The 56137-nt window shown below is 70.1% G+C and carries 50 protein-coding genes and 5 pseudogenes (2 of these 55 cut by a window edge); 35 read left to right on the top strand and 20 right to left on the bottom strand.

Features of this window, described 5'->3' with window-relative positions; translation table 11 throughout:
* The 7 genes in view from ACZ3ZD_RS22480 to ACZ3ZD_RS22510 are tightly spaced (at most 13 nt apart) and all read left to right on the top strand, a layout consistent with a single transcriptional unit that may run on beyond the window.
* On the top strand, positions 1–3149 hold the 3' portion of the coding sequence (locus ACZ3ZD_RS22480) for a non-ribosomal peptide synthetase (protein ID WP_467400059.1). It extends 2233 nt beyond the left edge of the window; the window shows 3149 of its 5382 coding nt (coding positions 2234–5382); its start codon lies beyond the left edge, outside the window; it ends in the stop codon at positions 3147–3149.
* A 13-nt stretch (positions 3150–3162) separates the two neighbouring features.
* Entirely contained in the window at positions 3163–4446 is a 1284-nt protein-coding gene (locus tag ACZ3ZD_RS22485) for a salicylate synthase (protein WP_467400061.1), read from the top strand.
* Between the two features lie 3 nt (positions 4447–4449).
* The gene (locus tag ACZ3ZD_RS22490; protein WP_467400064.1) at positions 4450–6045 is read left to right on the top strand and encodes a (2,3-dihydroxybenzoyl)adenylate synthase; all 1596 of its coding nucleotides are present in this window, start codon (positions 4450–4452) and stop codon (positions 6043–6045) included.
* The gene (locus ACZ3ZD_RS22495) at positions 6042–7826 is read left to right on the top strand and encodes an ABC transporter ATP-binding protein (protein ID WP_467400067.1); all 1785 of its coding nucleotides are present in this window, start codon (positions 6042–6044) and stop codon (positions 7824–7826) included. The genes ACZ3ZD_RS22490 and ACZ3ZD_RS22495 overlap by 4 nt, the downstream gene beginning before the upstream one ends.
* Complete coding sequence (locus ACZ3ZD_RS22500; RefSeq protein WP_467400070.1) at positions 7823–9607, top strand: ABC transporter ATP-binding protein; 1785 nt, start codon at positions 7823–7825, stop codon at positions 9605–9607. The genes ACZ3ZD_RS22495 and ACZ3ZD_RS22500 overlap by 4 nt, the downstream gene beginning before the upstream one ends.
* Positions 9604–9984 (top strand): hypothetical protein, encoded by a 381-nt coding sequence (locus ACZ3ZD_RS22505; protein ID WP_467400073.1) that lies wholly within the window; start codon positions 9604–9606, stop codon positions 9982–9984. Before ACZ3ZD_RS22500 ends, ACZ3ZD_RS22505 begins: the two co-directional genes overlap by 4 nt.
* A gap of 11 nt (positions 9985–9995) precedes the next feature.
* Positions 9996–11186, top strand: a complete 1191-nt coding sequence (locus ACZ3ZD_RS22510; protein WP_467400074.1) for a GTP-binding protein — start codon at positions 9996–9998, stop codon at positions 11184–11186.
* A gap of 23 nt (positions 11187–11209) precedes the next feature.
* Here ACZ3ZD_RS22510 and ACZ3ZD_RS22515 read toward each other — a convergent pair whose 3' ends face one another.
* The 4 genes from ACZ3ZD_RS22515 to rpmB all read right to left on the bottom strand — a co-directional run bounded on the left by ACZ3ZD_RS22515 (position 11210) and on the right by rpmB (position 13013).
* Positions 11210–11572 carry a hypothetical protein gene (locus tag ACZ3ZD_RS22515; RefSeq protein ID WP_467400077.1) on the bottom strand — a complete coding sequence of 121 codons (363 nt, stop codon included), beginning with the start codon at positions 11570–11572 and terminating at the stop codon, positions 11210–11212.
* Between the two features lie 31 nt (positions 11573–11603).
* A complete protein-coding gene (locus ACZ3ZD_RS22520; protein WP_467400079.1) occupies positions 11604–11972 on the bottom strand; it encodes a hypothetical protein in 369 nt (122 codons plus the stop codon).
* A gap of 499 nt (positions 11973–12471) precedes the next feature.
* Positions 12472–12777, bottom strand: a complete 306-nt coding sequence (rpsN, locus tag ACZ3ZD_RS22525) for a 30S ribosomal protein S14 (RefSeq protein WP_467400082.1) — start codon at positions 12775–12777, stop codon at positions 12472–12474.
* Positions 12777–13013 carry a 50S ribosomal protein L28 gene (gene rpmB, locus ACZ3ZD_RS22530; RefSeq protein WP_467400084.1) on the bottom strand — a complete coding sequence of 79 codons (237 nt, stop codon included), beginning with the start codon at positions 13011–13013 and terminating at the stop codon, positions 12777–12779. Before rpmB ends, rpsN begins: the two co-directional genes overlap by 1 nt.
* 75 nt (positions 13014–13088) lie before the next feature.
* On the opposite strand from rpmB, the gene rpmG reads away from it, so the two are divergent.
* From rpmG to rpsR, 4 genes are all read left to right on the top strand, one after another.
* Entirely contained in the window at positions 13089–13253 is a 165-nt protein-coding gene (gene rpmG, locus ACZ3ZD_RS22535; protein WP_014150502.1) for a 50S ribosomal protein L33, read from the top strand.
* A gap of 5 nt (positions 13254–13258) precedes the next feature.
* Positions 13259–13516, top strand: a complete 258-nt coding sequence (locus ACZ3ZD_RS22540) for a type B 50S ribosomal protein L31 (protein WP_467400089.1) — start codon at positions 13259–13261, stop codon at positions 13514–13516.
* On the top strand, positions 13513–14691 hold the full coding sequence (locus tag ACZ3ZD_RS22545) for a GTP-binding protein (RefSeq protein ID WP_467400092.1): 1179 nt from the start codon (positions 13513–13515) through the stop codon (positions 14689–14691). Before ACZ3ZD_RS22540 ends, ACZ3ZD_RS22545 begins: the two co-directional genes overlap by 4 nt.
* A 63-nt stretch (positions 14692–14754) precedes the next feature.
* The gene (gene rpsR / locus ACZ3ZD_RS22550) at positions 14755–14997 is read left to right on the top strand and encodes a 30S ribosomal protein S18 (protein ID WP_467400094.1); all 243 of its coding nucleotides are present in this window, start codon (positions 14755–14757) and stop codon (positions 14995–14997) included.
* 266 nt (positions 14998–15263) lie between these two features.
* Here rpsR and ACZ3ZD_RS22555 read toward each other — a convergent pair.
* The 4 genes and pseudogenes from ACZ3ZD_RS22555 to ACZ3ZD_RS22570 form a co-directional block, all read right to left on the bottom strand.
* A pseudogene (locus ACZ3ZD_RS22555) lies at positions 15264–16640 on the bottom strand (YibE/F family protein).
* A gap of 448 nt (positions 16641–17088) precedes the next feature.
* A pseudogene (locus ACZ3ZD_RS22560) lies at positions 17089–17841 on the bottom strand (TIGR03943 family putative permease subunit).
* Between the two features lie 91 nt (positions 17842–17932).
* The gene (locus tag ACZ3ZD_RS22565; protein WP_467400096.1) at positions 17933–18325 is read right to left on the bottom strand and encodes an SCO5389 family protein; all 393 of its coding nucleotides are present in this window, start codon (positions 18323–18325) and stop codon (positions 17933–17935) included.
* A gap of 46 nt (positions 18326–18371) precedes the next feature.
* Positions 18372–19331 (bottom strand): ATP-binding protein, encoded by a 960-nt coding sequence (locus tag ACZ3ZD_RS22570; protein ID WP_467400099.1) that lies wholly within the window; start codon positions 19329–19331, stop codon positions 18372–18374.
* Between the two features lie 1162 nt (positions 19332–20493).
* Here ACZ3ZD_RS22570 and ACZ3ZD_RS22575 point away from each other — a divergent pair.
* Entirely contained in the window at positions 20494–20835 is a 342-nt protein-coding gene (locus ACZ3ZD_RS22575; protein ID WP_467400101.1) for a hypothetical protein, read from the top strand.
* Between the two features lie 293 nt (positions 20836–21128).
* On the opposite strand, the gene ACZ3ZD_RS22580 is transcribed toward ACZ3ZD_RS22575, so the two are convergent.
* Entirely contained in the window at positions 21129–21572 is a 444-nt protein-coding gene (locus ACZ3ZD_RS22580; RefSeq protein ID WP_467400103.1) for a DUF4259 domain-containing protein, read from the bottom strand.
* A 105-nt stretch (positions 21573–21677) separates the two neighbouring features.
* Positions 21678–21824: a hypothetical protein gene (locus tag ACZ3ZD_RS22585; RefSeq protein ID WP_467400106.1), complete on the bottom strand. Its 147-nt coding sequence runs from the start codon at positions 21822–21824 to the stop codon at positions 21678–21680.
* A gap of 294 nt (positions 21825–22118) precedes the next feature.
* Between ACZ3ZD_RS22585 and ACZ3ZD_RS22590 the strand changes: the two genes are divergently transcribed.
* Positions 22119–22637 (top strand): proline dehydrogenase, encoded by a 519-nt coding sequence (locus ACZ3ZD_RS22590; RefSeq protein ID WP_467400108.1) that lies wholly within the window; start codon positions 22119–22121, stop codon positions 22635–22637.
* 87 nt (positions 22638–22724) lie between these two features.
* A complete protein-coding gene (locus tag ACZ3ZD_RS22595) occupies positions 22725–24281 on the top strand; it encodes an oxidoreductase (protein ID WP_467400110.1) in 1557 nt (518 codons plus the stop codon).
* Positions 24282–24383: 102 nt separating this feature from the next.
* Here ACZ3ZD_RS22595 and ACZ3ZD_RS22600 read toward each other — a convergent pair.
* Positions 24384–24539 (bottom strand): annotated as a pseudogene (locus tag ACZ3ZD_RS22600) (FAD binding domain-containing protein); the annotation flags it as partial.
* A gap of 168 nt (positions 24540–24707) precedes the next feature.
* Between ACZ3ZD_RS22600 and ACZ3ZD_RS22605 the strand changes: the two are divergent.
* Positions 24708–26036, top strand: coding sequence for a PucR family transcriptional regulator ligand-binding domain-containing protein (locus ACZ3ZD_RS22605; RefSeq protein WP_467400113.1), 1329 nt, complete (start codon positions 24708–24710; stop codon positions 26034–26036).
* On the top strand, positions 26033–26281 hold the full coding sequence (locus tag ACZ3ZD_RS22610) for a helix-turn-helix domain-containing protein (RefSeq protein WP_467400205.1): 249 nt from the start codon (positions 26033–26035) through the stop codon (positions 26279–26281). Before ACZ3ZD_RS22605 ends, ACZ3ZD_RS22610 begins: the two co-directional genes overlap by 4 nt.
* Here ACZ3ZD_RS22610 and ACZ3ZD_RS22615 read toward each other — a convergent pair.
* From ACZ3ZD_RS22615 to ACZ3ZD_RS22625, 3 genes are all read right to left on the bottom strand, one after another.
* Positions 26220–26636: a TOBE domain-containing protein gene (locus ACZ3ZD_RS22615; protein ID WP_467400115.1), complete on the bottom strand. Its 417-nt coding sequence runs from the start codon at positions 26634–26636 to the stop codon at positions 26220–26222. The genes ACZ3ZD_RS22610 and ACZ3ZD_RS22615 overlap by 62 nt on opposite strands.
* 340 nt (positions 26637–26976) lie before the next feature.
* A complete protein-coding gene (locus tag ACZ3ZD_RS22620; protein WP_467400118.1) occupies positions 26977–28152 on the bottom strand; it encodes a glutathione-independent formaldehyde dehydrogenase in 1176 nt (391 codons plus the stop codon).
* A gap of 242 nt (positions 28153–28394) precedes the next feature.
* Positions 28395–29579, bottom strand: a complete 1185-nt coding sequence (locus ACZ3ZD_RS22625; protein ID WP_467400207.1) for a hypothetical protein — start codon at positions 29577–29579, stop codon at positions 28395–28397.
* Between the two features lie 268 nt (positions 29580–29847).
* Here ACZ3ZD_RS22625 and uvrA point away from each other — a divergent pair, with 268 nt between their 5' ends.
* Positions 29848–32316 (top strand): excinuclease ABC subunit UvrA, encoded by a 2469-nt coding sequence (gene uvrA, locus ACZ3ZD_RS22630; RefSeq protein WP_467400120.1) that lies wholly within the window; start codon positions 29848–29850, stop codon positions 32314–32316.
* A gap of 128 nt (positions 32317–32444) precedes the next feature.
* Here uvrA and ACZ3ZD_RS22635 read toward each other — a convergent pair.
* Both ACZ3ZD_RS22635 and ACZ3ZD_RS22640 read right to left on the bottom strand, forming a co-directional pair.
* Positions 32445–32648 (bottom strand): annotated as a pseudogene (locus ACZ3ZD_RS22635) (DJ-1/PfpI family protein); the annotation flags it as partial.
* Between the two features lie 84 nt (positions 32649–32732).
* On the bottom strand, positions 32733–33578 hold the full coding sequence (locus tag ACZ3ZD_RS22640; protein ID WP_467400123.1) for an aldo/keto reductase: 846 nt from the start codon (positions 33576–33578) through the stop codon (positions 32733–32735).
* Positions 33579–33660: 82 nt separating this feature from the next.
* Between ACZ3ZD_RS22640 and ACZ3ZD_RS22645 the strand changes: the two are divergent.
* Positions 33661–34289, top strand: a pseudogene (locus ACZ3ZD_RS22645) (LysR substrate-binding domain-containing protein).
* A gap of 45 nt (positions 34290–34334) precedes the next feature.
* On the opposite strand, the gene ACZ3ZD_RS22650 reads toward ACZ3ZD_RS22645, so the two are convergent.
* Positions 34335–36119: a PucR family transcriptional regulator gene (locus ACZ3ZD_RS22650; protein ID WP_467400125.1), complete on the bottom strand. Its 1785-nt coding sequence runs from the start codon at positions 36117–36119 to the stop codon at positions 34335–34337.
* A 276-nt stretch (positions 36120–36395) separates the two neighbouring features.
* Here ACZ3ZD_RS22650 and dnaK point away from each other — a divergent pair, with 276 nt between their 5' ends.
* Genes dnaK through ACZ3ZD_RS22690 form a run of 8 tightly spaced genes read left to right on the top strand, consistent with a single transcriptional unit; the run spans position 36396 to position 45434 of the window.
* Complete coding sequence (gene dnaK, locus ACZ3ZD_RS22655) at positions 36396–38297, top strand: molecular chaperone DnaK (RefSeq protein WP_467400210.1); 1902 nt, start codon at positions 36396–36398, stop codon at positions 38295–38297.
* A gap of 8 nt (positions 38298–38305) precedes the next feature.
* Positions 38306–38914 (top strand): nucleotide exchange factor GrpE, encoded by a 609-nt coding sequence (locus tag ACZ3ZD_RS22660; protein WP_467400128.1) that lies wholly within the window; start codon positions 38306–38308, stop codon positions 38912–38914.
* Positions 38915–38920: 6 nt separating this feature from the next.
* Positions 38921–39874 carry a DnaJ C-terminal domain-containing protein gene (locus ACZ3ZD_RS22665; RefSeq protein ID WP_467400130.1) on the top strand — a complete coding sequence of 318 codons (954 nt, stop codon included), beginning with the start codon at positions 38921–38923 and terminating at the stop codon, positions 39872–39874.
* Positions 39871–40278 (top strand): chaperone modulator CbpM, encoded by a 408-nt coding sequence (locus ACZ3ZD_RS22670; RefSeq protein WP_467400132.1) that lies wholly within the window; start codon positions 39871–39873, stop codon positions 40276–40278. The genes ACZ3ZD_RS22665 and ACZ3ZD_RS22670 overlap by 4 nt, the downstream gene beginning before the upstream one ends.
* A complete protein-coding gene (gene clpB, locus ACZ3ZD_RS22675; RefSeq protein WP_467400135.1) occupies positions 40269–42908 on the top strand; it encodes an ATP-dependent chaperone ClpB in 2640 nt (879 codons plus the stop codon). Before ACZ3ZD_RS22670 ends, clpB begins: the two co-directional genes overlap by 10 nt.
* Entirely contained in the window at positions 42905–43351 is a 447-nt protein-coding gene (gene trxA, locus ACZ3ZD_RS22680) for a thioredoxin (RefSeq protein ID WP_467400137.1), read from the top strand. Before clpB ends, trxA begins: the two co-directional genes overlap by 4 nt.
* A gap of 5 nt (positions 43352–43356) precedes the next feature.
* Positions 43357–43620 carry a UBP-type zinc finger domain-containing protein gene (locus ACZ3ZD_RS22685; protein WP_467400139.1) on the top strand — a complete coding sequence of 88 codons (264 nt, stop codon included), beginning with the start codon at positions 43357–43359 and terminating at the stop codon, positions 43618–43620.
* Positions 43620–45434: an FAD-dependent oxidoreductase gene (locus tag ACZ3ZD_RS22690; RefSeq protein WP_467400141.1), complete on the top strand. Its 1815-nt coding sequence runs from the start codon at positions 43620–43622 to the stop codon at positions 45432–45434. The genes ACZ3ZD_RS22685 and ACZ3ZD_RS22690 overlap by 1 nt, the downstream gene beginning before the upstream one ends.
* A 124-nt stretch (positions 45435–45558) precedes the next feature.
* On the opposite strand, the gene ACZ3ZD_RS22695 is transcribed toward ACZ3ZD_RS22690, so the two are convergent.
* Complete coding sequence (locus ACZ3ZD_RS22695; RefSeq protein ID WP_467400144.1) at positions 45559–46296, bottom strand: hypothetical protein; 738 nt, start codon at positions 46294–46296, stop codon at positions 45559–45561.
* On the bottom strand, positions 46293–46622 hold the full coding sequence (locus ACZ3ZD_RS22700; protein WP_467400146.1) for a hypothetical protein: 330 nt from the start codon (positions 46620–46622) through the stop codon (positions 46293–46295). The genes ACZ3ZD_RS22695 and ACZ3ZD_RS22700 overlap by 4 nt, the downstream gene beginning before the upstream one ends.
* Before the next feature lie 24 nt (positions 46623–46646).
* Between ACZ3ZD_RS22700 and ACZ3ZD_RS22705 the strand changes: the two genes are divergently transcribed.
* Positions 46647–47963 (top strand): sensor histidine kinase, encoded by a 1317-nt coding sequence (locus ACZ3ZD_RS22705; RefSeq protein ID WP_467400150.1) that lies wholly within the window; start codon positions 46647–46649, stop codon positions 47961–47963.
* Positions 47960–48652 carry a response regulator gene (locus ACZ3ZD_RS22710; protein WP_467400152.1) on the top strand — a complete coding sequence of 231 codons (693 nt, stop codon included), beginning with the start codon at positions 47960–47962 and terminating at the stop codon, positions 48650–48652. The genes ACZ3ZD_RS22705 and ACZ3ZD_RS22710 overlap by 4 nt, the downstream gene beginning before the upstream one ends.
* A 114-nt stretch (positions 48653–48766) precedes the next feature.
* Here ACZ3ZD_RS22710 and ACZ3ZD_RS22715 read toward each other — a convergent pair whose 3' ends face one another.
* Positions 48767–49489 carry a TetR/AcrR family transcriptional regulator gene (locus ACZ3ZD_RS22715; RefSeq protein ID WP_467400155.1) on the bottom strand — a complete coding sequence of 241 codons (723 nt, stop codon included), beginning with the start codon at positions 49487–49489 and terminating at the stop codon, positions 48767–48769.
* Positions 49490–49598: 109 nt separating this feature from the next.
* Between ACZ3ZD_RS22715 and ACZ3ZD_RS22720 the strand changes: the two genes are divergently transcribed.
* The 7 genes from ACZ3ZD_RS22720 to ACZ3ZD_RS22750 all read left to right on the top strand — a co-directional run.
* Positions 49599–50318 carry a hypothetical protein gene (locus ACZ3ZD_RS22720; RefSeq protein ID WP_467400159.1) on the top strand — a complete coding sequence of 240 codons (720 nt, stop codon included), beginning with the start codon at positions 49599–49601 and terminating at the stop codon, positions 50316–50318.
* Between the two features lie 317 nt (positions 50319–50635).
* Positions 50636–51235 carry a YdcF family protein gene (locus tag ACZ3ZD_RS22725; RefSeq protein ID WP_467400161.1) on the top strand — a complete coding sequence of 200 codons (600 nt, stop codon included), beginning with the start codon at positions 50636–50638 and terminating at the stop codon, positions 51233–51235.
* A gap of 352 nt (positions 51236–51587) precedes the next feature.
* A complete protein-coding gene (locus tag ACZ3ZD_RS22730; RefSeq protein WP_467400163.1) occupies positions 51588–52328 on the top strand; it encodes an SDR family oxidoreductase in 741 nt (246 codons plus the stop codon).
* An 83-nt stretch (positions 52329–52411) separates the two neighbouring features.
* Positions 52412–53710: an MFS transporter gene (locus tag ACZ3ZD_RS22735; RefSeq protein WP_467400166.1), complete on the top strand. Its 1299-nt coding sequence runs from the start codon at positions 52412–52414 to the stop codon at positions 53708–53710.
* 56 nt (positions 53711–53766) lie between these two features.
* On the top strand, positions 53767–54420 hold the full coding sequence (locus tag ACZ3ZD_RS22740) for a response regulator transcription factor (RefSeq protein WP_467400169.1): 654 nt from the start codon (positions 53767–53769) through the stop codon (positions 54418–54420).
* Complete coding sequence (locus ACZ3ZD_RS22745) at positions 54411–55667, top strand: sensor histidine kinase (protein WP_467400171.1); 1257 nt, start codon at positions 54411–54413, stop codon at positions 55665–55667. Before ACZ3ZD_RS22740 ends, ACZ3ZD_RS22745 begins: the two co-directional genes overlap by 10 nt.
* A gap of 50 nt (positions 55668–55717) precedes the next feature.
* On the top strand, positions 55718–56137 hold the 5' end (the start) of the coding sequence (locus ACZ3ZD_RS22750; RefSeq protein ID WP_467400174.1) for a COG4705 family protein. 855 nt of this gene lie beyond the right edge of the window; 420 of the gene's 1275 nt are visible here — the first part of the coding sequence; its start codon is at positions 55718–55720; its stop codon lies off the right edge, out of view.

Raw genomic sequence — 56137 nt, forward strand, 5'->3', positions numbered from 1 at the left:
TGACCGTCTGGAACTCGGTACCGGCGCTGATGCAGATGCTCGCGACCTACCTGGAGACCGAGCCGGGCCGTGGGCTCCCCACCCTCCGCCTCGCTCTCCTCTCCGGCGACTGGATTCCCGTCACCCTGCCCGGCACCCTCACCGCCAGGCTGCCCGGCCTGGAGCTGATCGCGCTGGGTGGTGCGACCGAGGCGGCCATCTGGTCCAACTACCACCGCTGCGGGGAAAGTTACGACAGTCACCACAGCATCCCGTACGGCCTGCCGCTCGCCAACCAGGGCTTCCGTGTGCTGGACGCCGACCTGCGCGACTGCCCGGTGTGGGTCGCGGGGGAGCTGTACATCAGCGGCCACGGTCTCGCCCAGGGATACCTGGGCGACCCGGAGACCACGAAGCGCCGCTTCGTCACGCGCGACGGACAGCGCCTCTACCGCACCGGCGACCTGGGCCGCTACCTGCCCGGCGGCGAGATCGAGTTCCTCGGCCGCGAGGACACCCAGGTGAAGGTGCGCGGTCACCGCATCGAGCTGGGTGAGATCGAGGCGGCGCTGCTGGAGCACCCGGCCGTGGCCTCAGCGGCAGTCGTCGTGGACGGTACGGGCGCGGATCGCGCGCTCCTCGGCGCGGTCGTCCCAGCGCCGACGGATCCGGCGGTCCCCGGTGCCGTATCCCTGAAGCCAGCGGTGAGTGAGGCTGCCGACGCCGCGGTCCCCGGCCTGGACGGCGACCGGGTGGCCGCGCACGTCGACTCTTTCGACGCCGCCGTCCTGTCCTCGATGGCCTGCGCGCTCGGTGAGCTGGGCCTGTTCCCGGCGGAGGACGGCAAGCCGTCGCAGCAGGCCCTCACAGAGGCCGGCATCGCCCCGCGCCACCACTGGCTGGTACGCCGCTGGCTCGCAGTGCTCGACGACCACGGCATCAGCGAGGCCGACGCACCGACCACCGCCCGCCTGTGGCAGCGGGCCCAGCAGACCTGGAGCGACGAGGTCGCCTCCCGCGACTTCCTGACGTACGTCAGGAACCACGCCGACCGCCTGCCCGACCTGATGACCGGCCGCCAGGACCCCGTCGAACTCCTCTTCCCCGACGGAGACTTCGCCACCGCGCACGCCCTCTACCGCCGGAACGCCACAGCCCGCTACCTCAACCGTGCCGTCGCATCGGTTCTGGAGGAGGTGACCGCCGCCCACCCGCTGCGAGTCCTCGAAGTGGGCGCAGGCACCGGCGGCACCACCGAGGACGCCCTGGCCGCCCTGGTGGACCGGGACGGCACGTACCTCTTCACGGACGTGGCGGGCTTCTTCCTGCCCGAGGCCCGCCGCCGCTTCGGCGACCGCGAGCGCCCGCAGCTGCGCTTCGGCGTCTTCGACGTGGATGCCGACCACCGCGCCCAGGGCCTGGTCCCGAACGCGTACGACGTCGTACTGGCCGCCGGCGTGCTGGAGAACGCCCGCGACATTCGCGCCTCCCTGACCCGCCTCACCGAACTCGTCGCGCCGGGCGGCTGGTTGATCCTCACCGAACCCACGCGCGAGCACCCGTGGATCCTGGCCTCGCAGGCGTTCATGATGACCGAGCCCGCGGACGACCGTGCCCTCGGTGGCAGCTCCTACCTCGACCGCGACCAGTGGCTCGCGCTGCTGCGCGAGGCGGGCGCCGAGCAGGTGCTGTGCCTGCCGGACGACGGGCACGCACTGGCCCCGCAGCACGTCCACCTCTTCGCGGCTCGCCTCAAGACGGACCGGGCGCAGGTCACCGAGGACGACCTCACGGCGTTCCTGCGCGACCGGCTGCCCGCCCACATGGTCCCCTCGCACCTCCAGGTCGTCGACGCGCTCCCGCTGACCGGCAACGGCAAGGTCGACCGACGCGCGCTCGCCGGCTGGCGGCCCACAGCCACCGACACCGCACCCCGGCCCGCCGACGAGACACCGGCGGACGCGCTGGAGTCCCGGCTCACGGCCCTGTGGTCCGGGGCACTGCCCAGCGGACGTGTGGGCCGCACCGACAGCTTCTACGACCACGGCGCCGACTCTCTGATCATGGCGCGGATGGCCGGACGGCTGCGCGAGGAGGTCCCCGAGGCTTCCGGTATCCCCTTCGACACGCTGTTGCGGCAGCTCCTCAACCACCCGACCGTCGCTGACCTGGCTGCCTTCCTGCGCGACCGCGCGGACTCACCGGCCGACCCCACCATGCGCCGCGCCGCGACCGGCAGCAACGCGGCTTTGATGTCCTTCAGCAGCTCCGGCGACGGCCCGCTGCGGGTGATGTTCCACGCCGGGCTCGGCACCATGGACTGCTACCGACCGCTCGCCGCCCGCCTGGTCGAGCAGGACCTCGGCCCGGTCCTCGGCGTCGTCATCGACGACACCGAGCGCTACCTCGCCCAGGACCCGGCCACCGTCATCGAGCGTGCCGCCGACGACTACGCCGAGCGCCTGCTCACCGAGGGCCACGACCGGCTCCAGCTCATCGGCTACTGCCTGGGCGGCCTGTACGCCACCGAGGTCGCCCGCCGTCTTGAGGAGCGCGGGGTGACGGTGGAGGACCTGGTGCTCATCAGCAGCCACCCGGTCGTCGTGGACGTCGAGGACGACCTGATGATCGAGATCCTCTTCGTGCCCAACCTGCACATCTCCCTCGCCCAGACCGGGTTCGGCGACATCGACGCGGACACCGTCGTCCGCGGGTTCATGCAGGTCATCGAACGCAACGGCGGAAAGGTCCCGCTCGGCTCACTGGCCGAGGCCGATGGCCCCGCCGGGGAGTTCTTCCGGCGCTTGTCCTCGTGCACGAGGGAGGAGAGGTTCGCCGAGTACGCCCGCGCCGCCACGGAGGCCGGCGGGGAGACGGTACCGCCGGAGATGGTCGCCGGGATGTTCCGCGTCTTCCGGCAGAGCTTCCTGTCCGCCCGCTTCACCCCCGAGCCGTACGCCGGCGACATGCGCTTCCTGCTGCCGCGGGGCGCCTCCGGCTTCGCACCCGGCATGGACGACACCACCCTCGCCTTCTGGCGGGACGTGTGCATCGGCGACCTGCCCGTCACCGGGATCGAGGGCAACCACTTCAGCTGCATCGAAGAGCCGAACGTCGCCCATGTCGCCGACCTCGTCGCCGCCCCGCTGCGCGCGCCGCACCGCCGCTGACCAGGAGACCAGCATGCATCAGCACTATCAGCACACCCGTATCGAGGGCGCGTTCGCACCGTTGGCCGTCGTAGCTCAGCTCGCCGACTCCGGCCTGCTCACCGACCACGTCGTCTACGAGCAGGACCAGCGGTGGTACATCGCCGGTAACCCGCTCCACGAAGTACGCCTCGACGCAGGGAACATACGCGTCGGCCAGAGGACCTCCCCCTGGTCGGGAACGCCCTGGGAACCCCTGCACTGCGCCCTGCACGAGGCACCGGTGGCCGACTGGCACGCCTACGGCTGGCTGTCCTTCGAGCTGGCGAGCGGCGGCCGTACGGACCTGCCCCTGGCCCACCTCATGGTCCCCAGCACCGAGGTGACGGTGACCGAGACGGAACTGAGCGTCCGTACACTCGAACCGGACTTCCCGGACCGCCTCCGTACGCTGGTGGCCCGGGCCCCGAGGCCCGCATGCGCCCCGAAGCCGGTCGACGTCCACGATCCCCTGCGCACCTACCAGGGCCATGTCGCCCACGCCGTCACCGAGATCGGCCGCGGCAGGCTCGACAAGGTCATCCTCGCGCGCACCGTCCCCGTGCCCTTCCCCGTCGACATGACAGCCACGTACGTCGCGGGCCGAACGGCCAACAACCCCGCCCGCTCCTTCCTCCTCGACCTCGGCGGCATCCAAGCCGCCGGCTTCAGCCCGGAGACGGTCATCGAGGCACCGGGCGACGGCACCGCCACCACCCAGCCGCTGGCCGGAACCCGCGCGCTGACCGGTGACCCGGACACGGACGCCGCCCTGCGCGCGGACCTGCACCGCGACCCGAAGGAGGTGTACGAGCACGCCACTTCCGTGAAGTTGGCGGTGGAGGAGTTGTCGTCGGTGGGCGTGCCGGGTGCCACCCACGTGGCGGACTTCCTCAGCGTCAAGCCGCGCGGCAGCGTCCAGCACCTCGCCTCCCGCGTCACCACCGACCTGGCCGAGGGCCGCACCGCCTGGGACGCTCTCGGCGCGGTCTTCCCGCCGGTCACCGCCTCCGGCATCCCCAAGCCGGCCGCGTACCGTCTGATCCGCGAACTGGAGGACGAACCGCGCGGCCTGTACGCGGGCGCGGTCCTGCGGGCCGGAGCCGACGGTTCGCTGGACGCGGCACTCGTGCTGCGTGCCGTCTACCAGCAGGGCGGCCGCGCCTGGCTGCGCGCCGGCGCGGGCGTCGTCGGGGCGTCCCGGCCGGCCCGCGAGTACGAGGAGACCTGCGAGAAGCTCCGCAGCGTCGCCCCCTACGTGGTCCCGAAGGAGGGCTGAGCCGTGCTGGAGGGATTCACGCCCTGGCCGAAGGAGTTCGCCGACCGCTACCGGGAACGCGGCTACTGGCAGGGCCGCACCCTGGGCTCCCTGCTCCGGGACCGGGCCGAGGCCACACCGGACGCGGTCGCCGTCGTGGACGGGCAGCGCCGCTGGACGTACCGCGAACTCGACCTGCGTGCCGACCGGTTGGCAGCCGGGCTGCACGGGCTCGGGCTCACGCCGGGCGACCGAGTCCTCGTCCACCTGCCGAACACCGCCGAGTTCCTGGAGCTGTCCTTCGCTCTGTTCCGGCTCGGCGCGGTTCCCGTCATGGCGCTGCCCGCCCATCGCGAGGCCGAGATCGCCCACCTGCTCGCCCTCTCGGAGGCGGTGGCGTACGTCGTCCCCGACACCCACCTCGGCTTCGACCATCGCCGGCTCGCCCGCTCAGTAAGGGAGAAGGCGCCAAGTCTGCGACACGTCCTGGTGGCCGGGGACGCGGAGGAGTTCACCAACCTTCCGTCCATACGGGCCACGCCCCGACCGCTGCCGGAACCCGACCCCTCCGACGTAGCCGTGCTGCTTCTGTCCGGCGGCACCACAGGCGCACCCAAGCTGATCCCCCGCACCCACGACGACTACCTCTACAACGCCTCCGCCAGCGCCGAAGTGACCGGTCTGACCGCAGACTCCCGCTACCTCGCCGCGCTCCCCGTGGCCCACAACTTCCCGCTCGCCTGCCCGGGAATCCTGGGCACCCTCCACGCGGGCGGCACGGTGGTGATGTGTCCCACCCCGAGCCCGGACACCGCCTTCCCGCTGATCGCCCGCGAACGCGTCACCGTCACCGCGCTCGTCCCCTCGCTCGCCCTGCTGTGGCTGGAGGCGGCCGAGTGGGCGGAGGACGATCTGAGCAGCCTGCAACTCCTCCAGGTCGGCGGCTCCCGCCTCAAGGCCGAGACCGCCCGGCGTGTCGCCCCCGAACTGGGCTGCCGCCTCCAGCAGGTGTTCGGCATGGCCGAGGGGCTGCTCTGCTACACCCGCCTCGACGACCCGGAGCACCTGGTCATCGACTCCCAGGGCCGTCCCCTGTGCACGGACGACGAGATACGCGTCGTGGACCCCGGCGACCGTGACGTACCGCATGGCGAGGTCGGCGAGCTGCTGGTCCGCGGCCCGTACACCCTGCGCGGCTACTACCGGGCCGACGACCACAACGCCCGGGCGTTCACGGCGGACGGCTTCTACCGCAGCGGCGACCTGGTACGGCGCCTTCCCACCGGACACCTCGTCGTGGAAGGCCGCATCAAGGACGTCATCAACCGCGGCGGAGAGAAGTTCCCCGTCGAGGAGGTCGAGAATCACCTGCTCGCCCACCCGGCCGTCCACGACGCGGCCCTCATCGGCCTGCCCGACGAGCATCTGGGGGAGCGCTCCTGCGCCTGCCTGATCTTCCGCGGCACCCCGCCCACACGGACCGACGTCACCGCTCATCTCACGGCACGCGGCTTGGCCGCCTACAAACTCCCGGACGAGATAAGGGCGTTGAAGTCCTTTCCTCGCACAGCACTGGGCAAGGTCGACAAGGCGGCACTGGCCCGGCAGGTGAGCGCATGAGCGGCCTCAGCACAGTCATGCGCCTGACCACGGCCTCCGCTCGGGCACGGCGGCGCCTGCAACAGGCGGCGACGCTCGGCCTGTTGAGCGGAGTCCTCAACGTCGTGGGCCTTGTCTGCGTGGCCTACGCCGTCGGGGAACTTCTCGCCGACCACCCCTCCGGTGCCGTCGTCACCCGCTGGGCCCTCGGCGCGCTCGCCGGACTTGTGGGCGGCTTCGGCGCCCGCTGGCTCGCCGAACACCTCGCGCACGAGGCCAGTTACGAACTCGAGGTCGTACTGCGCCGCCGCCTCGCCGACAGCCTGGCGCGCATGCCGCTGGGCGAGGTGCAGCGGCTCGGCGCCGGACGCATCAAGAAGATCGTCCAGGACGACGTGAAGTCCCTGCACAACGTGGTCGCCGACGCACTGCCGTTCCTCGGCTCGGGCGTCGCCCAGCCGATCGCGGCCCTGCTGGCTCTGGGCGTCGTCCAGTGGCGGTTGCTGCTCGCCGTCCTGCTGATCGTTCCCGTCGCCTTCGTCTGCTTGTCGCTGTTGGCCCGCGACTACGGCACTCAGCGCGAGCGCTACAACAGTGCCAACGAGAACGTGAACGCCGCTGTCGTCGAGTTCGTCCAGGGCATGCCGGTCGTGCGCACCTTCGACGACGGGCGCGCGTCCTTCGGCCGGTTCGCCGCCGCCGTGGAGGAGTTCACGGACGCGGTCGCCGCCTGGATGGCCACCACGCGCTCCTCCGGTCTGCTGCACCGGCTGTTCATCGTGCCGCTGCCCACCCTGCTCATCGTCGCCGTCACCGGCGTCCCGATGCTCGAAGCCGGATGGATCTCCCTCACCGACCTCCTGCTCGCCCTGCTCATCGGGACCCTGCCCATCGAGGCCGTCTCACCCCTGATGCACCTGACGAACCACATCAACGACGCCAGGGCCGGTGCCGTCCGCGTACAGGATCTCCTGGACGCACCGCCCCTCCCCGAACCCGAAGAACCGCGTGAACCGGAAGGCGCGTCGATCGTCTTCGAGAACGTCACCTTCCACTACCCGGGCCGATCGAGCAGCCCCGCCCTGGACGGCATCGACCTGACGGTCCCCGAGGGCACGGTGTGCGCCCTGGTCGGCGCCTCGGGCTCCGGCAAGTCCACGCTGGCACGCCTGATCCCACGCTTCCACGACGTCGCCTCGGGCGCGGTGCGCGTCGGTGGCGTGGACGTCCGCGACATCGCGAGCGACGTCCTGCTGCGGCAGGTCGCGCTCGTCTTCCAGGAGCCGTTCCTCGTCACCGGCACGGTCGCCGAGAACATCCGGCTCGCCCGCCCGGACGCCACGGACGCCGAGGTCCGGGAAGCGGCCGAGGCCGCCGCCGCCCACGACTTCATCGTCCGCGACCTGCCCGACGGCTACGACACCCAGGTCGGCGAACGCGGCACCCGCCTCTCCGGCGGACAGCGCCAACGCATCACCGTCGCCCGCGCCATGATCTCCGACGCCCCGATCGTCATCCTCGACGAAGCCACCGCCTTCACCGACCCCGAGACCGAGGGCGTCATCCAGCAGGCAATCGCCCGCCTCACCCGGGGCCGCACCGTCCTCGTCATCGCCCACCGTCTGTCCACCATCACCGACGCGGACCAGATCGTCGTCCTCGACCACGGTCGCATCGTCGAACGCGGCGGCCACGCCGACCTCGTCGCCGCCGGCGGCCGCTACGCCCGTCTCTGGGCAAGCCACCAGCAGGCCGCCGCCTGGGGCATGACCGGCCACCGCACCCAGGAGGTCACCTCGTGAAGCGCATCCTGCGCCTGATGCTCACCGCGGCCGGCCCGTACGCCCCGCAGTTCCGCGCCACACTCCGCGTCTCCCTCGCGGCGACCGTCCTCCAGGCCGCCGCCTACGCCTGCTTCGTCCCGCTGCTCGCGGAGCTGACCCGCGACGATGTACGCACCGGCCGCGCCTGGGGCTGGGTGGCTCTGCTGGCCGCACTCGTGGCCGCGGAAGGTGCCCTGCGGATGCGGGAAATGACGTTCACGTACGACTACTGGCACCTGGTCACCGGCTCCACGCGCCTCCGCCTGGGCGCCGCCCTGCGCGCCATGCCCCAGCAGGAGCTGAACCGGCGCGCGGCAGGGGACCTGACCCAGGTCGTCGGCGGCAACGCCGCCACTGCCGCCACTGCCGTCTCCTCCCTGGCCGCCCTCTTCGTGCAACTGGTCACCGTGCCCGCCGTACTCGGCCTCGTCGTCCTGGTGCTGGACTGGCGCCTCGGCCTGGTCCTCCTCGCCGGCACGCGCGCGGCGCTGCCGCTCGTACGGCAGATCCAGCGCCGCTCCGGCTCCGGGTTCCGCGAGGTCGACGAGGCGGAAGCGGAGACGGCGGCGAGGATCGTGGAGTACGTCCAGGGGCTGCCTGTCCTCAAGGCCACCGGCCAGGCGGGCGCCGACTCACCACGCCTGCTGCCCGTCCTGACCCGCCAGCGGCACACCCAGGCCGCCACCAACCGCTCCGCCGCCCTGCCCGTGGCCGGTGCCCAGCTCATCGTGCAACTCGCACTCGTGGCGCTGGTGTCACTCGGCGCCGCCCTGGTCCTCGACGCCCGACTGACCCCCGCGACGCTCCTCGCGATCACGGTGGCCGCGGCCCGCTTCGCCGAACCCCTGAGCCTGGCCGCCGTCATGACCAAGCTCTTCGAACTGTCCGAGGCGGCCCTGGCCCGCATCGACGACGTCCTCTCGGTACGACCGCTGCCGGTCCCCGCGGGCGGACAACCGCCGACCTCCTACGACATCCGCTTCGAACACGTCGGCTTCACCTACGACGGCCAGAACGAACCCACCCTGAACGACGTCGACTTCACCGTCCCCGAACGCAGCCTGACGGCGCTGGTCGGCCCCTCCGGCTCGGGCAAGACGACAGTGACCCGGCTCATCGGCCGCTACGCCGACCCGCAGCGCGGCAAGGTCCGCATCGGCGGCGTAGACCTGAGCCGTCTCGACCCCGACGAGGTCCTCACACACATCGCCGTCGTCTTCCAGGACGTGTACCTCTTCGACGACACGATCCGCGCCAACATCGCCCTCGCCCGCCCGGACGCCGCCGACGCGGAGATCGAGGAGGCGGCACGCGCCGCCGGCATCCACGACTTCGTCGCGACACTGCCTGACGGCTACGCCACCCGCGTCGGCGAGATCGGCTCAGCCCTCTCCGGCGGCGAACGCCAGCGCATCTCCATCGCCCGGGCCTTCCTCAAGGACGCCCCGATCGTGCTGCTCGACGAGCCGACCGCCGCCCTCGACAGCACCTCGGAGACGGTGGTCCAGGAGGCCATCGACCGGCTGGTGGACGGCAAGACGGTGATCGTCGTGGCCCACCGCCTGTCCACCGTCGTCGGCGCCGACCAGATCCTCGTCGTCGAGGACGGCCGCATCACCCAGCGCGGCACCCACACCGACCTGCTCGCAGCCTCCGGCGGGCGCTACGCCCGCATGTGGGCGGCGCAGGCCGCGGCGCGCCACTGGCAGCTCCCGGTGACCGCGGCGGGTACCGGAGGAACGGAAGGAACGCACGCGTGAGCCCCACCGCACGTGACCCCAGGAGCACTCCCTTCACCCTGGTCGTCTGCACCTCCTGCCAGGACAGCGCCGACGAACACGTGATGGATGTGTTGCGCCGGGCCGTCCGCGCCTGCTCGCACGGCGTCATGGTCTCCACCGGATGCCTGGACCGGTTCCTGCACTGCCGTGCCGGCCGCGGACTGTACGCGGCCGTACAGCCGTGCGCAGCGGACCGGCGGCCCACCGGTGCGGTGGTGCGGCTCGGCCCGATCGCCAGCCGGACGGACGCGGAGACGGTCGCCGTGTGGCTGCGAGCGGGAATGCCGGCAGACGGCAGCCTTCCCGAACCTCTGCGTGCAGCTCCGGCGCCGCGGCAGGCCGCCCGCCTCAATTGACGGAAGTCCGCATGTCCAAGGTTCTGTTGAGCGTGGTCACCGGCAACACCCCCGGCATCCGCGGTGCCGTGGTCGACCAGGTGCTGCGTCTCTCCCCGGAGGCCACGGTGCTCGCGGTGTCGGTGGAGGGCCGGGAGGACGGGGGATACCCGGTCGTCCAGCGCTTCCTGTCCGGCACGGGCACGAGCGCGCGGGAATCCAGACCGCAAGGTGTGACGGGGGACCCGGTGGTGGTCCTGCGCCAGGACCTCCTGGCACTGCGGCGGGCGCCGGGCAAGGAGCGGACACATGTCGTACTGGCCCTCCCCGCCACCGTCGAAGTCATTCCCTTCCTGGCGGAGTTGTGGCGCGCGCGGGTTGCGAGCGGCCCTCTGACGGACTTCTACGACCCGGCTCCCGTCGTGGTCGGCACAGACCCGGCCACGTTCATGGCCGACCTCGGCTGCGTGCACCGGTCCGTACGTCTGTGGAACGGGCGCGACCTCGGCGAGCCGCTGACCACCGCCGAGGCCGCGGCCCGCCAGGTGGAATCGGCGGACGCGGTGGTGGTGCGGGCCACGTCGGCCGGAGACGGCCGCAAGGCGTCCGGCGTCGCCGCCCTCATCGGCCACCTGAACGGTGAGGCACTGGTTGTCACGTCACCGGGCGGAGACGCGCCGGCGCCGGCATCGCTCGCCGAGGCCCTGCCGTCCGGCACGGCCCACGCATGGCAGGCGCGACTGGAGCCGGTCCTCGCGCCGCGGTCGCCGCGGGTGAGCAGGCATGGCGTGGAGTCGGTGCTCTGGCGGGCCCGCCGTCCTCTGCATCCCGGGCGGCTGGCCGACGCGCTCGACGCCGTGATGGCCGGCGTGATGCGCGGTCGCGGTCACCTGTGGCTGTGCAGCAGCCCCGACGCCGTTGTGACCTGGCACTCGGCCGGCGCGTACCTGGAGCTGAGGGAGGCGGACCGCTGGCTGGAGGCGCACTACACGACTGCCTGGGAGGCCGCCTCGCCCCAGCGGCGGACGCTCGCCTCCTGGTTCTGGCACGACTACTACGGCGAGCGTCGCAATGAACTCCTCCTGACGGGCACAGACCTGGATGAGCGACGGATCCGCTCCGCGCTGGACGCGGCCCTGCTCACCGATGCCGAACTGGCGCTCGGCCGGGACGGCTGGAGGACCGTCCCGGACCCACTCCTCGGTGGCATCGATCCCCGGTGACCCGCGGTCACCGCTCGCAGGGCCTACCGGCTCAGTCTCGTAAGGCTGCCCGCGAGGCCGTACATCCGCGGCGGAAGGCTGCTGAGGGTGTGCGAGGCGAGCACCGTCAGTCCCGGCAGCCACTCGGCGAGTTCGGTCGGGCCAGTACAGGTCCACAGCATCCGGGCGGCCACCTTGCTCAGCGCGTCGTGCTGCTCCTGGGCGGAGACGATGCCGGGACCGGCGGTGTCCAGAGCCAGCAAGGAACCAGGGAAGCGGTCGACGAGCAGGTCGAGGACATGCCGTACGTCCGCCTCGTCCAGGAATGGCAGGACGGCTTCGGCGGCGACGAAGTACGGGCCGGCGGTTCGGGACGCGACCGTGTCGGCCCAGGCCGCGTCCGCCACCGAAGCGGCGATGGTAGTCCGGCGCGGAGTGTCAGCGAAGACGGTGCGGCGCAGGTCGATCGCGCCGGGCGGGTCGAGATCCAACCAGCGCGTGGGGCCGTTGTCGGGGCGCTCGTACCGGGTGTTGAGTCCGGCCGCGATCTCGACGGCCGGTGCCGGTGGGGTGGGCGGCGAGGAAGCCCGTGACCCACCGGTCGAAAAGGCTGGTGCGCAGCACCGTGCCGGTGAGGCTCGGCAGGGTGTCGAAGCGAGAGAAGTCGTAGTCGATCGAGGCGACGATCTCCGCGGCGCGGGTGTCGCGCAGGATGGCGTCCGGCTTCCAGTCGTCCACCGCGCGCCCGTAGAGCGGGATGAACAAAGTCTCCTGGACTGTGCCCAGACATACACCGTGCCCCGTCATGACAGCCAGCCTTGCGATTCACTGTCTGTGTAGCGGATGTACCGGGCCGGGCGGTGCCGTGGCTGCGTCTACCGCCCGACCCGGAGTTTTAGGCCCACGCCACGAGTTCCTGAGATTCGTGGTCGCAGGCGTCGTCGACGCCGTAGGTGTCCCAGGCGGGGAACGGATCGTCCGCCAGCAGGCGCTCGCCATCCGCCAGCAGGCAGTCGGTGAGCGCGGCGCGGAGCGCCTCGGCATGCAGGTGCGAAGCTTGACTGCGCCTTCGGCAGGGCCGCCCCCCTTGAGTGCCGCGCCGTCGAGTGAGACAGGGCGACCGAGAGTCGGGCACGGTTATGAAAGCGACGGACAGCTGCCGTTCGGGTTGAACGGCCCTGCGAGCTTGCATGCCGTACGAGGGCATCCGGCTCTCGAAGGCCGGCTGCCGCGGAGGGTGCCGTCGGGCAACGGTCGTCGATGCCCTGGTGCCACCTCCCGCGGTGTCAACCGGATCGGGTGGGGGTCACCAACTGCTCTTGGTCACGCCCGGGAGTTCACCCGCGTGGGCCATTTCGCGTACGCGGATGCGGGACAGACCGAAGGTGCGCAGGTGGCCGCGGGGGCGGCCGTCCACGGCGTCCCGGTTGCGGAGGCGGGTGGCGCTGGCGTCACGAGGCTGGCGGCGCAGTTCGCTCTGGGCGGCGGCGCGTTCGTCGTCGGACGTCCGGGGAGACGAGATGATCGCCTTCAGTTCGGCGCGGCGTGCGGCGTATCGGGCCACGATGAGGCGCCGCTGTTCGTTCTTCGCGATCTTGCTCTTCTTCGCCATCAGACCTTCCCTCCCCGGGCGCGGATGCGGGCCACGGCTGCCTCGACGCCGATCGTGTCGACCGTCTTGATGCCCTTGGTGGAGAGGGTGAGCCGGACGTGGCGGCCTTCGCTGGGCAGCCAGTAGCGCCTGCGCTGGATGTTGGGGTCGAAGCGACGCTTGGTGCGTCGGTGCGAGAAAGAGATGTGGTGGCCGAAGCCGGGCTGTCGGCCGGTGAGTTGGCAGTGAGCGGACATGGTTCCTCCTTGCTCGGTGGTAGCACCGTATCAGCTTAATGAAAATGAAAACCAATCTCCTGTATGGTGCCGTCCATGGCCCGTAACGAACTGCGCCCGATCATCAAGCTGAGGTCCACCGCCGGGACCGGCTACACCTACGTGACCCGCAAGAACCGCCGTAACAACCCCGACCGGCTGACGCTGCGCAAGTACGACCCGGTCGCCGGCCGCCACGTCGACTTCCGTGAGGAGCGCTGAGAGCCGTGAAGCCCGGAATCCACCCCGAGTACCGCCCCGTCGTCTTCCGTGACCGGGCCGCCGACTACGCCTTCCTCACCCGGTCCACGGCCACCAACGACAAGACCGTCGAATGGGAGGACGGCAACACCTATCCGGTCATCGACGTCGAGACCTCCTCGGCGAGCCACCCCTTCTACACCGGCACCCAACGGGTCCTGGACACCGCGGGCCGGGTCGAGCGCTTCGAGCGGCGCTACGGACACGGAGGTAGCAAGCAGTGAGCGAGGACCGGACGCGGCTGCCGGTCGCGATCGTCGCCGGGTTGCACGCCGACGCTCGCAAGGCCGCCGTGGAGGAGATCCTGCGCACGGTTCCCGGCTCGATGGCGCTCCACCACGACCTGACGTCCGCCGTGGACAGCGCCGTGCACCGCACGGTACGCGACGCCAGCGGCCTGCTGGGCAGCGGCGACGCACCCCTGGTGAACGACTGCGCGTGCTGTGCCTTGCGCGAGGACCTCGTCCCTGAACTGCTGCGCCTCGCGGAGGAAGGCCGGTGCCGGCTGGCCGTCGTGGAACTGTGGGACTCCGTCGAGCCCCAGGCCATGGCCGGGGTGATAGTCGCCGCGGGCGCACCGCTGGCTCTGACCGGCGTTGCCACCGCAGTCGACCCGGCACTCGTCCTGCCGTACCTCTCCAACGGCGACGACCTGGCCGACGTCGGCCTCGCCGCCGCGCCGACCGACCAGCGCACCGTCGCCGACACCTTCGCCCGGCAGCTGGAGTACCCCACGGTCGTCGCCCTGGCGGAGGACGGCTCGGGGGGAGGGGACGGCGAGTGCGCCGACGACGGCGACCGCGCGCTGCTCGCCCAGCTCACACCCGGCGCACGACCGATACGTGTCGGAAGAGGTGGCACTCTGGGCGCCGCTCTGCTGGCGGGGTTCGATGTGGCGGCGGCCGCCGCCCGCCTGCATCCCGCGTGCGCGCTGCTGCCGCAGGAGTGCGACGAGCACGGCGTGAGCACCCTCGTCTGGCGGCGCGAGCGGCCCTTCCACCCGCAGCGCCTCTACGCGGCGCTGGAGGATCTCACCTGCGCCGCCGCCCGCAGCCGTGGACGATTTTGGCTGGCGGATCGTCCCGACACGCTGCTGTCCTGGGACGCCGCGGGCGGTGCGCTGTGCGTGGAGTCGGCCGGGCCCTGGCTGGCCGCCCTGCCAGAGGCCGCTTGGGAGATGGTTCCGGCCGAACGGCGCGTCGCGGCCTCTCTGGACTGGCACCCCGAGCACGGTGACCGCTGCCAGCACCTCACCTTCACCTCGCCCGGCCTGGACCGCGACGGTCTGCTGGCCCTGCTCGACTCTTGCCTGCTCACCGACGAGGAGTACGCGGCGGGCAGGGACGGCTGGAAAGAACTGCCGCACGCCTTCGACGACTTGCTCGACTCAGTGGTCTGAACCTTGGCTGCCCCATGGCCCGCCTGTCCGACCGCATCCCATAGAGAGAGGACCGATCCGACCGTGCCCCGAATCAAGACCACCCGGCGGCAGACAGCCAAGCGTCAGCGGGCCAACCCGCTGGACGCCGCCGGCATCACGTACATCGACTACAAGGACACCGATCTGCTGCGGAAGTTCATCTCCGACCGCGGCAAGATTCGCAGCCGTCGGGTGACCCACGTGACGCGTCAGCAGCAGCGGCAGATAGCGCAGGCCGTCAAGAACGCACGCGAGATGGCTCTGCTGCCCTACAGTTCCCGATAGTCGGCGCGCGTCAGCGCTTTGTTGCGTCCGGGTCCGACGGCGCCGCAACCTGCCTGGCCGTCGTGGCACCCAGCACCGGTGGCCAGGCTGTCGACGACCCCGGCCCCCCCTGGGACGCAGGTGCCGGTCACCCGTCACCCACGTCCACGTGCACCCACGTGTCCGTCTCGCCGGCGTCCGCGCCGCGGACCTCCGCCGTGCTTGTCGTCGCGTCGGGCCGCGCAGCAAGGGGCCACGCGGCCGGGTCCACCTCGGAACGATCGCTGCTACCGCTTCCGCCGCCGCCCTCTCCCGCTCCGGCCTGCAGCCGGTCCGCCGGCCGCCGCCTCCGCACCTGCTGTCGCCGTTGCCGCCTGCGGGCCGGGTCGGTCGGCCGAGACCACCAGGGCGGCGAGCAACGTGGTGATCGGGACCGAGGCGACCAGACCGATCGAACCCACCAGTGTCCGCACGATCTCCTCGGCCACCAGCTCGCTGTTGGCCACCGTCCCGACGCTGCTCTGGGCGATCGAGAACAGCAGCAGCAGTGGCAGCGCGGCACCGGCGTAGGCGAGGACGAGGGTGTTGACGACGGAGGCGATGTGGTCGCGGCCGATCCGGATGGCCGCCCGGTACAGGCCGCGCCAGCCCATCGCCGGGTTGGCCTCGTGCAGCTCCCAGACCGCCGACGTCTGCGTCACCGTCACATCGTCGAGGACACCGAGCGAACCGATGATGACGCCGGCCAGCAGCAGACCGCTCATGTCGATCGACGGATAGAGGCCGTGGATCAGGCCGGTGTTGTCGTCCGTGTTCCCGGTGAGTGCGGCCCAGTCGATGAACTCCGCGCCGAGGATGCCGATCAGCAGCAGGGAGACGAGCGTGCCGAGCACGGCGACTGAGGTACGGGCCGACAGTCCATGGCACATGTAGAGCGCGATGAGCATGATCGCGCTCGCCCCGACGACAGCCACCAGCAGCGGATTCGCGCCCTGCAGGATCGCGGGCAGGATGAACAGGGTCAGCACGAGGAAGCTCACGGCCAGTGCGACCAGCGCCATGACACCGCGCATCCGGCCCACCACGACGACCGCGAGGGCGAAGATCCCCGCGAGCAGCGCCATCGGGAACTTCCGGTCCACGTCGGCCACCGAGTACTGCAGGTCCTTCGGCGCCGAGGGCTCGTAGGCGACCACGACCTTCTCACCCTGGTGAAGCTGCCGTGACTGGTCGGGCTGCACGATCTCGGTGAAAGTACGGCCCTTGTCGTCGCCGGTGTCGACCCTGATGGTCGCCTTCTTGCAGGTGCCGTTCGCTTCCTGGACTGCCGAGTTTCCCTCGGCGGTGGAGGTGTCGCCGGTCGGGGTTTCTCCCGAGGCGTTCACCGACTTGCAGCTCACCTCGACGACCTTGGTGACCGTGGCCTGCTACGTCTGCTGGTCGAAGCCGACGCCGGTGCGCTTGTGTGACGGGGCTCCGCCGGGCCAGAGCACCACCAGCCCGGCCAGGACCGCCGCGGTGAACGGGATCAGGATCGCCGCGATGACCTTGCGCAGGTGCTTCGAGACCGGCGCGGCGGGCCTGTGACTGTGGCTGTGCGTGTGTCCGTGACCATCGGCGCCCCATTCGGGGCCGTGATCGGGGCCGTGTCCGGTGCCGGTCACTGTGGCGCGCTCGTTCCCATCAGGGGAGTATTCCCGTTGCCCGTGGCGGGAGACGGAAGGTGGCTCGCGCCAGGAACGGCTCCGTAGCCGGAGTGAGGTGCCGGCTCGGAAGGATTGCCGTACCCGTAGTCGTGGCCGTAATCGCTCGCGCGATCACCCCTGACTCGGAGCCGGTTGCCGACCCCGCTCCGGTCTCCGGCCCACTGCCGGTCAGCGGCTCCCGTGGCGTCTCCCTCGCGATTGTCCGTCCCCCTCCGGAGCCGGACCTGCGCGGCGGCTCCAAGGAAGGGTACGTGAACGGCTGTGCCATGGTCTCAACCTGATGATCGCGAGAATGTCGGGGCAGCTGTCCGCGTCCGTACCCCTTCCGGCGGCGCAACCAGCGGACAAGAAAGGTCCCCGCTCCGACGCTCGTGGTGTGCGTACGGCCGACCTGTGTCGTCCCGGGTCAGCGCTTCTCGTACGGGTCCGGCGGCTCCGTGACCTGTCTGACCGCCTTGGCGTCCAGGAGCGGGGGCCAGGCCGCCGACGATCTCGGCTTGCCCTTGGGAAGCCAGGTGCCTGTCACTGTCACCCACGTGTCCGTCTTCGGTGCGTCCGTACCGCGGACTTTTACCTTGCTCGTCGTCGCGTCGGCCGCGCAGCAAGAGACCAGGAGCCGGGTCACGTATCAGGTGCCGTCGTCGCCGCGTGTGACGAAGCCGGTCAGCCGGACCGTGCGGCCCCTCAGCGACTGTCCGCTGTCGTAGATCGCGCGGGAGCTGTAGCCGACCACGTTCAGGTCCACCGGGTCACCGGCCGGCAGTGCCGGCAAGGTGCCGACACCCTCCGCCGCGCGCTGGGCGTCTTCGCGGGCTGCGCTGCAGGAGCCGAGTGCGGGCGACGGGAAGAGGAGTAGTGCGGCCGCGGGCAGCGTGAGCAACCAGGCGAGGCGCGACCCGCCCGGGTGGGAGGGGCCGTGGTCGTGCGCGTCCTCGTCCGGGTGCGCATCCCCGTCCGCGGTTGAGGCACCTCCCCGGGCCGCTCGCGATGTCATCCCCACCCTCACCAGCCCGAGCAGGCCCAGCAGCAGCCCGGACGCGATGAGGTACGGCCGCAGCCCGGGCTGCACGTACCGCAGGTACAGGTCGCTGAACAGCGAGATCCGCAGCACGGCGGCGTCCACCAGGAGCAACAGCACGGCAGGCCCATACCGTCTCACAGCAGCCACCACCCCACACGAGCGACCAGGTGTCGGCTCACGGACGTGGCGGCGTGCGTCGTCGCCACGATCCGCTGCCCCGCCGAGCGGCTCAGCAGTCGCGGGACTCCGGCGACTGGTTGAGGATCTGCGCGCGCAGAGAGGTGAAACGCGTGTGGGTCTCGCCGCCGCGTGCCTCGGGGCTGAAGACGGCGACGCGGTGCCAGTTCTGGAAGGCGAGGGTGACACCGAAGTGGCGTTCCAGGCTACCGCGGATCGCATCGCTGGACAGGGCACGCAGCAGCTGACCGCGCTCACTCTCGGAGGGCGGCGCGGTCTGATTGTCCGCGAACTCCGCCGTGCCGGCACGCAGTTCGTCAGCCAGGCGGGCGATGAGGTCGTAGGCGTACGGCAGGGAGGTGCGGATCGTTTCCACGAAGTCTTGCTCCGGTACCTCGCCGTTCTCGGCTTCGACGAGCAGCTGCGGGGAGACGTCGAGCGACATGAAGGTCTGTCCTGTTCTGTGGTTCTGTGGTTGCGGTGGCTGGGGGTCAGGGGCGGGCGGCCAGGGCCTCGGGTCCGTGCTGGAATTCGGGGTCGACCTGGGTCGTGAGATCCTGGCCGGTCGCCTCGTTGGCCCAGGCGGTGGCGTTGCGCAGATGGAACTCGACAGCGTGCCGCTGGAAGGCGCCCCAGTCCTTGCGGCGGGCGTCGACGGCTGCGCGCAGTCGGTCCAGGGTGCGGGTGTTGTGGGGCTCCAGGTCGCCGTGGCAGCGGCCCTGCTCCTGGGCGCGGACGTACGAGGACTGCACGCAGTGGGCGTGCAGGTCGTCGCCGACGTGCGTGCGGAGGAAGGCGAGATCGTCCTCGCCGGTGACCTTGTTGCCGACGACGGCGACCGGGATGCCGAACTCGGCCGCGTGGTCGCGGTACTGGCGGTAGACGGAGACGCTCTTCCGGGTCGGTTCGACGACGAGGAACGTCATGTCGAAACGGGTGAACAGGCCGGAGGCGAATGCGTCGGCGCCGGCGGTCATGTCGACGACGACGTATTCGTTCGGTCCGTCCACGAGGTGGTTGAGGTAGAGCTCGACCGCGCCGAGCTTGGAGTGGTAGCAGGCGACGCCGAGGTCGCTCTCGTCGAAGGCGCCGGTGACCATGAGCGGTACGCCGCCGACCTCCTGGACGTGGTGGGAGTGGACCTCGTCCTCGTCCAACAGCCGTAGCAGGCGGGAGCCGCGGCCGGGCGGGGTTGTCTTGACCATGGCGTCGCGGGACGAGATCCGCGGGTTGGTGCCCCGCAGGTAGTCCTTGATCTCGCCGGTCCGCGTGCTGAGCGGCGGCGCGGCGAAGAACTCGTCCTCGTCGAGGCCGAGGGCGTACGCCAGGTGCTGGTTGATGTCGCCGTCGATGGCGATGATTGGCGCGCCCGCGCGCGCCAGGTGACGGGAGAAGAGAGCCGACAGGGTCGTCTTGCCGCTGCCGCCCTTGCCCACGAACGCGACGCGCATGGCTAACCACTCCTGTTGAAAATGGATGTCATGAGCACAGGCTGGTGGTGCGACGTGGTGCTGTCAAATCGCTCGCGCCTCAACTGACCTACTCAAGGGGCGCGTTGGGTCGACCATTGTTCAAACAGGGGATCCCATTGTGACTTTCGTGGTAAACGTGGAAATGAGACACGTTAAATGCGGCCCTCGGGTCAGCCAGTCGCCCTTGTCATTTGCGGCTCCTGTCGTGCTGCCGGTCAGGTGAGGGACGGGCTACGCCGCCTGGCCCGCCCGCACGTGACGCCCCCGCGACGAGGGTTCGTGAACCCCGCGGTGACGACCGGCATAGCGTTGACGGACACGTTCGCCGGCATTGTGCTCGGCTCGGTCGCCCCGTTCATCGCGGCTCAGGTAGTCGGTGTCGTATGCGTGGGGGTGGCCGGCTCGGGCTCGAGCTGAACGACTGGGACACCGGCCTGGGCAGGGGCGGCCGGACGTCCGAAGACCCCCACCACGAGTACCAGCCCTGCTGGTGTCGCAGGGAGCGCTACGGTGAGTGACGATCTCTGGTACCTGCCATCAAGCCCCACAGCCAGCCAGATCGAGCACGGCCTCGTCTCCCACCCAGCACGAGATTTCCCGGTGCTGGTTCGGTGCTGACTGCGAAGGGTCAATGGCGGAGAATCCGCAGGTCGTAGCTCTGGTCGGATGAGTTGTCGTACCACTCGATGGTGGTCCCGATGAGGCTGGCGGCGACGATTCTGGGGAGGCTGGCGGGGGGTGGGGGAGCGGTGGTTCCGGAGGCCATGTGCGCCACTTCCTCGTGTGCGGTGGGGACGGGTACGTGTCGGCACACGGTAGGAAGACGCAGGTCAGGGGCACATGTGGTGGGGCAACATAGTTCCGGGGGCGGCTATGCGTGCGGCCACCATGCCGGGCCGGGGGAGGGCGGTTCACGGGCTCGGCAATGGTCGAGACCAGCGCTGTCCGGGAAGCGTAGTCGGGGATGATTTGACGGTGCGGTGCTGACTCCCGTGCTGGTTCGGTTCTGACTGAAAGCCCATGTCATCACCCGTCTTCACCCCCTCCCGTCTCAGGGGTCCGGTCTCAAACGATCTGGTCCCCCTTGTGGCGACTGCACAGCGCACAGGTCACCATTTCCCACCCGAGTCGTTATTCGATCATGAACAGGATGCATTCCATCGCCAGGGCCATGGCGGCAGCCGGCGGGGCTGCGGTGCTACTTGCCGCGTTCATCAGCCCTGCCAACGCCGCGGACGGCCAGTTCCCCTACACCAAGTTCGACACCGGGACCCTAGACGCACTCGTCAACCCGCCCAACGGCGTCTGCCTGCAACTGCCAGGCGGAGCAGCTCACGCGGGCAACGACACGAACGCCACCGCCTTCGTGTACGCCGACGGCAACTGCCAACAACTGCTCACCATCGTTGGTGTCGGAGGCACCTGGGACGAGACGGACCCGCCGCCGCTGCCCGCCCGCAGTGTGAGCTTCGGATCCGGCTGATCGGAGGCCGCCCGATCCGTCTGTCCCTCCTTCGGATCAACCACAACGCCGTAGGCGCTTGCCGCGCCTACGGCGCTCTGCTTGTCCCTTCTCAATGAGGTTCGTTGGCTGGCGGGCTCTGGGCTGGGGAATGTCATCTTGGAGTGAGACAGTCCTGTGGGTCGTGGTGTCACGGGCGGTGCGGGTTGCTCGGATGATGACTGGTGTGTCAACGAGGTTGGTGGCGGTCGCGGATCTGAGCTGGGGAATGACAACCTTGCTGGCGGAAGGTGCTTGTTTTCTCAGGGTATTTGTCAGTTTCCCGAAGCGGCCCAGCTGAGCTGTTCTCCCGGAGGTTGCGGCAGGAGCGCGTTTCGCAACTGGGAGAGGCCCCTTCGCCAGGGGCCGGTGCCCTCTGCGTCGCCCCAGAGTTGCAGGAGTTCGGACGGCTCGGTGACGACTCGGTCGAGGGCTTGGACAGCAAGTTCGCGGAGGCCGGCGGAGACCTCGGGGAGCGGTTGCTTCGGTCCGTAGTGGGGGCTTACGGGCTCGCCCGCGGGGCATCGCGCGGCAACAATGGCTGCGGCGGCGACTGCCTCTTGTGAGACGTCCGCGTCCAGGTAGTCATGGGTGTTGATCACATGGATGAGCGCGGTGTGGAGGATGCCTTCTCGTTCGTCTTCCGCTGCCATGTCTAGGCTGCCGCAGAAGTCGCCTGCGCTGTCGTTGTCGAAGGGGCCGACGTCCCAGGTGCCCATGGTCTCTCCTGATCGTGTTGGTGTTCGGACATGGCGCCAGTTGACACTGACAGTGGGCGGAGCCGTGGGTGTGGCAGCGACTCAATGATGAAAGGTCACTCTGACCTATGGTTCATCCGGGGTTCCAGCGTCGGCATGACGCTCGGCGAAAGAGTGCCGGAAGGCGTAGGGGTAGATCAGCGACCGGTCGAAGCCGGACGCGTTGCCCTGGGAGTCCACGGCGTCGCTGTCGAGGGTGGGGAGGCTGTTCACCCCACGCGCGCATTGCTTGGTTGAGGTTGATGCTGGTCAGATGGTCCGATCCGCCCGTGCACGTGATTGTCGGAAACAGGTAGAGCTCGCTGACCTGCGGTGCCTCGACCATGCCGTCGCGGATCGTCTGCCAGTGCTCCATCACTCGGACGGTGGAGGAGGTGATGGCAGACGGCGTCGCATCCGGCGGCCCTTGTGGTTGTTCCAGATCAGGGAGACCCGACCCGCACACCACAAGCCGGGCACGAAGCCCCGGCGAACTGAATGAACAGTAAGAACGGCAGACTAAGGCCCATGGACTCAGGACTCGCCGCGCTGCTGGGCGCCGCCATCGGCTCCGCCACCACCCTCGGGGCCGCAATCGTCAACGGCCGTGCTCAGGCACGGTCCCAGCACGCCCAATGGAGCCGCCAGCACCGCCGCGACGCCTACGTCGGCTACCTCAGCGCTCTCCACGACCGCGACATAGCCATGGACGCCGTCCTCGACGCGTTGCGTTCAGACCAAACCGACCTGCCCGACCTCGACGAGAAGATAGGCCGCTTCATCACCCTGGCTCGCGAGGTCCACCGCGCCTGCGAAATCGTCATCCTCGAAGGGCCAGCGCCTCTCACGGAAGTCGCGAAACGCGTCACCGTCGCCTCCCGCGACCTCTCGGACGTCGTGCGACGGATGACCGAGAACGCCCACGCGGGCAACACCACCCACAAGGCCGAAGACATCGCCCTTGCCGCCGAACGAGAGCGAACCCTCTACCAAGCAGTCAAGGACTTCCGCCTCGCGGCACGCAGCACCATCAGCAAGACCAACTGATCCAGAACTCCTAACAGAATGGGCTGCCCTCCGATCCGCCGCCGGTAGGGCGAGGCGATCGCGAAGGAACATCACTACTCTGCACGGGTGCTCTCATACGACGAGTTGACTGCACCGGAACGTGAGCTGTGGGATGCGTTCCCCGAGGGACGCCACGCGGACCTGCGCACGGGTGTGCCCGAGGACGACCGTGTCGCCGAGGGCGGGCAGTGGGGCCCCGGGCGGACGGTTCGGGCCGCCGTGATCGTGGCGCTTCTCCAGGGCGCGAACACCACGCAACCGGGCGCCGTCGCGTGTCTGAGGCTCACGGGGGCGCGGATATCCGGGCACCTCAACCTGGCCGGCGCGCAGATCGCTCACGCGCTCTGGCTCGAGGATTGCTGGTTCGAGGAAAGCGTGGACCTCTCCGGAGCGTCGACCCAGTCGATTGCGGTCGTGGGCAGTCGAGTGCCGGGTGTGGAAGCGGGCTTGATCCGTATGGAGGGACGCCTCGACCTGCGGCGCTCTCGCCTGGAAGGCGGCTCCGCCTCGCCCTTGCACCGCAGGGTCACCGCCTTGTCGCTCATCAACGCGCACGTGAGCGGCGCCGTAAACCTCAGCGGCGCCGAGATCACCGCACCTGAGGAATGGGCTGTGTCCGCTGGTGGACTCGTCGCTGAGGGCGGTGTCTACTGCCGGGACGGATTTGTCGCGCACGGTGAAGTCCGTCTCATGGGAGCACAGTTGTCAGGCGGACTGCACATGCGAGGTGCACTGCTGGAACGCCCTGGCCGGCGCGGAGTGGTGCTCGCCCTGGACAACGCCGTGGCCTCGACGCTCGACTTCTCCGACGGGTTCACCGCGAACGGGACCGTACGGCTGCGGGGTACTCGGATCTCGGACAACCTGACCTTTGAAGGAGCCGTACTGAACGCGCCGCCCGACGGCCACGGCCCGTCCTTGGTCGCTCCACTGATGCAGGCCGTCGACTTCGACTTCACCCTCGCCCGGCCACCGTCCGGCACCGTGGACCTGCGGGCCGCGCAGGTGTCCTACCTCCACGACAACAAGCACAGCTGGCCAGGGGTGGTGGAGCTGGACGGTTTCGTCTACGGCTCCATCAAGGTAGACGAGGCAGGTGAACGACGGGAGGCAGTGGGGCGGCGGGACTCTGTGGCCCACCGTGTGGCATGGATACGACGCAGTCCGGGCTACAACCCCCAGCCCTACGAGCAGTTGGCGAGCTGGTACCGAAAGGCCGGCCACGACGACGACGCCCGCCGCGTACTTCTCGCCAAACAGCGCCATCGGCGTCGAACTCTGCCTCCGGCCGGACGCGTGTGGGGGCACCTGCTCGACGTGACCGTCGGTTATGGCTACCGCCCCTGGCTGGCCGGCATCTGGCTCCTCCTGCTGACCGTGCTGGGCACAGTGTCCTTCGGCACACACGCCCCCAACCCGGTTCAACGAGGCGAAGGGGCCCCCTTCCAGCCCCTCGTCTACACACTCGACCTCCTGATCCCCATCGGAGGTCTGGGTCAGCGCACGGCCTGGTATTGGTCGAACGGCAGCCTTCAGTGGCTCGCCTACCTGCTGATCGCCTTCGGCTGGGTACTGACGACCGCCGTCATCGCAGGTGTCACACGCACCCTGCAGAAAAGCTGACGGGCGACAGCTGAGTTCAAGCGTCGCCGGCAGAGCAATGCACAGGAGCGTGAGAAAAGCCTGGTGGATGTCGTCGCGTTATCACCCAGCGGATTCGCAGCCGGGCTGCGGCTCGGAGAACAGATACGTGCCGCCGCCGAGCCAGGCGTCACCCGGCCGCCAGGGCGCGGGATGCCGGGCGTCCCGTACCGCCACCACCGTGTTCAGGTCCATGACCGCCAGTGAAGCAACGCGAGCAGGCCCGGACGACTGGTTCACCACACGGAAACACCGACTTTTCCAGCCCCGGCCCTGGAGGATCAACCAAGAGGCGTACCGCCCATCTGATCTCGCACTTATGACGGGATGACTCGCATACACCTGGTGAATGTGAGATGCCGGGCACGCGCCCCCGTGCCCGGCTACCGCACAGGGAGCAGAGCACACATGCACGTCGAACACCTCCTTCAGGACGAGTCCCTCGGCCTGCGCCTGCTGTGGGCCGAGCACGCCCTGCTGCGGCGGGAGATCAGCGGGGTGACCGTCACCGACCTGGAGGACCCGGCCCGCTTCGTCCGGCCGGGTGAGGCCGTGCTCAGCGGACTGGTGTGGTGGACGCCGAAAGGCGGCGCGGAGAAGGCCGAACGCTTCGTCGCCGCACTCCGGGAGGCGGATGCCGCCGTGCTGCTGGCGGGCGAGGAGACGCACGGCGCGGTGCCCGACAGCCTGGTCGAGGCATGTGTGCGGCACGGCGTGCCGGTGGCGGGGGTGCCCGCACACGTCATGTTCCGCGCGGTCACCGACACCGTGTACCTGCGGCACTGGGGCGAGCTGAGCCGCCACCACGCCCTGCCCGAGGTCGTACGCTCCACCCTGACCCGGCTCCTGGCACGGGACGCGGGCCCCGACGCGATCCTGACGGCTGCCGTCGCCCACCTCGGCCGGGCCGTCGCGTACGTCTTCACCGCTTCCGGGCGGACCGTCGCGGCTACGCAGGGAGCCCCAGCGGTCCCGGCCGAAGCGGCGATGGCCCTGATCGATGCGGGCACGGTGCCCGTCGAGGCCGATGCGCTCTCGGCGTACCAGCGCTGGCACCTGCACCTTCCCGATCCCGACGCCGTACCGCCCCGGATGCTCCAGGAGATGGCCGCGATCCTGGGCCGCTGCCAGGAGTCACAGGCCCGGCACCGGGTCGCGGCCCACCAGGCCGCCGACGGCCTCGGAACGCTGCTTGCCCAGGCCGTGGAGGATCAGGCCGCGGTGGCAGCCGGCCTTCGTGCCTGCGGACTTCCCTCGCAGGGCCCCTACCGTGTGATCGTCGCCGACACCGGAGTGCGGAGCCCGGGACCGGCGGAGGGGGCGCTTTCCGAAGTGGTGGCTCACCTGGGTCCTGGGCCTGCCGCGGTGGGGCGTCTGCCGGAGGGCCCCGCGTTCGCGGTCATTCCCGACACCGATGCCGCTCCCGTGGAGCTGGGAGAGGTCTGGCCGCCGGTCGCCGCCGGCGAGCCGTCCCTGCCGCTGCATGGCGGCGTCGCAGCACCGGCCGCCGGCCCGGCCGAGTTGGCCGGGGCGCTGGCCCAAGCCCGTTACGCGCTCGCCTCCGCCCGCAGCACCGCCCCGGACGCTTCACTCCTGATCCACGCTTCGACCCTCAGCAGTCTCGGCACGCTCCTGGCCGGCATCCCGGTGGAGGTCGCGCCCTCTACAGCCAGTCCGTCCTCGGCCCCCTGCTGGACACCGAGAACGCCTCCGCGGCTTCCCTGCTGGCCACCCTGAAGTCCTTCCCCGCCTGCGACGGATCGTGGGCGCGCACGGCCGAGGCGCTGCACCTGCACGTCAACACCGTCCACTACCGCGTCCAGCGCATCGAGCACTTCACCGGCCGCGACCTGTCCCGCCTCGCCGACCGCCTCGACCTGTGGACCGCCCTGCTGTGCCGGGACACCCCGCCGCCGGCGGCTACGAACCCGCCCGCTGCGAACGCTCGACGTGCACGCTCGTCGACTTCACGCGCGCGGTGACCGTCACCCCGACCGCGAGGTCCAGCTCCTCGACCGCCTCGCGCGTCACCAACGACACCAGCCGGTGCGGCCCCGACTGGATCTCCACCCGGGCCACGACGACGTCCACACTCATGGCGGTGACGATGCCCGTGAACGCGTTGCGCACGGAGGCAGGCCCTGCCTCGTCGGGGACGCCCCGCACGTCATCCGCCACACGCTTCTTGGCGAACCGGGCCAGCCCCACCCCGTCGATCACCCGGTTCCCCGCGCCGTCCCGCCCCATCGGCAGCCGACCGGCGTCCGCCCACCGGCGCACGGTCTCCGGACTCACCCGCAGCAGGCGCGCGGCCTGCCCAATGCTGTACGTCGGCACACCGAAACCCTAGGCCCTCTCTTTCGGATCTTGCCGGCGTCGCGGGGCAGCAAAGGCACCGCCGTCCCAGGCCGACCTGATCCGAAAGAAAAGGACCCAGGCCCTGCCCCCGCAGTCTCCCGCGGAGATCGTGCACGCCGCTGCGCCAGCCGCTGAACGGTCTGCTGCCACCGACACCGCTGAGCGTCCGCCGTCCGCCCTGCGGGCCGGGCAACCGCCGTTGGTTCACTCCGACCGGCGCGCAGGCGACAGTTCCGAACTCCGGTCGCGGAGCGGGCAGGTCGCCATCCGTCTCCCGGGTCGGTCCACGGGGACACAGACGGACGGCGACCCGGGTCTCCTACCGCTTCTGGCCGTTTCCGTGTCCGTTGGGGTGCAGGACCACCTTGGTCCAGCCCTCGTCGCGGGCGTCGAAGTGCTCGTAGGCGGTGGGGGCCTCGTCCAGGCTGAGCTCGTGGGAGACGACGAAGCTCGGCTTCGCCTTCCCGCCGGCGATCAGGTCCCGCAGCGCCCGATTGTATTTCTTCACCGGAGCCTGCCCGGTTCCCATGCGCTGGCCCTTGAACCACATCATGCCGAAGTCGATCGGGACCTTGCCCTGGGCCTCCAGCTCGCCCTGGGTTTCCGCGCCGCCGGGATCCTGGGGCAGGAACACGCCCACCACGCCGATGTCGCCGGTGAACCTGACCGAGTCGATCAGTCCGTTGAGGGTGAGGCTGGCGTCCTCGTGTCCCTGGGGGTCGTGTGCCTGGTAGCCGACGCACTCGCAGCCGTTGTCGGCGCCCAGACCGAGGGTGGCCTCCTTGACGACCTCCGCCGGGTTCTGCTCGGCGGTGTTGATCGGGATGGCCCCGATCTCCTCCGCCTTACGCAGCCGGTCGGGCTGGTGGTCGACCGTCCAGACGCGGCCGGCGCCCTTGAGGAGCGCGGAGTAGGTCGCCATCAGTCCGACGGGGCCGGCCCCGAAGACGACGGTCTGGTCACCCGGTTTGACGTGGGCCATCTCCGTGGCGTGATACCCGGTGGGGAAGATGTCGGCGAGCATCACGTAGTCGGTCTGCCGCTCGGCGGCGTCCTCGCCCAGACGCAGCGCGTTGAAGTCGCCGTAGGGCACGCGCAGCAGCTCCGCCTGGCCGCCCTGGTAGGGGCCCATGTCGGCGAATCCGTAGGCGGCTCCGGCGAGGGCCGGTTCCGGCTGCATGGTCAGGCAGTAGTTGGTCAGACCCTGCTCGCACTGCTTGCAGAAGCCGCAGGCGATGTTGAAGGGCAGGACCACGTACTCGCCGACCTGGACCTTGCGGACGGCCGAGCCGACCTCCACGACCTGGCCCATGTTCTCGTGTCCGAGGGTGCGGCCGGACTCGAACGAGGTGCGGCCCTCGTACATGTGCAGGTCCGAACCGCAGATGTTGGTAGTGGTGATCTTGACGATGATGTCGCAGGGATGTTCGATCTTCGCGTCCGGTACGTCCTTCACGGTGACCGTTCGCGGTCCTTCGTATACCGCTGCCTTCATGATGACTTCTCTCGGTGTCGCGGCATGAGCGCGACACAGCGATGAGGAGAGCGCGAAGAGCCTGACTCCCGGGAACCGCTATGAGGGGGTCCCATGCTCCGGCGCGCCTCCGCGGGCCGTTCACCCGGATCAGATGGAACGGTGGTGCCGCCGCCGGTCCGCCAGGCGGAGCTTCGGCGCTCCGGCGGCGTGCCGCCCGGGTCCCCGTCGACCCCTGACGCAAACAGCCACGCACCGATCGATCAGCGGATCTCCGGACCCCGACGACGACCGACCGACGGCACATCTCCGACCGAGGTCACCGGCTGGTCACCGTGGTCGTCCTGCAGCGCGCTGCGACGCTCCTGTTCGCGCTTGGAGTAGGCGGCTGCCCGGATCGCCTCGTCGCTCTCCAGCCCCGATCCCAGCGCGCCGCCCACCGTGGCGACCGAGGCGACGAACCAGGACAACGTCCAGTACTCCGTACCGTGAAGCGGGGTTCGTGTCATGGATGCGAACACTCGGTCGTTGAGGATGAACAGCGCCCACACCAGGTTGACGAGCATCAGACCCACGTAGCAGACGAGCACCCCGATACCCACGGTCACGACCGTCGAGGCGTTGTAGAGAGCCGCCCTCTTCCTCGCCTCCGGCGAAACCTCATCCGTTCGATGCCACAGGTTCGCGTCCACGACCAGCCAGCCGATCATGAGCGCGACGGACCCGACCATGGCGATCACCAGGCGTGGCGTGCTCAGGGACGCGGCCAGGCTCCAGATGGTGGAGTTCACGGTGGCGACCGCTCCCGTGGCGAGCGCGGCAGCCAGGGCTTTCGACAAGCCCGGCACCAAGCGCCACGGCCGGTTGGCGCGGACCATACCGAGGAGCACCCTCAGGTAACCGCGCGGCCCGGCGACGACGTACCGGAGATCGGCGATCTCCTCCTCACTGACCTGGTCCGGACGGATGGGCGCGAGACGACCGACGAACGGCCCCCGCAGCGGCTGACTCCCCGAAGGCCCCTCGGCCTCGGTGGTCTGCGGGCCCACCAGACTGAGCACGGCCTCTTCCACGGCCTGCCGGGCCCTTGTCTGCAGCCGGAAGCCCCCCAGCGGGGGAAGAGACAGCAGCGCCAGGCCGTGATCGTGACTCAGGTCCACCACGAGCTTGCGCCCATGCGAGTGCAGCGGAAGGTCGGTGAGGGCCACCACGATGTCCCAGTTCCCCTCACTTCTGCGGTCCCTGATCCGCTGCATCAAGGTGGACGGGTCCTCGGTCCCCGCGGTGAAGGGCTCACTGACCACCTCGACGTCGAACCGTCGTCCCTGACCCGACCTGTCGGCGAGCCGGTCGGGAAGTGTCAGGGCCATGCGCTGCGCGATCTCCGTCGGCGCATCCGGATCCGCCAGGAGAGTCACGACCGTCACGCCCTGAGACGACACCGGTATGACTCCTTCTCGTCGGCTGCTCCCGCGATCGCACGTGCCCCCAGGATGCCCCCGGACAACGCCGACGCCGCGTGACACGCTGGCCTCTGCCGGCAGGTGTAGGCGGTAGGGTCAGATCTCCTCGTCCTCCCCGTGCGGGAACTGCTCCACCGTGGGCGGTGCCGGGGCCGTTGTCGCCGAAGCCGCGATCCGCTGGACGCTCGTGTGAGCGAGACCCGGTGACGGCGCCTGTCGCGCGGTTCCCGGCGCGATCAGGTAATCAGGAACGGTGAACAAGGACGCGACGGACCCCTTCGTGCATGTCCGGGGCGCCGGTGAGAACAACCTGCGCAACGTCGATGTCGACATACCGCGGGACGCGATGGTCGCCTTCACCGGCGTCTCCGGTTCGGGCAAGTCCTCGCTCGCGTTCGGCACGCTCTACGCGGAGGCCCAGCGGCGCTACTTCGAGTCCGTGGCGCCGTACGCCCGAAGGCTTTTGCAACAGGTCGGCGCGCCGCACGTGCAGGAAATCACCGGGCTGCCACCGGCCGTGGCCCTGCAACAGCGACGCGGGTCGGCCGGCTCGCGCTCGACGGTCGGCACCCTCACCACACTGTCCAATCTGCTGCGGATGCTGTACTCCCGCGCCGGCACCTATCCGCCCGGGGCCGCACGGCTGGAAGCCGAGTCGTTCTCACCCAACACCGCGGCCGGCGCCTGCCCGGAGTGCCACGGACTGGGCGTCGTGCACGACGTCGCCGAGGACCTGCTCGTCCCGGATCCCTCGCTGAGCATCCGCGAGGGGGCGATCGCCGCCTGGCCGGGCGCCTGGCAGGGAGCCAACCTGCGCAGTGTCGTGAGCGGCCTGGGGATCGACATCGACCGGCCGTGGCGCAGGCTCAGGAAGAAGGACCGGGACTGGCTGCTGTACACGGACGAGCAGCCCTCCGTGTACATCGAGCCGGAGGAGGACCGCGTCGACTACGGCTACCAGGGCAGGTTCTGGAGCGCCCGCAAACACGTCATGCACGTCCTCGCCGACTCCAAGAGCGAGAGGATGCGCGAACGGGCGCTGCGGTTCGTCAGGAGTGTGCCCTGCCCCGCGTGTCACGGCAGCGGACTGCAGCCCGAGGCGCTCGCCGTGACCTTCGCCGGACGTTCCATCGCCGAGATCAACGCGATGCCGCTCACCGGGGTCGTGGCGCTGCTGCGGCCCGTCGCGGGGCGGTCCGAGGCCGACGCCACCACGTCGACCGCCCGGTCCGGTGAGACGACCGAGGTCGCGGTCCGGATCTGCGGCGATCTGGTCGCGCGGATCGACGTACTGCTCGACCTGGGCCTCGGATACCTCAGCCTCGGGCGCCGCTCGACGACCCTGTCGCCCGGCGAGGCGCAACGCCTGCGCATCGCCACGCAGCTGCGCTCGGGGCTGTTCGGCGTCGTCTACGTCCTCGACGAACCCTCCGCGGGCCTGCACCCGGCCGACGCGGAACCGCTGCTGGACGTGCTGGACCGCCTCAAGGCGGCGGGCAACTCGCTGTTCGTCGTGGAGCACGACATGGACGTCGTACGGCGGGCGGACTGGGTGGTCGACATCGGCCCCGGCGCGGGCGAGGGCGGCGGTCGCGTGCTGTACAGCGGCCCGGTCGCCGGTCTCGAGCGGGTCGGGGAGTCGGCCACGAGCCGGTACCTGTTCGGGCGCGCCCAGCCGCTCGATCACCGCCCGCGCACACCGCACGGCTGGCTGCACCTGAGCGGCGTCTCCCGCCACAACCTGCGCGACGTGTCCGTCGACGTACCGCTGTGCGTACTGACGGCGGTGACGGGCGTGTCCGGTTCCGGAAAGTCGACGCTGGTGACGCAGGTGCTCGCCGAGGTCGTCCGCGGCCACCTCGGACTCGTACCCGAGGAGCCCGACGAGGCGCAGCTGGAGGTCGACGTCCAGGACGCGTCGGGGGTCGAGTCGTTCGACCGGCTGGTGCGGGTCGACCAACGGCCCATCGGCCGCACTCCCCGGTCCAACCTGGCCACGTACACGGGGATGTTCGACGCGGTGCGCAAGCTGTACGCGGCGACGGACGAAGCCGGGGCGCGCGGCTACTCGGCCGGGCGGTTCTCCTTCAACGTGCCCGAAGGGCGGTGCGAGACCTGCCAGGGCGAAGGATTCGTCGCGGTGGAACTGCTGTTCCTGCCCGGCACCTACGCGCCGTGCCCGACCTGCGAGGGCGCCCGGTACAACGCCGAAACGCTGGAAGTCACCCACCGCGGCAAGAACATCGCCGAGGTGCTGGCGCTGTCCGTCGACGCCGCCGCCGAGTTCCTGTCCGACGTCCCGGCGGCCTCCCGCAGTCTGGAGACGTTGCGCGAGGTGGGACTGGGGTACCTGCGGCTGGGCCAGCCCGCGACGGAACTCAGCGGCGGCGAGGCGCAACGCATCAAACTGGCCACCGAACTGCAGCGAGCCCGTCGCGGGCACGCGCTCTACCTGCTCGACGAGCCCACGGCGGGGCTGCACCCCTCGGACATCGCGCTGCTGCTGCGACAGCTGCACCGGCTCGTCGACGCCGGCAACACGGTCGTCCTCGTCGAGCACGACCTGGACACGATCACCACCGCCGACTGGGTCATCGACCTCGGGCCGGGCGGCGGCGACGCGGGCGGCCGGGTGGTCGCGGCGGGTCCGCCGGCCAAGGTGGCCAGGGCCCGCCGCAGCGCCACCGCGCCCTATCTCGCGGCTCGGCTCGCGCGCTCCTGACACCGGCGAGGGGCTTGACCACCGGCCAGCCCAGTTCGGCGCGCAGGGTCGCGCGCGGCGCCGTGCTGCGGTGCGGCTGGTGGCGGATACGGCTCGCGAGGCGCCCCGTTCGGGCCCGTTCCGCCGGATCAGCTGGGCATGGGTCGGTGCGCCCGGCCGAACTGCTCCACGACGGCGGCGCAGAAGGCGGGCAGGTCGGCCGGGCCGCGGCTGGTGACCAGTTGCCCGTCGACGACCACCTCCTGGTCGGCGACGTCCGCGCCGGCGTTGCGCAGGCCGGTGCGGATGCCGGGCCAAGAGGTCAGGCGACGGCCGCGCACGGGGGAGGCATCCCTCGGCCAGCTGGCTGGCCGTCCGTGCGAGGCTGCACGGTGTTGCGACACCGCCCCGCACAGGGCGCCGCCCTGTCGACTCCGTCAGAGCATCTCCAGGGGCGTGGGCCCGCTGGGCGGCGGGAACCCGTCGTCGAGAGCGTCGAGCGCCTCGGCAGGAAGGTGGAGGTCCACCGCGCCGCGGTTCTCCCGAACGTGGTCGGGTGATCCGGAACGCGGGATCGCGGCCACCCCCTGTTCCAGCACCCAGGCGAGTGCCACCTGGGCCGGCGTGGCGCCGAGGGCCCGGGCCACGGCACCCAGAGCCTCGCCCTTCAGCAGCCGCCCCTGCTCGATCGGGGAGTAGGCCATGACCGTCACCCCGGCTTCACGGCACCAGGGGAGCAGATCCCACTCGATGCCGCGCCGGGAGACGTTGTACAACACCTGGTCGACGGCCACGGCGTCGCCACCGGGGAGGGCGGTCAGCTCGGCCATGCCGGCGGCGTCCAGATTGCTCACGCCCCAGTAACGGATCTTCCCCGCCTCCATCAGGTCCGTGAAACCCGCAAGGGTCTCCTCGAGTGGCCACCGCCCCCGCCAGTGCAGCAGGTAGAGGTCCAGCCGTTCCGCACGGAGCCGCCGCAGGCTGCCCTCGCAGGCGGCGACGGTGCCCTTCCGGGTGGCGTGGCCGGGTAGCACCTTGCTGACGAGGAAGACCTCCTCCCGGCGTCCCCGCAGGGCCTCCCCGACGAGCTCCTCGGCTGCGCCGTCGCCGTACATCTCCGCCGTGTCGACGACGGTCATACCCAGGTCCACACCCAGCCGCAGCGCGGCGATCTCCTGTTCACGCCGGGCCGGGTCCTCGCCCAGGTACCAGGTGCCCTGCCCGAGCGCCGCGATCTCCTCACCGGAGGGGAGCGCGATCGTTCTGGCCGATTCCACGGACATCCCTGGCCTCCCGGCTACCGCGGATCCGCGTCACGCGCGCCCGCACCGGGTGCCCGGGTACGCGCCTCCCAGACAACCGGTGGTGGACCTGCCTGCGCTCCTCGGGCAGCTGCACGGGCGGCATCCGGCGATCGACGTCCGGCTGCGGCTGGCGACGACCGGATCGGCGGGACTGGCGCGCGCGCTGCGCAGCGGCGAACTGGACGTGGCCTTCCTGTCGCTGCCCGAACGCAAGCCCGCCGGGATCGACGCACGGGAGCCGGCCACCGTGCCGCTCGTCCTGGTGGTGAGTGCCGGCCATCCGCTCGCGCAGCGGGAAAGGTGGCACTTGCGGACCTCGCGGGGGAACCCTTCGTGGACTTCCCGCCGGGCTACGGCAACCGCGGGATGGTCGACCGGGCGTTCGCGGCGGCGGGCGTCTTACGCCGGGTGGCACTGGAAGTGCCCGACATCGACATGGGGGCGGCACTGGTCCGGCACGGTCTGGGCATCGCCTTCCTGCCCGCGTTTCGCCGTTGCCCGCACCCCCGGCCTGCACATCCTGGACGCCATGCTCCGCTGGAGCACGCATCTCGGCACGTCGTCGACCCGGCGGCCCACCGCGGCTCTGCGGGCGCTGCTCGACCTGGTCGACCTCCACGTCATCGCCCTGTGACGTCCGGGCCTTCCCGCCCGCCCCGAGGCCGGTGCCAAAGACCACGCCGGTCATAGCGCCGGCGGTGGCCAACCAAGGCCCCCGTCTTCTGGCGTGAGCCGTCAGCCCGGTCCGCCCAGCACGATCTTCCACACTCGGGTCGCCACCTGGAGGTTCAGCCGAGCCTCGACGTTCGCGAGGTCGTGGCCGCTGAGGTCACGAATGCGCTGGAGCCGATAGCGCAGTGTGCTGCGGTGGATCGCGAGGGAGTCGGCGGTCTCGTCGTAGTTGCCGCCGCAGTCGAAGTACCGGGACAGGGTCTCCACCATGGCCGTGTGGTGCCGGGAGTCGTAGTCGATGAGCTGCCCGAGCCACTCGTCGACGAACGTCTCCAGTTCCCGGTAGTCGTTGCCGGGCCCCAGGATGCGGTAGAGGCCGAGCTCGTCGAAGAACGTCGTGCCGTAGCGCTCGCGGGAGTGGCGGCGCACGTCCAGGGCGCGCTGCGCCTCCTGGTAGTGGTGCGGGATGTCGTTCAGGGAGTCGGAAGGGGCGCTCACCCCGATCGTCCCGGACCGTGTTCCGGTCTCCCGGGCGAGCGCCTCGTACAGCGCGCGGGCGTGCGGCCTCTCGTCGGCGATGAGGACGACGTGGTCGGAGCGGCGGGTCAGCAGCGAGCGCATGCCCACGGCAGAGGCCGCCCGCCCCACGGTCTGTGCGAAGGAGTCGTCGGGGGTCCGGTTCGACCACTGCACCACCACGATGTAGTGGCTGCGGTGCAGGTCGTGTCCGACCGCCTCGGACCGGGCGTAGGCGCTCGGTTCGTCCGTCCCTGCCAGGAGGTCGTCGGCCAGCTCCCGGTGCAGTCTCAGCTCCGTTTCGGCCAGATTGCGCAGGTGCGTCATTTCCAGGGCGAGCGACGCGGCGGCGTGTTCCAGCGCGAGGACGGTGTGCTCGTCGGCTTCGTCCCGGGCATCGACCAGAGCCAGCACGCCCAGGATCTCGCCGTGCGGGCGGATCAGGGTGATCAGCCGGTCCCTGATCCGCACCGGCCCCGTCTCTTTGGCGACGGCGTGCAGCATCTCGTCCTGGCGCACGGGGTCCGGTTCGGGATAGGGGATGGGGCGGCTGGGGCCGGTCCAGGCCTTCAGCCGACCGAAGCGGTCCTCGACCAGCGCGGGAAGTCCGGTGAGCCCGTGCAGTGCGCGGGTGACGGCTTCGTCGCCGCCGCCCGAGGCAGCGACGTCGGCCATGAGAGCGTGAACGGCTCGTTCGTAGCCCAGCTCGGCCACCACAGAGATCAGCTGCCGCTGGAGGGCTGTGCGTTCCTCCCTGAGCCGGCGCAGCTCCAGCTCCTCCTCGCGTTGGCGGCGGTGTGCGAAGACGACTGCCAGTGCAGCAGTGGTGTGCCGCACGAGCAGGGCGAGCAGGGACCGCTCGGCCAGGGTGGGCTGGGAGCGGGAGGACGTGACCACGAGGTAGCCGTGGAGTCCTCCTGGTCCGCGCAGCCCCAGGGCCCGGCCCCAGGGCCTGCCGGCTACGGTCACGTTGCCGTCCTGCCCGGCCAGCTCCCGCACTCTCCGGCCCACGGCCAGGGCATGCGGCTGCCTGTTCCTCGGGCTGGGGACCAGGTCGTCGTCCATCGTGAGGTACCCGGCCTCCGCGCGGTATGGCCCCGCGGCGGCTATGTGGTCCATGGCCAGGCGCAGGATCGCGCCTTCGTCCGGAGCGTCGAACAGGGCGCGGGAGAGCGCGACCAGTTCGTTCAGAGCATGGTCGACCGGGGTGCGAGCTGGCAGGCGGGCCCCCCTGCGCGCGGCAGTGGGGTGCCGCCCGACGCTGACCCGCGGAAGGCTGCCCTTGCGGTCGGAGTAGCGGTGGTACGGACTGTACGCCCGACTGCCGACCATGGGATCACTCCGTCCTTCGGAGATGAGCGGCTTTCGCGTACCCGCTCCCGGGCCGGCTACCCGAGACGTGTGCGTTCTTTGTCTCGTCCTCGTGGGGCGACCGGACCCGCGCATTCCTGACTCGCCAGGCGCAGGCGTGGAGCCACCCGGTTCGTCACCCTGGAGAGTGCTCGAGACCCTCCGCGCCCACCGGTGGGAAACCGGCGGAGTCCCACCCCTACCCGAGCGAACGTGACCGGAGAGTCGACGCAGGCGCTGCACCGGGAGGAGTTCCTCATGGCCAAGGCAGTGGGCATCGACCTGGGCACCACCAACTCGGTGATCGCCGTGTGGGAGGGCGGCGAGCCGTCCGTCGTGCCCAACAGCGAGGGCAACCGCACGACACCCTCCGTGGTGGCCTTCACCGACACCGGGGAACGTCTGGTGGGCCAGCTGGCCCGGCGCCAGGCGATCCTCAACCCCAAGGGCACCATCTACTCGGCCAAGCGGTTCATCGGCCGGCACTTCGACGAGATCTCCGACGAGGCCAGGGCGGTGGCGTACGACGTCGTCGAGGGCGACGGCGGGGCGGCCCGTTTCAAGGTGCGCGACAAGCTGTACGCGCCTGAGGAGATCAGCGCACAGGTGCTGCGCAAACTCGCCGACGACGCGTCCAAGCAGCTGGGGGAGCGGGTCACGGAGGCGGTCATCACGGTGCCGGCCTACTTCAACGACGCTCAGCGCACCGCCACCAAGGACGCCGGACGGATCGCCGGACTGGAGGTGCTGCGGATCATCAACGAGCCGACGGCGGCCGCCCTCGCGTACGGCATGGACAAGAAGGAGCACGAGACCGTCCTCGTCTTCGACCTGGGCGGCGGCACCTTCGACGTGAGCATCCTCGACGTCGGCGACGGCGTGGTGGAGGTGCGCTCCACCGCCGGTGACAGCCACCTCGGCGGCGACGACTTCGACCGGCGTCTGGTGGACCACCTGGCGGACGACTTCCAGAAGGAGAACGGCATCGACCTGCGCAAGGACCCGCAGGCGCTGCAACGACTGTTCGAGGCGGCGGAGAAGGCCAAGACCGAACTCAGTTCGGTGACGCAGACGCAGGTCAGCCTGCCGTTCATCACCGCTGACGCCTCGGGCCCCAAACACCTCACCGACTCGATCATGCGGTCCACGTTCGAGCAGATCACCGGCGACCTGGTGGAGCGTTGCCTGGGACCGGTACAGCAGGCCATGGCCGACGCCAAGGTCGGCGAGAGCGACATCGACGAGGTCATCCTCGTCGGCGGTTCCACCCGCATCCCCGCCGTCCAGGCTCTGGTCCGCCGGCTGACCGGCGGCAAGGAACCCAACATGAGCGTCAACCCCGACGAGGTCGTGGCCCTGGGCGCCGCGATCCAGGCCGGGGTGCTCAAGGGCGAGGTCAAGGACGTCCTGCTGCTCGACGTCACACCCCTGTCGCTGGGCGTGGAGACGCGCGGCGGAGTGATGACGAAGATCATCGAGCGCAACACCACCATCCCCGTGCGCCGCAGCGAGACCTTCTCCACCGCCGAGGACAACCAGCCGGCCGTCGATGTGGTGGTCCTCCAGGGCGAGCGCGAGCGGGCAGCCGACAACCGGGTGCTGGGCCGGTTCCAGCTCACCGACATCCGGCCGGCACCGCGGGGCGAACCACAGATCGAGGTCACCTTCGACATCGACGCCAACGGCATCCTCAACGTCAAGGCCCGCGACCGGGACACCGGCAAGGAACAGGGCATCACCATCAGCGAGAGCTCCAACCTGGACCGCAGTGAGGTCGAACGCATGGTCCAGGAGGCCGAGCGCAACCAGGGTCAGGACCAGGCACTCCGCGAGGCCGTCGACGCCCGCAACGAACTCGACGCCGTCGCGTACCAGGTCGAGAAGCGCCTCGCCGAACTGGGCGACGCGGCGCCCGCCCACGAGAAGGCACGCGCCGACATGCTCGTGTCCGACGCCCGGGCGGCGGTCAAGGAAGAAGCGGGCGTGGAGCGCGCGCGGCCTCTGACCTCCGAACTGCAGCAGGTACTCGCCGGGCTGGCGGCCCATCAGGGCGCCGCCGCCACGGGCGGCGGTCCCGGCCAGGACACCGCCACCGACGGTCCCCCGAGTGGCGGTGGCGGTGAAGATGACGTCATCGACGCCGAGTTCGACAAGAGCTGAGGCGCGCCATGCCCACCCACCCCCAGGAGCCCGGCCGGGCCGCGTCGGATCCGGACGCACGGGCCCCGGAAGCCGCCGGACCTCCTCCTCGCGCGGATCTGCCCCCGCCGGCCCCGCCCCGGCCCGCAGCGGCGAACGGCGAACCGGGGCCGGATGCCGCCGGCCCCGTGCCTGCCGAGGACGAATACCCGACCGCGATCCAGGAACTGGAGGACCGCTGGCGGCGCGCACTCGCCGACCTCGACAACCTTCGCAAGCGTCACGCCAGGGAACTGGAGCGCGAACGGGCGGTCGAGCGGTCCCGCACGGCGGCCGCCTTCCTACCCGTCCTCGACAACCTCGAACGCGCCCTGACCCACGCCGGCGCCGATCCGGGCGCGATCGTGGAGGGCGTCCGGGCCGTACGCGACCAGGCGGTGAACGTCCTCGAACTGCTTGGCTACCCGCGGCACGCGGAGACCGGCGTCGCCTTCGACCCGGCCCGGCACGAGGTGGTCGGCGTCGTCCAGGACCCCGACGCCCCGCCGGGCACCGTCGTCGAGGTGCTGCGCCCCGGCTACGGGGACGGCGAACGGCAGCTCAGGCCCGCCGCCGTGACGGTCGCGAAGCGGGAGTGACCGGTCATGGCACGGGACCTCTACGAGGTGCTGGGCGTGTCGCGGACCGCGAGCCAGGACGAGATCCAGCAGGCGTATCGCAAACTCGCCCGCAGGTACCACCCGGACGTCAACAAGGACCCCGAAGCGGAGGAGCGTTTCAAGGACCTCAACGAGGCGTACAGCGTCCTGTCCGATCCCAGGACCCGGGCCCGCTACGACCGCTTCGGCGAGGATTTCCGGAAGATCCCCGAGGACTTCGACGGACGGGTCGCGGCGGGAGCGGGCGGCGGCTTCCGCGCTCGGAGGACCGCGGGCGGTGGCGGTCCTCGCGTCCGGTACGCCACCGGCTTCGGCGACGACTTCGGCGCGGAGGGCATCGACATCGAGGACCTGCTCGGCTCCATGTTCGGAGCCGGCGCCACCCGAGGCGGCGTCCCCGGAGCGGACCAGGAGGCGGAACTGCCGCTCACTGTCGAGGAGGCGTACCGAGGCGGCCGGCGCACCGTCACACTCGCCGGTCCCACCGGCCAGCCGCGGCGGTACGAGGTCGACGTGCCGCCGGGCGTCACCGACGGGCAGCGCATCCGGCTGGCGGGTGAGGGTGGCCGGGGCAGTGGTGACGCCGCCGCGGGCGACCTGTACCTGCGGGTGCGTGTCCGGCCCCACCCCCGGTTCCGGTTGGACGGCCGTGACGTGCACGTCCAGGTCCCGGTCGCCCCGTGGGAGGCGGCCCTGGGCGCGACCGTGCCGGTGCCCACGCCCGGCGGCGGCACGGCGAAGGTCACGGTGCCCGCGGGCTCGTCCAGCGGCCGGCGGCTGCGGCTGCGCGGCGAGGGCATGCCGAACCCGCGGGGCGCGGACGGCGACCTGTACGCCGAACTTCGCGTCATGGTGCCTCCCGCCCTCGGCGACCGGGAGCGCGAACTGTTCGAGGAGCTCGCCGCCACTTCCTCGTTCGACCCCAGGAGGATGCGATGAACGACCGATCCGCGGGAGCGGGGGGCATCGGCCGGGCCGGCGTGGGCGCCCGTCCGGTACGAGCGGACGCCGACATCACCGCCTCGACGGCTGTCCGGTACGCGCTCGTCCCCGTCCCCAGGCTCTCCCTGGCCGCCGTGGCCCTTCGCTCGGGCCTCCACCCCGATCTGATCCGCCGCTTCGTCGCCCTCGGCCTGGTCGACGCCGAACGCGACTCCGCGGGGCGACTGGTGTTCGACCCCACGGCCCCGGCGGTTCTCGCCCGTGTCCAGCGGCTGCGCACCGGACTCTGCCTCAACTACGCATCCATCGGTCTGGTGCTCGACCTGCTCGACCGCATCAGCCTGCTCGAAGCCGCCCTGCGCGGCCGCGGCACGAGGAGGGAAACACCCCCATGGACATGAACCGTCTCACCCAGAAGTCCCAGGAAGCCCTCCAGGAGGCCCAGAGCGCGGCCGTCGGCATGGGGCAGACCGAGGTCGACGGGGAACACCTGCTGCTCGCGCTTCTCGATCAGGAGGACGGTCTGATCCCACGGTTGCTGCGACAGGCCGGCACCGAGCCGAAGGAGCTGCGCGCGGCCGTGCGCGAGGAACTCTCCCGCCGCCCGAAGGTCACCGGTCCCGGCGCGGCACCCGGCCAGGTCTTCGTCACCCAGCGCCTGTCCCGCCTGCTCGACGCCGCCGAGCGGGAGGCCAGACGCCTCAAGGACGAGTACGTGTCCGTGGAGCACCTCCTGCTCGCCCTGGCCGAGGAGGGCTCGGCGACCGCCGCCGGACGCCTGCTCAAGGAGAACGGCGTGACCCGGGATTCGTTCCTGAGCGCGCTCACCCAGGTCCGCGGCAACCAGCGCGTCACCTCCGCCAACCCCGAAGTGGCCTATGAGGCTCTGGAGAAGTACGGCCGCGACCTGGTCCTCGAGGCCCGGTCCGGGCGGCTGGACCCGGTCATCGGCCGTGATGCGGAGATCCGCCGCGTCACCCAGATCCTCAGCCGCAAGACCAAGAACAACCCCGTCCTCATCGGCGATCCCGGCGTCGGCAAGACCGCCATCGTCGAGGGCCTGGCCCAGCGCATCGTGCGCGGCGACGTCCCCGAGGGCCTGCGCGACAAGACGGTGTTCGCTCTCGACATGGGCTCCCTGGTCGCCGGCGCCAAGTACCGCGGCGAGTTCGAGGAACGCCTCAAGGCCGTGCTGTCCGAGGTGAAGGCCGCCCAGGGGCGCATCCTGCTCTTCGTCGACGAACTGCACACCGTCGTCGGCGCGGGCGCCGCCGAAGGGGCCATGGACGCGGGCAACATGCTCAAGCCGATGCTCGCCCGTGGCGAACTCCACATGATCGGCGCCACCACCCTCGACGAGTACCGCAAGCACATCGAGAAGGACGCCGCCCTGGAACGCCGCTTCCAGCAGGTGCTGGTCGACGAGCCGAGCGTGGAGGACACCATCTCCATCCTGCGCGGACTGCGCGAACGCCTGGAGGTCTTCCACGGCGTGAAGATCCAGGACACCGCGCTGGTCTCCGCGGCCACCCTCAGCCACCGCTACATCACCGACCGGTTCCTGCCCGACAAGGCCATCGACCTCGTCGACGAGGCGTGCGCCCGGCTGCGTACCGAGATCGACTCGATGCCCGCCGAACTCGACGAGATCACCCGCCGCGTCACCCGCCTGGAGATCGAGGAAGCGGCCCTGTCCAAGGAGACCGACGCCGCCAGCAGAACGCGCCTGGAGGAACTGCGCAGGGAACTGGCCGACCTGCGCGGCGAGGCCGACGCCAAACACGCACAGTGGGAGGCCGAACGGCAGGCCATCCGCCGCGTGCAGGAACTGCGCCAGGAACTGGAGCAGGTCCGCCACGAGGCGGAGGAGGCCGAACGCGCCTACGACCTCAACCGCGCCGCCGAACTCCGCTACGGCCGCCTCCAGGACCTGGAGCGCCGGCTGAAGGCCGAGGAGGAGCAACTGGCCGCCAAGCAGGGGCGGAACCGGCTGCTGCGCGAGGTCGTCACCGAGGAGGAGATCGCCGAGATCGTCGCCGCCTGGACCGGTATCCCCGTCGCCCGCCTCCAGGAGGGCGAACGCGAGAAACTGCTGCGCCTCGACGAGATCCTGCGCGAGCGCGTCATCGGCCAGGACGAGGCCGTCAAACTCGTCGCCGACGCCATCATCCGCGCCCGCTCCGGCATCCGCGACCCGCGCCGCCCCATCGGCTCGTTCATCTTCCTCGGCCCCACCGGCGTCGGGAAGACCGAGCTGGCCAAGACCCTCGCGGCGGCCCTGTTCGACTCCGAGGAGAACATGGTCCGCCTCGACATGAGTGAGTACCAGGAGCGGCACACCGTCAGCCGGCTCATGGGCGCACCACCCGGATACGTCGGCTACGAGGAGGGCGGCCAGCTCACCGAGGCCGTCCGTCGCAAGCCGTACTCGGTCGTGCTGTTCGACGAGATCGAGAAGGCGCACACCGATGTCTTCAACACCCTGCTGCAGGTCCTCGACGACGGCCGCATCACCGATGCCCAGGGCCGCACCGTCGACTTCCGCAACACCGTGATCATCATGACGTCCAACATCGGCTCCGAGTACCTCCTCGACGGCGCCACCGCCGACGGTGAGATCAAGCCGGATGCCCGCGCCCTGGTGATGGGCGAGCTGCGCGGGCACTTCCGCCCGGAGTTCCTCAACCGCGTCGACGACATCGTGCTGTTCAAGCCGCTCGGTGAGCGGCAGATCGAGCGGATCGTGGAGCTGCAGTTCGACGAACTGCGCCGCCGCCTCGCCGAACGTCGCATAACCGTCGAACTCACCCAAGCAGCCCGGCAGTTGATTGCTCACCAGGGCTACGACCCGGTGTACGGGGCACGGCCGCTGCGCCGCTACATCTCCCACGAGGTCGAGACGATGGTCGGGCGCGCCCTGCTGCGCGGTGACGTCCAGGACGGCGCGACGGTCCATGTCGACGCCGAACACGGAGAGCTGGTGGTCACCTACGACCGGCCCGAGGACGTGAAGGGAGCGCGGGCGGCATGAGCACGATGCAGGCGACGACCGTCAGTTGTCCCCACTGCGGGCGCACCAACCGGGTGCCCGTGGCCGCGGAGGGCCGCCCGAGGTGCGGCCACTGCAAGCAGCCCCTTCCGTGGATGGTGGACGCGGGCGACGCCGACTTCACCGAGGTCGCCGAGCGGGCCGATGTCCCCGTCGTGGTCGACCTGTGGGCCACCTGGTGCGGCCCCTGCCGCATGGTCAGCCCCGCACTGGAGAAGGTCGCCACCGATCTCGCCGGCCGAATCAAACTCGTCAAGGTCGACGTCGACAAGAACCCGCGACTGTCGCAGCGTTTCGAGGTCCAGGTCGTACCGACACTGCTGATCCTCGACCGAGGCGAGACGGTCGCCCGGCAGGCGGGGGCGGCGCCCGCCCCCGCTCTTCGCTGGTGGGTGGAACAGTCGATCACCGCCCGGAAAGGGTGATCCGGATGACCCTGCACGCAGACCCCCACCTCGCGCTTGTCCGGCCGGTCCAGCCGCTGACCCCACAAGGGTGTCAGGAGTGTCTGTTGCTCGGCTCCCCGTGGGTCCACCTGAGGCTCTGCCTGACCTGCGGGCACGTCGGCTGCTGCGACTCCTCGCCGAACAAGCACGCGCGCAAGCACGCAGCTGCCGTCGCCCATCCGATCGTGCGGTCGTTCCAGCCCGGCGAGGAATGGCGCTGGTGCTACGTTCACGAGGCGTTCGTCTGATGTCCGGCGACCAGTCGCTGCCGGGCGCAGAACCGGTGCCGGAGAAAGCGGACGAGGCCGCCTTCTGGGAGACCCCGGACACCTACGGCGCGTACCCGCGCCTCACGGAGGACCAGACAGCACGTCTGGCGGAGCACGGGCAACGCCGGAACATGGCTCCGAACGACGTGCTGATCCGGGAGGGGGAGCGCTGCGAGACGTTCCTCGTCGTCCTCAGCGGTACCGTCGCCGTCCTCGAGGACTACGGCACTCCCGAGGAGCACGTGCTGCGCGTGCACGGCCCCGGTCGCTTCATCGGCGAACTCGGCCTGCTGCACGGACAAGTGGCCTTCTACACCGCTGTCGCCAGGGAACCGGGCGAGGTCCTCGTCGTCTCCTTGGACCGGTTGCGCCACCTGGTGTCCCAGGACTCCACCCTCGGGGACATCGTGCTGCGCGCCTGTCTGTGCCGTCGCGCGCTGCTCGTCGGACAGGGCGCCGGCTTCCGCATCATCGGCTCGCGCTACTCGCCCGACACCAGACGGCTGCGCGAGTTCGCCGTCCGCAACCGGCTGCCGCACCGCTGGATCGACCTGGAGACCGACAAGGAGGCCGAGGAACTGCTGCGCCGCTTCGGCGTCGGCCCGGCGGAGACACCACTCGTCATCTGGCGGGACACCACCCTGTTGCGCAACCCCAGCAACGCGGAACTGGCCCGGCTCATCGGCCTGCCGTCACTACCCGCGGGAAACCGTCACGGCGACGTCCTCATCGTGGGCTCCGGACCCGCCGGCCTCGCTGCCGCGGTGTACGCGGCCTCCGAGGGCCTGAGCACCACGGTGGTGGAGGCGATGGCCACCGGCGGCCAGGCCGGCACGTCGTCCCGCATCGAGAATCTGCTCGGCTTCCCCTCCGGCATCTCCGGCGCCGAACTCACCGAACGCGCCGTGCTCCAGGCCGACAAGTTCGGCGCCAGGATCAGCCTTCCGCTGGAGGCGACCGGCCTCCATCCCAAGAACGACGACCACTACGTCGTGGCGTTCGCCGACGGCAGCGAGATCGCCGCCCGCGCCGTCGTCCTGGCCATGGGTGCCCGCTACCGCCGGCTCCAGGTGCCCGGCATCGAACGCCTGGAGGGAACGAGCGTGCACTACTCGGCGACCGTCTACGAGGCCCAGCAGTGCCGCACCGACCCGGTGGCCGTCGTCGGCGGAGGCAACTCGGCGGGCCAGGCGGTGCTGTTCCTCGCCGGGTACGCGCCGAAGGTGCACCTGCTGGTCCGAGGAGCCAGCCTCGAGGCCAACATGTCCCGCTACCTGGTCGACCAGGTCGAGCGCCATCCGCGGGTGGAGGTCATGCTGCACACCGAGGTCACCGAGGTCATCGGCCGGGACGTGCTGGAGGAGCTCGACGTGGTCGACAACCGCACGGGCGGGCACCGTCGGCTCGCGGTACGGAGCCTTTTCGTCTTCACCGGCGCCGAACCTCACACCGAGTGGCTCGCCGGCATCATCGCCCTCGACTCCCGCGGCTTCGTCCTCACCGGGCCGGAGGCCCAGGAAGCCTGTGCCCACCCCGAGGTGTGGCACGGCCGCGGGCGCCCGTGCATGACCCTGGAGACCAGCCTGCCGGGGATCTTCGCGGTAGGGGACGTGCGTAGCGGCTCGGTCAAGCGGGTGGCCTCCGCGGCCGGTGAGGGCGCGATGGCCATCCACTTCGTGCACCGGCACCTGGGGCACTCGGCCGTACCCGGCACCACGGGCACGTCAGCTGTCGCGGGCCATTCGGACGTCTCCCCACGCATCCGTCACAAGGAGTCCGCGTGGCTCGCATGACGCGTGGCGGACGATGACATCACGAGAAGGAAGAAGGAGGCGATGGCGACGGCCGTGCCGGTCCGGCGCCATCGTGAAGGTCGGCCCGAAGAAACTCACCCGGATCAAGAACTACGCCCACCCGTCAAGTCAGCATGCGCGCCCGGTTTTTACGAGCCCGGTGGATGCCCAGACCGATGAAGCCGACCCAGACCAGAGTGATCAGACCGACGAGGGCATCCGCGCCCCACCCGTTGACGGCGTAGAAGTGGGTGGCGTCCATGCCGAAGTAGAGCGACGGGATGGCCAGCAGGTTGATGACTCCGACGACGATGGCACCGCGCAGGGTCCACCGTGGCACCATCGGTGACGCGGCTGTCGCGAACTGCTGCGCGCCACGGGCGAACCCGAGGAAGAACATCGCGATCCACAGGTGCGCGATCGGACCGTGAGCCAATGCCATGGCCGCCGCCAAAGGGCCGTCCGTGGTCGGGTCCATCCCTCGATCCGGGAAGGCCAGGGGAGTTCCGGCCTCGAGCGAGGTGGCGAAGAGGATCACCGCGACGTAGGTGAGCAGCGACACGATGGCGAGTTGACCGGCGAGGGCACGCCGGCCCGTGCCGTCCCTGGGAAACAGGCGTGCCAGAGCAACCCCGAACGCCGTCAGCCCAGCCATGATCATCAGCGTGAGCAGGCTGCGCGTCAGGACGTTCCACTGCGGAGGCGGTCCCGAGTAGACGAAGTACAGGGCCACCATCGGCACCGAGAGGGCACCCACTGCCATCCCCGCCCGGCCGGCGAACGTGGTGGTGGGCAGGTCGGATGCATCGGCTGCGTGACGAGACGGGGCAGACGGGTTCTGCGGGGTCGATGGCGTGGTCACAGTGACTCCCGGGTGGCGTCGTCGGTACGGAGGTTTCGGGTCTGGAGGCGGTGCGATGAACCTGCGCGTGGCCACTGGCCGCGTATATGGTCCACGGACAGCAGCGCAGCGTTGATGAGGAGGGCGCTGCCGGGCGTCCACAGCCACCACGGACCGTCGAGTTGAGTGCGGAAGATGCCCATCAGCAACCAGGCGATGATCTGCACGACGGTCGCGAAGGCGGCCATCGTGGTGACGGCGAAGCGGGTCCGGGTCGTGGAGCGCTGGTCGGGCGGGTCCAGCCCGAGCAGCGTCATCAGGTACTGGCGAGGATGTGTGGTGTTCATGCCCTCAACCATGTCGGCCGGCCGATGGCCAAACGTCTGCCGATCGGGCCCGATCGAGTCCACGAACGGCCGACACCTTCTACGACTTTCGTTGACTGCTTCGTCGAGGCGCCGGCCGTCTACAGTGGTCCGGTGTCGTCTCCTCCTCTCGCCGTCGCCGGCGGTCGCAGCGACGAGACCCCGGTGCGTGGAGGGGCGTGGATCGAGCGCGGCCGGTCGGCGTTGCTTGTTCTCTCCTCGTTCGCCGGTGGCCTCGCCATGCTCTTCCTGGTCCTCGAGCAACGCCCGGGAGGAGGGTGGCGCGTCCTCGACATCTCGGTGGGCGCGGTCGCGAGTCTCGTGCTGCTGGTCCGTTACCGTGCTCCGGTCGTGGTCGGTCTGGTGATGGCGGTCGCCGGGGCGTTCTGCGCCACCGCTGGTGTGGCCAACTACGTGGCTCTGTTCGCCGTGGCACGCAGCCGACGCATCGAAGAGGCGTTCATCGTGGCGCTGGCCGATATCGCCGGCGCCCTGGTCTTCTGGCTGCTGTATCCGGCCAACTCCGTGCTGAGCCTCACCGTGGTGGTCAACACCGCGATCGCACTCGCCGTCGTGGCCTGGGGCGCGCTGCAGCAGAAGCAGCAGGACCTGGTCGCGGTCTACCGGGACCGAGCAGCCCGTATCGAGCGCGAGCGAGAGCAGCGTGCGGAACAGATCCAGATGGCCGAGCGCGCCAGAATCGCCCGGGACATGCACGACTCGGTCGCGCACTACATCTCGCTGATCGCGCTCTACGCGGGCGGGCTCGCGGTCGCCGGGGACAACGCCAGAAATGTCGGCACCACAGCCGCGACGATTCGCACGACCGCGATCAGCGCACTCGACGAGCTGCGCACGGTGATCGGCATACTGCGCGACGGCACCGTCGTGACACCGCGAAGCTCCGAGCACGAGCACACCGTCGCGGGATTGATCGACGAAGCCAGACAAGCCGGTCAGTTGATCGTCGCGCGCCTCGACCTGCCCGACACCAGCGGCAACACCGGCAGCACAGCCGCGCTGCAGGGATCCCCGAACGCCGAGCACATCTACCGGGTCGTGCAAGAGGGGCTGACCAACGCGCGCAAGCACGCCCCTGGCGCACTGGTAACGGTGCATGTTCGCCGCGAGGACGGTGATGCCGTCATCACGATCACCAACCCGATCGAAGAATCCGAGTCGGCATTGCCCGGAGCCGGCGCCGGGCTGAGCGGTCTCGTCGAACGGATCGCCACCGTGGGAGGCGTCGTTGAACACGAGGCCGTCGACCGCGGTGAGAACGCCCACGAGTTCCGACTGTCTTCGCGGGTGCCCCTGCGATGACCACCTCTCCCTCTTCAGGCAGCATCCCCGGCGCACCCACGTCGGTGCTCATCGTCGATGACGACGCGATGGTCCGGGCCGGGCTGTCGATGGTCCTGTCGGTGGACCCCACCATCACCATCGTCGCCGAGGCGTCCGGCGGAGCCGAGGCCGTCATCGCGGCAACGCAGCACCGGCCCGAGGTCGTGCTGATGGATCTGCAGATGCCGGAGATGGACGGCGTCGAGGCCACCCGCCGTGTCCGTGCGGTGATGCCGTCGGTCGCGGTGTTGATGCTGACCACCTTCCACCTGGACACACACGTCCTCGACGCACTGCAGGCCGGCGCGAGCGGATATCTACTCAAAGATGTCGCGCCGCAGGAGCTCTGCCACGCGATTCACCTGGCCGCAGCAGGGGAGTCCGCGTTCTCGGCAACGATCACCCGCCAACTCGTGGCACGCCACACTCGCGCAGCCAACGACTCCTCCACCGCCAAAGCGCAGCAGACACTGGAGGCGCTCACCGATCGAGAACGCGCCGTCGCCGAGGCCGTCGCTGAAGGCGCTTCCAACGCGACCATCGCGAAAGCCCTCTTCATGAGCGAAGGCACAGTCAAGACGCACATCTCCCGCGCGCTCACCAAGACCGGCTTGGACAACCGGGTCCAGCTGGCACTCATGGTCTTCCAGGCACAGCAGAACTCCTGAAAGAGAGTTCTGCCCTGGCGAGGACGTCTGATAACTGAGCCTCCGCCAACCTGAGATCAGCTGCAGCCAAGAAGCGCACTCTTCCGCCGATGTGAGGGCGTTCGAGAACTGGAATCACCGGGCTGATGGCCGCCGCGGCGGGGTGTCGGGCGTGTGGCGCGTCCGCGTCGGTGCCTGCTGGCGCATGTGGCTGAGGCCGTCGAGGATGAGATCGAGTCCGAACTCGAACTCGCCGTCGAAGTCGAAGCCTGTCTTGGCGAGTTCCGTGACCACCTCGGCGAGGTACGGGTAGTCGTCGATCTCCGACGGTTGTCGGTCGGCGACGGCTTTCCGTCGTCGCGCCGCCTCGGCCGGGATGTCGCCGGCGAGGGTTTTCTCCTGAAGGGCGAACCCGTAGATGTAGGCGTCCATCAGGTTGTACGCGTGCACGGCCATGGAGAACGGGAAGCCCGCGTCGCGGCGGAGGCACCGCAGCACGGCGTTGTGGTGGCAGAGGTTCGCCGGCCCCGGAGTGCCTGTCTCCATCCGGCCGACTGCCCACGGGTGACGGAGCAGCGCCTGCCGCATCGACGAGGCGCGGGTGCGCAAAGCGGTACGCCAGTCGACGTCGACGGGCATCTCGACCTCGGCGAAGACCAGATCGACCATGCCGTCGAGCAGTTCATGCTTGTCCGCCACATGTTTGTAGAGCGCCATGGGTACGACGCCGAGCCGGGCCGCCAGCCTGCGCATAGTGAGCGCGTCGAAGCCGCCCTCATCCGCCAACTCGGCGGCCGCACGCAACACCTTGGCGCGGTTGAGCCGCTCTCGGCCGGCGGCTGCGGCGCTGTCCTGCATCTGGTTCCTCTACGGCCTGTCCGGTGTCCAGCCTTGACAGGTGTACAGGGTACACCTAGCTTGGCCGCAGCGAAGGTGTACGTCGTACACCTCACGGAGGAGGCACAGCATGAGCTCGACGCCAGGACGCATCGGGACGAAGCGACCCTTGCCGATCATCACCGCCACGAGGCTCACGCGGGCCGCCGGAATCGCTGCCGCGATCGCCGGACTGCTGTTCATTGGTGTCCAGGTCAACCACCCACCTATGGATGTCTCGTCGGTCACCACCACCGACTGGGTGGTGCGCAGCACCGCAAAGGCGGTCATGGCGGCGCTGGCGCTTGCCGGCATCACCGGCATGTACCTGCGTCAAGTCCGGCAGACAGGGATCCTCGGCTTCATCGGCTACGTGTTGTTCGCGGCCGGCTATCTGCTCATGCTGAGCATCGAGGTCGTCGCGGCCACGGTTCTCCCTTCGGTGGCGCACACGTCGCCCGGCTACGTCAGCGACGTCCTTGCCGTCGCCTTCGGCGGCACCGCCACCCATGACATCGGCGCCATGCAGACGGTCTTCGTCCTCAGCTCCGTCGGTTACCTCGCGGGCGGGTGCCTGTTCGGTATCGCGCTGTTCCGGGCGCGTGTCCTCGCCCGGTGGGCCGCGGCGCTCCTCGCCGCAGGCACCGTCGCCACCGTCGCGCTCGCGGTGCTTCCGGAGTCGTTCAACCGGCCGTTGGCCGTTCCGACCGGAGTGGCCTTGATCGGTTTGGGCATCTCGCTGTGGCGCGACCAGCCGCCCACCGTCGGCGACAACCCACCGCCTCCCCGCGTCGAATACGCAGCCGCGTGATGATCGTCCAGCATCGGGTGGACACGGGGCGCTGGGCGCACAGGAACAGGGCTTCCTGAACAGCTCGTTGGTGTCGAATCACCGAGCAGGAGGAGGCCCTGGTGCAGCAGTCCTGCGTGCCGACGGCGGGGCAGCCCCGCAGAGAACCAAGGGCAGCACCGCCCCTTCCGCCCTCTCCGATGTTGGATGTGGAGCGCTTGATGGTTCGAGCGAACCCGTCTGCTCGCTCGCGGAGGCCGACGACGCTGCAGCACTCGCTCGGCCCCTGGCGGGCTCAGGGAACTGTTCCTTATCAGCAACTGTCCTGGAGTCGCCGCATGCGACGAAGGACGGGACTGGCGACAGCTGGGGTTGCAGCCCTGGCCTGGGGCGAGTGGTTGAACTGGCGCTGGTCTCGAGCGCTCGTGGGGAGAGGCGGGGGCACCTCCGAGGCCGTGGTGGTGTTGGGGTACCGGAATCCCCAAGCGACGGCGAACTTGATCAACCGATGGCGAGTACGGGCTGGAATCCGCTCCATCGCCACTGACGGTGCGCAGGGGACCTGCGTGATCTTCAGCGGCGGTGCGACCAGCAGCGGCGCCACGGAGGCCCAACTGATGGCTGACTATGCGAAGTCGGTGCTTGAGTTCGACGGCACGATGCTCCTCGAAGACCAAAGCGCGACGACGTGGGAGAACATCACGAACGTGATCCCACTGCTTGAAGACGTGGATCGCATCAAGATCGCCTCCCAGCCGGCTCATGCGCTCAAGGCCCGTGCGTACCTGCGGCGGCAGCGCCCCGATCTTGCAGAGAGGCTGGTGCGCGCGGACGACTACCGCCCTGGCGAGTGGACGGTCGTCAAACCGTTTTTGGCGCTGTACGGACTTTGGACACTCCGTGGCCTCAAGGCCGAAGAGCGGAAGGACTCGCTGTAGACAGCCGCTGGCGCTTGGCCTCACGCATGTCAGGACGGGCAGCAAGCATCACCTGATCACCGATGCCACGGGAATTCCGCTCGCGTTCGCTCACCTGCACTGGTTCCCCCGCCTGCGAATCCGCTGGGAGATCCGCGACGACATCCACGAAGCCTTCCTCACTCTGGGGGCAGCATCATCTGCTGGCGTCGGCTCAAGAACCATGTGGGTGTTCCCAAGCACCCTCGTGTGCGGCACGAACAGGATGCCTCGGAACACCAGCCGATCCGGATGCCGCTTGCTGTCGATGTCGCCGAATGCCAGGTCGGATTCCCGCCAGCTTCCGCTGGCGGGGACAGCGATGCTCGACGGCATGAACCGACTCGAAGGAAAAGTCGCCTTGATCACGGGCGGAAGCCGGGGCATCGGCGCCGCCGCTGCGCTCCGGCTGGCGGAGGAAGGCGCCGACATCGTCGTCACCTATGAGAACAGCGCGGAGCGTGCCGCCGACGTCGTGGAGCAGGTGAAGGCCCGGGGGCGTCGAGGGCTGGCCATCCAGGCCGACAGTGCGGTCCCGGAGGCGCTGACCGCCGCGGTGGACGAGGCCGCCGCGACATTCGGCAGGCTGGACATCCTGGTCAACAACGCCGGCGTCTTTCTCGTCGGCTCGCTCGACGACCTGGGGCCGGCGGAGATCGACCGTACCCTGGCCGTGAATGTCCGGGCACCGTTCGTGGCGTCACAGGCGGCGGCGCGTCACATGGGCGAGGGCGGCCGCATCATCAGCATCGGCAGCAATGTCGCCGAACGCGCGCCCTTCCCAGGCCTGGCGCTGTACTCGATGAGCAAGTCGGCCCTCGCGGGCATGGCCAAGGGCCTGGCCCGAGAACTCGGCCCGCGCGGCATCACCGTCAACGTGGTCCACCCCGGCCCCACCGACACGGACACCAACCCGGCGGATGGCCCGAACGCCGAGACGATCGCCGGCTTCACCGCTGTGGGCCGTTATGCGGAAGCGGCCGAGATCGCGGCCACTGTCGCCCACCTGGCAAGTGCGGACGGCAGGTACATCACCGGCGCCTCGATCCACGTGGACGGCGGTTTCACCGCCTGACAAGGAGCGCCTGTCGGGCAGCGGTGGTGACGGGACGTGCGCAAGATGGCCGTACGAGGCGCGTGACACCTCCGGGAGGACAGGTGAAGCCCACCCGCACTGCGTCCGCACTGCCCAACAGACCTGCCCGGCGCCTGCCGCCGTGGCGGTTCGTCGTGGTGTTCGGGGCCGTCAGCCTGCTCATGGACTATGCCTACGAGGGCGCTCGCTCGATCACCGGCCCGCTCCTCGCCCATCTCGGAGCCTCGGCGGCCGTGGTCGGCGTGGTCACGGGGGCGGGGGAGGCTGCCGCGCTCGGACTGCGGCTGGTCTCCGGTCCGCTGGCCGACCGCGACCGCCGCTTCTGGGCCTGGACGATCACCGGATACGTCCTGACCGCGGTCAGTGTTCCGCTGCTCGGTCTGACCGGCGTTCTGTGGGGGGCCTGCGCCCTTGTGGTCGCCGAACGGGTCGGCAAGGCGGTGCGCTCTCCGGCCAAGGACACGCTGCTCTCGCACGCCACCGCCGCTACCGGACGGGGCCGGGGATTCGCCGTGCACGAGGCGATGGACCAGGTCGGCGCGCTGCTCGGACCGCTCACGGTGGCCGGCATGCTCGCCCTCACCGGTGACGACTACGCGCCCGCACTCGGGGTGCTCGCCCTGCCCGGCGTGGCCGCCATCGCCTTGCTGCTGTGGTTGCGGGCAAGGGTCCCCGACCCGATCGCTTACGAGACGGACGCCGGCACACCGGCGTCCGACGTCCCTTCCCCCGCGGAAACCCAGGAGTCGGTGCTGCCCCCGCGGTCCTTCTGGGCCTACGCGGCCTTCACCGCAGCGACCCTGACCGGTTTCGCCACCTTCGGTGTGCTCTCCTACCACTTGGTGACCCGCCATCTGTTGGCCACCGCGACGGTGCCCGTGCTGTACGCGGCGGCCATGGCCGCGGATGCGCTGGCGGCGTTGGCCACAGGCTGGCTGTACGACCGGTTCGGCGCCAGGGTCCTGGTCGTCCTTCCGCTGCTGTCCGCCGCCGTCCCTGCCCTCGCCTTCACCGACACGGTGGCGATCGCGGTGGCGGGTGCCCTGGTGTGGGGAGCGGCTGTCGGCGTCCAGGAGTCCACTCTGCGCGCCACCGTCGCCGACCTGGTGCCGACCGGTCGCCGGGCCACCGCCTACGGCGTCTTCGCCGGGATCATGGGCGGCGCCGCGCTGGCCGGTGGTGGACTGACCGGGGCGCTGTACGACGTCTCCGTCCCCGTTCTGGTCATCGTGGTCGCCTCCATCCAGGCCGCGGCGCTCGTCCTGCTGTGGACCACCCGGGCCGCGCGCTCGGATACGCGGACCTCTCCCCGTGGGCCGGCCTGCTCCCGAAGAGCCGACGGAGATCATCCGGGGCCCTAGCAGGACGCTGACCAGGGGGAATGGAGAACTCTCGCCGGAGTGCCTAGGGTCACCGTGTGGCTTCTATCGTGGTGTGTGAAGACGACGCGGCGGTCCGTGACGTACTCCGGCGCGCACTCGAGCACGACGGCCACAGGGTCGCAGTCGCGTCCACGGCGGACAGTCTGCTGCGGAACCTTGATCCGACTCCTCACCTGGTCGTCCTCGATCTGGGGCTCCCGGACGCCGACGGCCGCGATGTCTGCCTGGCGCTGCGGGCACGTGGCGTCGACGCCCCGGTGCTGATGCTCACCGCTCTGGACGGCATGCATCACAAGGTGGGCGGCTTCGAGGCGGGAGCCGACGACTACATGACCAAACCGTTCGACATCCCGGAACTGCTGGTGAGGGTCCGCGCCCTGCTACGCCGGACAACCGCGACGACCCCACCGGACGGCGTCATTCTCGATCCGGCGAAACACGTCGTGAGCCACGGTTCGGCAAGCGAGAGCCTGACGCCGACCGAGTTCCGGCTGCTGGGCAGGCTCATCGCTTCACAGGGCGACGCTGTACGCCGCCACGCCCTCGTCGCTGCCGGCTGGCCGCACGGCGCGCAGGTCAGCGACAACACCCTCGACTCCTTCGTTCGCCGGCTACGCACCAAACTCGGCGCGCTGGGCGTGGCGGATCGCCTCGCGACGGTCCGTGGGGTGGGCTACCGATGGGAGTGACGGGCTTCCGGGGGAGAGTCGTCGCGCTCGCGGTTCTGATCGCGACAGCGGTGGCCGCCGTGCTGGTGGTGGTCTCGCACGTCCTGCTGAGCCGGGTGACCGACGCTGACGCGAACGCTCTGGCGCATACACGCGCAGAGGCGGTGGCGGCGAACGTCACCGTACGCGGTGGTCACGTCGTGCTGATCGAGAGCGGCAATGAAGCGCTGGACACGGTCTCGTGGGTGTACGCCGACGGCCGCCTCATCGACGGGATCGTGCCGGGCGGCCTTCGTCCCCGCGTCGAGGCGCTTGCCGACGCCGGGCAGTCGCAGACCACCACGATCGGCAGATACCTGCTGTATGCCCAGCCGATCCGGTTCGAAGGCCACCGCGTCGTGGCGGTCGTGCGGGTGGATCTGACGCCGTACGAGACGTCGGAGCAGCGCAGTCTGGGGATGTCGCTCATCCTGGGCGGCATCACGATCCTGCTCGCGGGCGTCGTCGCGTACCTCGTGGTGGGTCGTGCGTTGCGGGTGGTGCGCGAGATGGCCGCTCTTGCCGACGACTGGGGCGATCACCAACCCGGGCGCCGATTCGACCTCGGCGTTCCTCGCGATGAGTTCGGGGAGCTCGGGCGAACCCTCGACCGCCTGCTCGACCGCATAGACAACACGCTCGCGGACGAGCGCCGGCTCACCGATGAGATCGCCCACGAGTTGCGGACGCCGTTGACGGCCCTGCGGGGCGAGGCACAGCTGGCGCAGCTCTCCGATCACCATCTGGCACCCGAGGCCGTTCTGACGGAGGTCGACCGCCTGAACACGGCGATCACGACGATTCTGAGTGCCGCCCGTACACGGATCGACGGCGGTACCCGCTGCGATCTCAGGGAGGCGGCGAGCAAGGCGATCGCCGGCCGCTCCATCGAACTCTCCGTGCCGGCCGACGTCGATGTAGCCGTGGCGAGCGAACTCGTCGTCGCCGTGCTGTCACCCCTGCTGGAGAACGGCCTGCGCCACGCGACTTCGCGCGTCTGGGTCAAGGGGCACATCCAGCCCCAGGGCGTGGTGATCGATGTCCTCGACGATGGCCCGGGATTCCGTCCGGCGGAGGTCGACCGAGTCTTCGAAGCCGGTGTGACCAGCGGCGACGGGCACGGGTTGGGACTGGCCGTGGTAAGGCGTCTCGCCGCGTCCGCAGGAGTGGCAGTCCGTGCGATCGCGGATGGTCACGGTCGCGTCGAGGTGACCTTCCCCACACCGTAAACGATCGCGTAGTCAGGTTGTGTGCAGATTGGCCAAGCCAACCTCGCCGCATGACAACGACGAGCGAGGCCCGCACGCGCCGAGGCGGGCGGCTGATGCTGAACAAGGTTCCCGAGGTCACCATCTGGTTCTGGGTGATCAAGATCCTGTGCACGACCGTCGGTGAGAGCTTCGCCGACTGGATCAACATGAAGCTGGGCGTCGGCCTGGTGAACACGGCCTGGATCTTCACGGCGGTGTTCGTGGTGGTCCTGGGCGTCCAGCTGCGGCTGAAGCGGTACGTCCCGTTCCCGTACTGGCTGACCGTGGTCGTTGTCAGTGTCACGGGCACGCTGTACACCGACATCCTGACCGACCAGCTCAACGTACCGCTGTGGATCAGCTCCGCCGTCTTCTCAATCCTGCTCGCCGTGGTCTTCGGCGTGTGGTGGCTGCGCGAGCGCACCCTCTCCATCCACTCGGTCACGACG

It is taken from the genome of Streptomyces sp. NPDC023481 (assembly GCF_055560195.1).

What these genes read in the sequence shown, in the direction of transcription:
- ACZ3ZD_RS22485 (WP_467400061.1), top strand. Translation starts at nt 3,163, where the DNA reads ATGCATCAGCACTATCAGCACACCCGTATCGAGGGCGCGTTCGCACCG.
- ACZ3ZD_RS22495 (WP_467400067.1), top strand. Translation starts at nt 6,042, where the DNA reads ATGAGCGGCCTCAGCACAGTCATGCGCCTGACCACGGCCTCCGCTCGG.
- ACZ3ZD_RS22510 (WP_467400074.1), top strand. Translation starts at nt 9,996, where the DNA reads ATGTCCAAGGTTCTGTTGAGCGTGGTCACCGGCAACACCCCCGGCATC.
- ACZ3ZD_RS22520 (WP_467400079.1), bottom strand. Translation starts at nt 11,972, where the DNA reads ATGACGGGGCACGGTGTATGTCTGGGCACAGTCCAGGAGACTTTGTTC.
- rpsN (WP_467400082.1), bottom strand. Translation starts at nt 12,777, where the DNA reads ATGGCGAAGAAGAGCAAGATCGCGAAGAACGAACAGCGGCGCCTCATC.
- rpmB (WP_467400084.1), bottom strand. Translation starts at nt 13,013, where the DNA reads ATGTCCGCTCACTGCCAACTCACCGGCCGACAGCCCGGCTTCGGCCAC.
- rpmG (WP_014150502.1), top strand. Translation starts at nt 13,089, where the DNA reads ATGGCCCGTAACGAACTGCGCCCGATCATCAAGCTGAGGTCCACCGCC.
- ACZ3ZD_RS22565 (WP_467400096.1), bottom strand. Translation starts at nt 18,325, where the DNA reads ATGTCGCTCGACGTCTCCCCGCAGCTGCTCGTCGAAGCCGAGAACGGC.
- ACZ3ZD_RS22570 (WP_467400099.1), bottom strand. Translation starts at nt 19,331, where the DNA reads ATGCGCGTCGCGTTCGTGGGCAAGGGCGGCAGCGGCAAGACGACCCTG.
- ACZ3ZD_RS22575 (WP_467400101.1), top strand. Translation starts at nt 20,494, where the DNA reads ATGAACAGGATGCATTCCATCGCCAGGGCCATGGCGGCAGCCGGCGGG.
- ACZ3ZD_RS22580 (WP_467400103.1), bottom strand. Translation starts at nt 21,572, where the DNA reads ATGGGCACCTGGGACGTCGGCCCCTTCGACAACGACAGCGCAGGCGAC.
- ACZ3ZD_RS22590 (WP_467400108.1), top strand. Translation starts at nt 22,119, where the DNA reads ATGGACTCAGGACTCGCCGCGCTGCTGGGCGCCGCCATCGGCTCCGCC.
- ACZ3ZD_RS22605 (WP_467400113.1), top strand. Translation starts at nt 24,708, where the DNA reads ATGCACGTCGAACACCTCCTTCAGGACGAGTCCCTCGGCCTGCGCCTG.
- ACZ3ZD_RS22620 (WP_467400118.1), bottom strand. Translation starts at nt 28,152, where the DNA reads ATGAAGGCAGCGGTATACGAAGGACCGCGAACGGTCACCGTGAAGGAC.
- ACZ3ZD_RS22640 (WP_467400123.1), bottom strand. Translation starts at nt 33,578, where the DNA reads ATGTCCGTGGAATCGGCCAGAACGATCGCGCTCCCCTCCGGTGAGGAG.
- ACZ3ZD_RS22650 (WP_467400125.1), bottom strand. Translation starts at nt 36,119, where the DNA reads ATGGTCGGCAGTCGGGCGTACAGTCCGTACCACCGCTACTCCGACCGC.
- dnaK (WP_467400210.1), top strand. Translation starts at nt 36,396, where the DNA reads ATGGCCAAGGCAGTGGGCATCGACCTGGGCACCACCAACTCGGTGATC.
- ACZ3ZD_RS22660 (WP_467400128.1), top strand. Translation starts at nt 38,306, where the DNA reads ATGCCCACCCACCCCCAGGAGCCCGGCCGGGCCGCGTCGGATCCGGAC.
- ACZ3ZD_RS22665 (WP_467400130.1), top strand. Translation starts at nt 38,921, where the DNA reads ATGGCACGGGACCTCTACGAGGTGCTGGGCGTGTCGCGGACCGCGAGC.
- ACZ3ZD_RS22670 (WP_467400132.1), top strand. Translation starts at nt 39,871, where the DNA reads ATGAACGACCGATCCGCGGGAGCGGGGGGCATCGGCCGGGCCGGCGTG.
- clpB (WP_467400135.1), top strand. Translation starts at nt 40,269, where the DNA reads ATGGACATGAACCGTCTCACCCAGAAGTCCCAGGAAGCCCTCCAGGAG.
- trxA (WP_467400137.1), top strand. Translation starts at nt 42,905, where the DNA reads ATGAGCACGATGCAGGCGACGACCGTCAGTTGTCCCCACTGCGGGCGC.
- ACZ3ZD_RS22685 (WP_467400139.1), top strand. Translation starts at nt 43,357, where the DNA reads ATGACCCTGCACGCAGACCCCCACCTCGCGCTTGTCCGGCCGGTCCAG.
- ACZ3ZD_RS22690 (WP_467400141.1), top strand. Translation starts at nt 43,620, where the DNA reads ATGTCCGGCGACCAGTCGCTGCCGGGCGCAGAACCGGTGCCGGAGAAA.
- ACZ3ZD_RS22700 (WP_467400146.1), bottom strand. Translation starts at nt 46,622, where the DNA reads ATGAACACCACACATCCTCGCCAGTACCTGATGACGCTGCTCGGGCTG.
- ACZ3ZD_RS22705 (WP_467400150.1), top strand. Translation starts at nt 46,647, where the DNA reads ATGGCCAAACGTCTGCCGATCGGGCCCGATCGAGTCCACGAACGGCCG.
- ACZ3ZD_RS22710 (WP_467400152.1), top strand. Translation starts at nt 47,960, where the DNA reads ATGACCACCTCTCCCTCTTCAGGCAGCATCCCCGGCGCACCCACGTCG.
- ACZ3ZD_RS22715 (WP_467400155.1), bottom strand. Translation starts at nt 49,489, where the DNA reads ATGCAGGACAGCGCCGCAGCCGCCGGCCGAGAGCGGCTCAACCGCGCC.
- ACZ3ZD_RS22720 (WP_467400159.1), top strand. Translation starts at nt 49,599, where the DNA reads ATGAGCTCGACGCCAGGACGCATCGGGACGAAGCGACCCTTGCCGATC.
- ACZ3ZD_RS22725 (WP_467400161.1), top strand. Translation starts at nt 50,636, where the DNA reads ATGCGACGAAGGACGGGACTGGCGACAGCTGGGGTTGCAGCCCTGGCC.
- ACZ3ZD_RS22730 (WP_467400163.1), top strand. Translation starts at nt 51,588, where the DNA reads ATGAACCGACTCGAAGGAAAAGTCGCCTTGATCACGGGCGGAAGCCGG.
- ACZ3ZD_RS22745 (WP_467400171.1), top strand. Translation starts at nt 54,411, where the DNA reads ATGGGAGTGACGGGCTTCCGGGGGAGAGTCGTCGCGCTCGCGGTTCTG.